At 72.5% G+C, this 56855-nt stretch carries 51 protein-coding genes and 7 tRNA genes (2 of these 58 running past the window's edge); 14 read left to right on the top strand and 44 right to left on the bottom strand.

Annotated features, from left to right (window positions below):
- From GR130_RS12700 to GR130_RS12690, 3 genes are all read right to left on the bottom strand, one after another.
- Nucleotides 1-132, bottom strand: partial view of a vitamin K epoxide reductase family protein gene (locus GR130_RS12700; RefSeq protein ID WP_159504828.1) — the 5' end (the start) only. It extends 510 nt beyond the left edge of the window; the window shows 132 of its 642 coding nt (coding positions 1-132); its start codon is at nt 130-132; the stop codon falls past the left edge of the window.
- Between the two features lie 193 nt (nt 133-325).
- Entirely contained in the window at nt 326-1588 is a 1263-nt protein-coding gene (gene hisS, locus GR130_RS12695; RefSeq protein ID WP_159504827.1) for a histidine--tRNA ligase, read from the bottom strand.
- 11 nt (nt 1589-1599) lie between these two features.
- Nucleotides 1600-2316, bottom strand: coding sequence for an MBL fold metallo-hydrolase (locus tag GR130_RS12690; protein ID WP_159504826.1), 717 nt, complete (start codon nt 2314-2316; stop codon nt 1600-1602).
- A gap of 160 nt (nt 2317-2476) precedes the next feature.
- On the opposite strand from GR130_RS12690, the gene GR130_RS12685 reads away from it, so the two are divergent.
- The gene (locus GR130_RS12685) at nt 2477-3310 is read left to right on the top strand and encodes a peptidylprolyl isomerase (protein ID WP_159504825.1); all 834 of its coding nucleotides are present in this window, start codon (nt 2477-2479) and stop codon (nt 3308-3310) included.
- A gap of 239 nt (nt 3311-3549) precedes the next feature.
- Nucleotides 3550-4779, top strand: a complete 1230-nt coding sequence (locus GR130_RS12680; RefSeq protein ID WP_159504824.1) for a DUF349 domain-containing protein — start codon at nt 3550-3552, stop codon at nt 4777-4779.
- Nucleotides 4780-4847: 68 nt separating this feature from the next.
- Here the strand turns inward: GR130_RS12680 and GR130_RS12675 are convergent, their stop codons facing one another.
- The 18 genes from GR130_RS12675 to pgsA form a co-directional block, all read right to left on the bottom strand.
- On the bottom strand, nt 4848-5990 hold the full coding sequence (locus tag GR130_RS12675) for a caspase, EACC1-associated type (RefSeq protein ID WP_159504823.1): 1143 nt from the start codon (nt 5988-5990) through the stop codon (nt 4848-4850).
- A complete protein-coding gene (locus GR130_RS12670) occupies nt 5974-6369 on the bottom strand; it encodes an effector-associated constant component EACC1 (RefSeq protein WP_159504822.1) in 396 nt (131 codons plus the stop codon). The genes GR130_RS12675 and GR130_RS12670 overlap by 17 nt, the downstream gene beginning before the upstream one ends.
- Nucleotides 6362-7657, bottom strand: a complete 1296-nt coding sequence (locus GR130_RS12665; protein ID WP_159504821.1) for a serine/threonine-protein kinase — start codon at nt 7655-7657, stop codon at nt 6362-6364. Before GR130_RS12665 ends, GR130_RS12670 begins: the two co-directional genes overlap by 8 nt.
- A gap of 19 nt (nt 7658-7676) precedes the next feature.
- A complete protein-coding gene (locus GR130_RS12660) occupies nt 7677-10244 on the bottom strand; it encodes a RelA/SpoT family protein (RefSeq protein ID WP_159504820.1) in 2568 nt (855 codons plus the stop codon).
- A gap of 172 nt (nt 10245-10416) precedes the next feature.
- Nucleotides 10417-10965, bottom strand: a complete 549-nt coding sequence (locus GR130_RS12655; RefSeq protein WP_159504819.1) for an adenine phosphoribosyltransferase — start codon at nt 10963-10965, stop codon at nt 10417-10419.
- Complete coding sequence (gene secF, locus GR130_RS12650) at nt 10962-12062, bottom strand: protein translocase subunit SecF (RefSeq protein WP_159504818.1); 1101 nt, start codon at nt 12060-12062, stop codon at nt 10962-10964. The genes GR130_RS12655 and secF overlap by 4 nt, the downstream gene beginning before the upstream one ends.
- A 1-nt stretch (nt 12063) precedes the next feature.
- Complete coding sequence (secD, locus tag GR130_RS12645; protein ID WP_159504817.1) at nt 12064-13809, bottom strand: protein translocase subunit SecD; 1746 nt, start codon at nt 13807-13809, stop codon at nt 12064-12066.
- A gap of 150 nt (nt 13810-13959) precedes the next feature.
- The gene (yajC, locus tag GR130_RS12640) at nt 13960-14520 is read right to left on the bottom strand and encodes a preprotein translocase subunit YajC (protein ID WP_159504816.1); all 561 of its coding nucleotides are present in this window, start codon (nt 14518-14520) and stop codon (nt 13960-13962) included.
- Nucleotides 14521-14682: 162 nt separating this feature from the next.
- Nucleotides 14683-15768, bottom strand: coding sequence for a Holliday junction branch migration DNA helicase RuvB (gene ruvB, locus GR130_RS12635; protein ID WP_159504815.1), 1086 nt, complete (start codon nt 15766-15768; stop codon nt 14683-14685).
- 124 nt (nt 15769-15892) lie between these two features.
- Complete coding sequence (ruvA, locus tag GR130_RS12630) at nt 15893-16513, bottom strand: Holliday junction branch migration protein RuvA (RefSeq protein WP_159504814.1); 621 nt, start codon at nt 16511-16513, stop codon at nt 15893-15895.
- Nucleotides 16510-17061 carry a crossover junction endodeoxyribonuclease RuvC gene (gene ruvC / locus GR130_RS12625; protein ID WP_159504813.1) on the bottom strand — a complete coding sequence of 184 codons (552 nt, stop codon included), beginning with the start codon at nt 17059-17061 and terminating at the stop codon, nt 16510-16512. Before ruvC ends, ruvA begins: the two co-directional genes overlap by 4 nt.
- Before the next feature lie 135 nt (nt 17062-17196).
- On the bottom strand, nt 17197-17949 hold the full coding sequence (locus GR130_RS12620; protein WP_159504812.1) for a YebC/PmpR family DNA-binding transcriptional regulator: 753 nt from the start codon (nt 17947-17949) through the stop codon (nt 17197-17199).
- A 63-nt stretch (nt 17950-18012) separates the two neighbouring features.
- Nucleotides 18013-18606: a pyridoxal 5'-phosphate synthase glutaminase subunit PdxT gene (gene pdxT / locus GR130_RS12615; protein ID WP_159504811.1), complete on the bottom strand. Its 594-nt coding sequence runs from the start codon at nt 18604-18606 to the stop codon at nt 18013-18015.
- A 14-nt stretch (nt 18607-18620) separates the two neighbouring features.
- A complete protein-coding gene (gene pdxS, locus GR130_RS12610) occupies nt 18621-19532 on the bottom strand; it encodes a pyridoxal 5'-phosphate synthase lyase subunit PdxS (RefSeq protein ID WP_159504810.1) in 912 nt (303 codons plus the stop codon).
- A gap of 173 nt (nt 19533-19705) precedes the next feature.
- Complete coding sequence (locus GR130_RS12605) at nt 19706-20251, bottom strand: hypothetical protein (protein WP_159504809.1); 546 nt, start codon at nt 20249-20251, stop codon at nt 19706-19708.
- Nucleotides 20252-20312: 61 nt separating this feature from the next.
- The gene (locus GR130_RS12600) at nt 20313-21473 is read right to left on the bottom strand and encodes a glycosyltransferase family 4 protein (protein WP_159504808.1); all 1161 of its coding nucleotides are present in this window, start codon (nt 21471-21473) and stop codon (nt 20313-20315) included.
- Nucleotides 21470-22411, bottom strand: coding sequence for a phosphatidylinositol mannoside acyltransferase (locus GR130_RS12595; RefSeq protein ID WP_159504807.1), 942 nt, complete (start codon nt 22409-22411; stop codon nt 21470-21472). Before GR130_RS12595 ends, GR130_RS12600 begins: the two co-directional genes overlap by 4 nt.
- Complete coding sequence (gene pgsA, locus GR130_RS12590) at nt 22411-23064, bottom strand: phosphatidylinositol phosphate synthase (RefSeq protein WP_159504806.1); 654 nt, start codon at nt 23062-23064, stop codon at nt 22411-22413. The genes GR130_RS12595 and pgsA overlap by 1 nt, the downstream gene beginning before the upstream one ends.
- A gap of 276 nt (nt 23065-23340) precedes the next feature.
- Between pgsA and GR130_RS12585 the strand changes: the two genes are divergently transcribed.
- Together GR130_RS12585 and GR130_RS12580 are read left to right on the top strand one after the other, a co-directional pair.
- Nucleotides 23341-25539 carry an elongation factor G-like protein EF-G2 gene (locus GR130_RS12585; protein ID WP_159504805.1) on the top strand — a complete coding sequence of 733 codons (2199 nt, stop codon included), beginning with the start codon at nt 23341-23343 and terminating at the stop codon, nt 25537-25539.
- Nucleotides 25540-25700: 161 nt separating this feature from the next.
- Nucleotides 25701-27383 carry a hypothetical protein gene (locus GR130_RS12580; RefSeq protein WP_201304870.1) on the top strand — a complete coding sequence of 561 codons (1683 nt, stop codon included), beginning with the start codon at nt 25701-25703 and terminating at the stop codon, nt 27381-27383.
- Nucleotides 27384-27459: 76 nt separating this feature from the next.
- On the opposite strand, the gene GR130_RS12575 is transcribed toward GR130_RS12580, so the two are convergent.
- The 6 genes from GR130_RS12575 to GR130_RS12550 all read right to left on the bottom strand — a co-directional run bounded on the left by GR130_RS12575 (nt 27460) and on the right by GR130_RS12550 (nt 34058).
- Entirely contained in the window at nt 27460-28674 is a 1215-nt protein-coding gene (locus GR130_RS12575; RefSeq protein ID WP_159504803.1) for a YVTN family beta-propeller repeat protein, read from the bottom strand.
- Entirely contained in the window at nt 28674-29480 is an 807-nt protein-coding gene (locus GR130_RS12570; protein WP_443043594.1) for a polysaccharide deacetylase family protein, read from the bottom strand. The genes GR130_RS12575 and GR130_RS12570 overlap by 1 nt, the downstream gene beginning before the upstream one ends.
- Nucleotides 29481-29572: 92 nt before the next feature.
- Nucleotides 29573-30130, bottom strand: coding sequence for an HIT family protein (locus GR130_RS12565; protein WP_159504802.1), 558 nt, complete (start codon nt 30128-30130; stop codon nt 29573-29575).
- 73 nt (nt 30131-30203) lie between these two features.
- Complete coding sequence (thrS, locus tag GR130_RS12560; protein WP_159504801.1) at nt 30204-32180, bottom strand: threonine--tRNA ligase; 1977 nt, start codon at nt 32178-32180, stop codon at nt 30204-30206.
- Between the two features lie 103 nt (nt 32181-32283).
- Nucleotides 32284-33471, bottom strand: coding sequence for a hypothetical protein (locus GR130_RS12555; protein ID WP_159504800.1), 1188 nt, complete (start codon nt 33469-33471; stop codon nt 32284-32286).
- Nucleotides 33471-34058, bottom strand: coding sequence for a DUF4365 domain-containing protein (locus GR130_RS12550; RefSeq protein WP_159504799.1), 588 nt, complete (start codon nt 34056-34058; stop codon nt 33471-33473). The genes GR130_RS12555 and GR130_RS12550 overlap by 1 nt, the downstream gene beginning before the upstream one ends.
- 222 nt (nt 34059-34280) lie before the next feature.
- On the opposite strand from GR130_RS12550, the gene GR130_RS12545 reads away from it, so the two are divergent.
- Nucleotides 34281-35009: an exonuclease domain-containing protein gene (locus GR130_RS12545; RefSeq protein WP_159504798.1), complete on the top strand. Its 729-nt coding sequence runs from the start codon at nt 34281-34283 to the stop codon at nt 35007-35009.
- 128 nt (nt 35010-35137) lie between these two features.
- Here GR130_RS12545 and GR130_RS12540 read toward each other — a convergent pair.
- From GR130_RS12540 to GR130_RS12530, 3 genes are all read right to left on the bottom strand, one after another.
- Nucleotides 35138-35209, bottom strand: a tRNA-Val gene (locus GR130_RS12540).
- A gap of 84 nt (nt 35210-35293) precedes the next feature.
- The gene (locus tag GR130_RS12535; protein WP_159504797.1) at nt 35294-35764 is read right to left on the bottom strand and encodes an SRPBCC family protein; all 471 of its coding nucleotides are present in this window, start codon (nt 35762-35764) and stop codon (nt 35294-35296) included.
- A gap of 87 nt (nt 35765-35851) precedes the next feature.
- A tRNA-Val gene (locus tag GR130_RS12530) sits at nt 35852-35923 on the bottom strand.
- A gap of 378 nt (nt 35924-36301) precedes the next feature.
- On the opposite strand from GR130_RS12530, the gene GR130_RS12525 reads away from it, so the two are divergent.
- Nucleotides 36302-36715, top strand: a complete 414-nt coding sequence (locus tag GR130_RS12525; protein ID WP_003959770.1) for an SsgA family sporulation/cell division regulator — start codon at nt 36302-36304, stop codon at nt 36713-36715.
- Between the two features lie 226 nt (nt 36716-36941).
- On the top strand, nt 36942-37508 hold the full coding sequence (locus GR130_RS12520; protein ID WP_159504796.1) for a CGNR zinc finger domain-containing protein: 567 nt from the start codon (nt 36942-36944) through the stop codon (nt 37506-37508).
- Nucleotides 37509-37541: 33 nt separating this feature from the next.
- Here the strand turns inward: GR130_RS12520 and GR130_RS39770 are convergent, their stop codons facing one another.
- Nucleotides 37542-37697, bottom strand: a complete 156-nt coding sequence (locus GR130_RS39770) for a hypothetical protein (protein WP_189301614.1) — start codon at nt 37695-37697, stop codon at nt 37542-37544.
- Nucleotides 37698-37765: 68 nt separating this feature from the next.
- Nucleotides 37766-38221 carry a hypothetical protein gene (locus GR130_RS12515; RefSeq protein ID WP_159504795.1) on the bottom strand — a complete coding sequence of 152 codons (456 nt, stop codon included), beginning with the start codon at nt 38219-38221 and terminating at the stop codon, nt 37766-37768.
- Between the two features lie 171 nt (nt 38222-38392).
- On the opposite strand from GR130_RS12515, the gene GR130_RS12510 reads away from it, so the two are divergent.
- On the top strand, nt 38393-38932 hold the full coding sequence (locus GR130_RS12510) for a DsbA family protein (RefSeq protein ID WP_159504794.1): 540 nt from the start codon (nt 38393-38395) through the stop codon (nt 38930-38932).
- A gap of 89 nt (nt 38933-39021) precedes the next feature.
- Here the strand turns inward: GR130_RS12510 and GR130_RS12505 are convergent, their stop codons facing one another.
- Genes GR130_RS12505 through GR130_RS12495 form a run of 3 tightly spaced genes read right to left on the bottom strand, consistent with a single transcriptional unit; the run spans nt 39022 to nt 41765 of the window.
- Nucleotides 39022-39852 carry a GNAT family N-acetyltransferase gene (locus GR130_RS12505; protein ID WP_159504793.1) on the bottom strand — a complete coding sequence of 277 codons (831 nt, stop codon included), beginning with the start codon at nt 39850-39852 and terminating at the stop codon, nt 39022-39024.
- A gap of 36 nt (nt 39853-39888) precedes the next feature.
- Nucleotides 39889-40716: an aminotransferase class IV gene (locus GR130_RS12500; protein ID WP_159504792.1), complete on the bottom strand. Its 828-nt coding sequence runs from the start codon at nt 40714-40716 to the stop codon at nt 39889-39891.
- A complete protein-coding gene (locus tag GR130_RS12495) occupies nt 40713-41765 on the bottom strand; it encodes a chorismate-binding protein (RefSeq protein ID WP_159509925.1) in 1053 nt (350 codons plus the stop codon). The genes GR130_RS12500 and GR130_RS12495 overlap by 4 nt, the downstream gene beginning before the upstream one ends.
- A gap of 195 nt (nt 41766-41960) precedes the next feature.
- On the opposite strand from GR130_RS12495, the gene GR130_RS12490 reads away from it, so the two are divergent.
- From GR130_RS12490 to GR130_RS12470, 5 genes are all read left to right on the top strand, one after another.
- Nucleotides 41961-42033, top strand: a tRNA-Gly gene (locus tag GR130_RS12490).
- A 36-nt stretch (nt 42034-42069) separates the two neighbouring features.
- Nucleotides 42070-42143, top strand: a tRNA-Cys gene (locus tag GR130_RS12485).
- Nucleotide 42144: 1 nt separating this feature from the next.
- Nucleotides 42145-42216 (top strand) — tRNA-Val (locus tag GR130_RS12480).
- A gap of 24 nt (nt 42217-42240) precedes the next feature.
- Nucleotides 42241-42312, top strand: a tRNA-Val gene (locus GR130_RS12475).
- A 39-nt stretch (nt 42313-42351) separates the two neighbouring features.
- Nucleotides 42352-42423: transfer RNA gene (locus GR130_RS12470), tRNA-Val, on the top strand.
- A 243-nt stretch (nt 42424-42666) separates the two neighbouring features.
- On the opposite strand, the gene GR130_RS12465 is transcribed toward GR130_RS12470, so the two are convergent.
- Nucleotides 42667-42876: a hypothetical protein gene (locus GR130_RS12465; protein ID WP_159504791.1), complete on the bottom strand. Its 210-nt coding sequence runs from the start codon at nt 42874-42876 to the stop codon at nt 42667-42669.
- Nucleotides 42877-43484: 608 nt separating this feature from the next.
- Between GR130_RS12465 and GR130_RS12460 the strand changes: the two genes are divergently transcribed.
- A complete protein-coding gene (locus GR130_RS12460; protein ID WP_159504790.1) occupies nt 43485-44819 on the top strand; it encodes a serine/threonine-protein kinase in 1335 nt (444 codons plus the stop codon).
- Between the two features lie 455 nt (nt 44820-45274).
- Here the strand turns inward: GR130_RS12460 and GR130_RS12455 are convergent, their stop codons facing one another.
- The 8 genes from GR130_RS12455 to GR130_RS12420 all read right to left on the bottom strand — a co-directional run.
- Complete coding sequence (locus GR130_RS12455) at nt 45275-46093, bottom strand: TrmH family RNA methyltransferase (RefSeq protein WP_159504789.1); 819 nt, start codon at nt 46091-46093, stop codon at nt 45275-45277.
- 53 nt (nt 46094-46146) lie between these two features.
- Nucleotides 46147-47385, bottom strand: a complete 1239-nt coding sequence (gene cobA, locus GR130_RS12450) for a uroporphyrinogen-III C-methyltransferase (RefSeq protein ID WP_159504788.1) — start codon at nt 47383-47385, stop codon at nt 46147-46149.
- 243 nt (nt 47386-47628) lie between these two features.
- On the bottom strand, nt 47629-51744 hold the full coding sequence (gene cobT / locus GR130_RS12445) for a nicotinate-nucleotide--dimethylbenzimidazole phosphoribosyltransferase (protein ID WP_159504787.1): 4116 nt from the start codon (nt 51742-51744) through the stop codon (nt 47629-47631).
- Between the two features lie 236 nt (nt 51745-51980).
- Complete coding sequence (gene cbiE, locus GR130_RS12440; protein ID WP_159504786.1) at nt 51981-53210, bottom strand: precorrin-6y C5,15-methyltransferase (decarboxylating) subunit CbiE; 1230 nt, start codon at nt 53208-53210, stop codon at nt 51981-51983.
- A 179-nt stretch (nt 53211-53389) separates the two neighbouring features.
- Entirely contained in the window at nt 53390-54025 is a 636-nt protein-coding gene (locus GR130_RS12435) for a GNAT family N-acetyltransferase (protein WP_159504785.1), read from the bottom strand.
- Between the two features lie 567 nt (nt 54026-54592).
- Complete coding sequence (locus tag GR130_RS12430; RefSeq protein ID WP_159504784.1) at nt 54593-55450, bottom strand: MetQ/NlpA family ABC transporter substrate-binding protein; 858 nt, start codon at nt 55448-55450, stop codon at nt 54593-54595.
- Nucleotides 55451-55550: 100 nt separating this feature from the next.
- Complete coding sequence (locus tag GR130_RS12425; protein ID WP_159504783.1) at nt 55551-56285, bottom strand: methionine ABC transporter permease; 735 nt, start codon at nt 56283-56285, stop codon at nt 55551-55553.
- Nucleotides 56282-56855, bottom strand: the 3' portion of a protein-coding gene (locus GR130_RS12420; RefSeq protein ID WP_201304869.1) for a methionine ABC transporter ATP-binding protein. The gene runs 482 nt beyond the window's last position; 574 of the gene's 1056 nt are visible here — the last part of the coding sequence; the start codon falls outside the window, past its right edge; its stop codon occupies nt 56282-56284. Before GR130_RS12420 ends, GR130_RS12425 begins: the two co-directional genes overlap by 4 nt.

Here is a 56855-nt window from a genome sequence, read left to right as displayed (position 1 = left end):
CCAGGCCGCCAGGCCGCCGAGCGCACCGGTGATCACCAGCAGCAGGGCAAGGGCGCGCCCCGAGCCGATGGGGCCCGTGCCGCTCGCGTGATCGTCGTCGGTGGACACGTCGTCAAGCGCTGTCGTCGTCATATCGCCGTTCCGTCGGTCCCTTGGGGGATGAGACTCGGCCGGCGGACCCGGCCCGGTCCTTCATTGTGCCGCACCTCCCTGTGAGCCCGGGGTGTCGTGCGCGGATCCGGAGTGATTCCGCGTACCCGCCGTTGACGCGAGGGGCCCGGACGGCGTTCCGTCCGGGCCCCTCGAAGCCGTCTCGCCAACGCGGTCAGCCCAGCGCGCGCCGGGCCTCGTCGACCACCGCGTCCAGTGCGACGGCGGTCTGCTCGCCGCTCGTCAGGTCCTTGAGCTGGACGACGCCCTCGGCCAGGTCCCGCTCGCCGGCCACCAGCGCCAGCCGCGCGCCGGAGCGGTTGGCGGACTTCATGGCGTTCTTCAGGCCCTTGCCGCCGTACGCGAAGTCGGTGGCGACCCCGGCCCGGCGCAGCTCGGTGACCGCGCGGAACAGCACCCGGCGGGCCTCCTCGCCGAGCGGCACGGCGTACACCGCGGTGGCGGCCGGGATGTCGAGGGTGATGCCCTCGGCCTCCAGCGCCAGCACCGTGCGGTCGACGCCCAGCGCCCAGCCGACCGACGGCAGCGCGGGGCCGCCGATCATCTCGGAGAGGCCGTCGTAGCGGCCGCCGCCGCCCACCGCGGACTGCGAGCCGAGGCCGTCGTGGACGAACTCGAAGGTGGTACGGGTGTAGTAGTCCAGCCCGCGGACCAGCTTCTCGTCGTCCTCGAAGGCCACACCCGCCGCGGTCAGCAGCTCGCGGACCTGCTCGTGGTACGCCTTGCACGCCTCGCAGAGGTAGTCGCGGAGCAGGGGCGCCCCGGCGAGCTGCTTCTGGACCGCCTCGCGCTTGTCGTCCAGGACGCGCAGCGGGTTGATGTCGACCCGGCGGCGGGTGTCCTCGTCCAGGTCGAGCCCGCGCAGGAAGTCCTGGAGCGCGGCGCGGTAGACGGGGCGGCACTCCTGGTCGCCCAGGGAGTTGAGCAGGATCCGGAAGTTGCGCAGGCCCAGCGCGCGGTAGGACTGGTCGGCCAGGATGATCAGCTCGGCGTCCAGCGCCGGGTCCTCCGCGCCGATCGCCTCGGCGCCGACCTGCGAGAAGTGGCGGTAGCGGCCCTTCTGCGGGCGCTCGTAGCGGTAGTACGAGCCGGAGTACCAGAGCTTGACCGGGAGGTTGCCCGCCTTGTGGAGGTTGGCCTCCAGCGCCGCGCGCAGCACGGACGCGGTGCCTTCGGGGCGCAGCGCGAGCCGGTCGCCGCCCTTGGTCTCGAAGGCGTACATCTCCTTGGTGACGATGTCGGTGGACTCACCGACACCGCGCGCGAACAGCTCGACGTTCTCGAATCCGGGCGTCTCGATGTAGCCGTACCCGGAGTTCCTCAGGGGCGCGGCGATCGCCTCGCGCACCGCGAGGTACGTCGCGGAGTGCGGCGGGATCAGGTCGTAGGTGCCCTTGGGTGCCTGAAAGGTGCTCACGGAAGGTCTCGTCACATTCCTCGTCGCGGAGCGGCGTTCGGGATGCCGTCTCCGAGGCCGGCGGCCACCTGCCTCAGGAAGGGGTTGGTGGCGCGCTCGCGGCCGATGGTGGTCTGGGGGCCGTGGCCGGAGAGGACCACGGTCGAGTCGTCCAGCGGGAGGCACACGCGCTCCAGCGACCGGAGGATCTCGGCGTGGTCGCCGCCCGGCATGTCGGTGCGTCCGATGGAGCCGGCGAACAGCAGGTCGCCCGAGAAGAAGACCGGCGGCACGTCCGCCTGCTCGGGCATCCGGAAGGTCACCGACCCCTTGGTATGGCCCGGGGCGTGCGCGACGGAGAACTCCATCCCGGCGAGTTCCAAAGCGGCGCCGTCGGTCAGCTCCTTGACGTCGTCCGGCTCCCCCACGGTCAGCTCGCCCATGAGCTGCTGCCCGATGGAGCGGCCCAGGGCCTTCTCCGGGTCGCTCATCATGTAGCGGTCGGCGGGGTGGATCCAGGCGGGGACGTCGTGCGCGCCGCACACCGGGACGACCGAGGCGACATGGTCGATGTGCCCGTGGGTGAGGACGACCGCGACGGGCTTGAGCCGATGCTTCCTGACCGCGTCCTCGACTCCCTGGGCCGCCTGATGGCCCGGGTCGATGATCACGCACTCCTCGCCGGCGGCGGGGGCGACCAAGTAGCAGTTGGTCCCCCAGGCCCCGGCGGGGAACCCGGCAATCAGCACGTTCGTCCTTAAAGATCGGTGGGGGCCGGCCCGCGGGGCCGCGCCCGGAACATCCCGGCAGCTCCAGAGCCTACCGGCGCGACTCCCGGCAGGGCGAACCCGTATACGGTACGGCCACGGCAGACGGCAGCGATCGATGCTCAGGACAAGGAGACGACCGGTGGTCAGCAACGATCAGCGGCGGCGGCAGCTCGCCCGGCAGAAGTACGAGCGCCAGCAGGAGCGCCGGGCCGAGAAGTCCCGCAGGTACCGGCGCCGCAACGTGATCATCGCGTCGTCCCTGACCGTCGTGCTCGCCGCGGGCGTCGCCGCGTACGCCTCGGTGTCGCTGACCGGCAGCGTGCGCCAGGGGGCCTACAACGACGCGGTGTCCCCGGCGCCCTCCCAGGCCGCCGACCCGTGCGGCAGGCCCGCGAAGGGCGCGCCGTCGACGAAGACCTGGCCCAAGGAGCCGGCGATGGCCATCGACACCTCGGCGTCGTACACCGCGCGGCTGGACACCACCTGCGGCCGGATCACGTTCACGCTGGACGCCGGCAAGGCGCCGCACACCGTCAACTCCTTCGCCTTCCTGGCCGGCCAGGGCTACTTCGACCACAGCCGGTGCCACCGCCTGGTCGACTCGCAGATCTACGTCCTGCAGTGCGGCGACCCGAAGGGCACCGGCGAGGGGACGCCCGGCTACACCATCCCGGACGAGAACCTCAAGGACCCCCGGATCAAGGGCGATGTCTATCCGGCGGGCACGGTCGCGATGGCCAACCGCTACGACGGCAAGGACGACAAGACCCGTGATTCCGGCGGCAGTCAGTTCTTCCTCGTCTATCAGGACAGCCAGTTGCCGCCGAACTACACGCCGTTCGGGAGGATCACCGGCGGTATGGACGTCCTGAAGAAGATCGCCGCCGCCGGTTCGCGGCCCGATCCGGCCAACGGCAACACCGCGCCCAACGCCACCGTCGTGATCGACAAGGCGGCCGTCACGAAGTCCTGAGCGCCGGCCGGAAGGGGCGGCGCCCGTCGTCCCATCTGGAATTTCGGTCGTGCTGGATGCGGACAGCCGACCGCCGGTCGCCTAGATTGGCGTTGTGTAGGGTGCCTGCTCCGACGGCCTGACCACCCTCACCCGCAAGACAGCCCGTCGGACCGGCCAGGGCGCTGCCCGGCCGGACAGAAACTGTGGACGATGCCGGGGGGCCGCACGCCCCGTCGGCATCATGTGGAGGAGGCGCTGTGAGCAGCGACCCATGGGGCCGCGTCGATGAGACGGGGACCGTGTACGTGCGTACCGCCGACGGCGAGCAGGTCGTCGGATCGTGGCAGGCGGGAACTCCCGAGGAGGCCCTTGCCTACTTCGAGCGCAAGTATGAGGGCCTGGTCGTCGAGATCGGCCTCCTGGAGCGGCGGGTCAAGACCACCGACCTCTCGGCGAAGGACGCCATGACCGCGATCGACCACCTGCGCGTGCAGGTGGACGAGCACCACGCGGTGGGCGACCTGGAGGCACTGAGAAAGCGGCTGGACGCGCTCGTCGGCACGGTCGAGTCGCGCCGCGAGGAGCGCAAGGCCCAGAAGGCCAAGCAGAGCGACGAGGCCCGGCAGTCCAAGGAGAAGCTGGTCGTCGAGGCGGAGGAGCTGGCGGCCAGCGAGCAGTGGCGGGCGGCCGGTGAGCGGCTGCGGGCGCTGGTCGACATCTGGAAGGGCCTGCCGCGGCTGGACCGCAAGACCGACGACGAGCTGTGGCACCGCTTCTCGCACGCCCGCTCGGCGTTCTCCAAGCGGCGCAAGGCGCACTTCGCCTCGCTGGACGCGCAGCGCGAGGAGTCCCGCAAGGCCAAGGAGAAGCTGGTCGCCGAGGCCGAGGCGCTGTCCGGCTCGACGGACTGGGGCGCCACCGCCGCCCGCTACCGCGAGCTGATGACGGACTGGAAGGCCGCGGGCCGCGCCCAGCGCGAGCACGAGGACGACCTGTGGAACCGCTTCCGCGGCGCCCAGGACGTGTTCTTCCAGGCGCGCGGCGAGGTCTTCGCGGAGCGGGACGCCGAGCAGCGGGAGAACCTGACCCGCAAGGAGGAGCTGGCCGTCGAGGCGGAGAAGCTGCTCCCGGTGACCGACCTGAAGGCGGCACGGTCCGCGTTCCGGGCGATCAACGAGCGGTGGGAGGCCATCGGCCATGTGCCGCGGGACGCCCGCCCGAAGATCGAGGGCCGGATGCACGCCGTCGAGCGGGCCATCCAGGACGCCGAGGAAGCCGAGTGGCGGCGTACGAACCCCGAGGCGCGGGCGCGGGCCGCGGGGCTGACCGGCCAGCTGCAGGACGCCGTCGACAAGCTCCAGAAGCAGATCGACGCGGCGCGGGCGGCAGGCAACGACGCCAAGGCCGACAAGCTCGGCCGCGAGCTGGAGGGCCGCAAGGCGCTGCTGGACCAGGCGCTCAAGGGCCTGGAGGAGTTCGGCGGCTGAGCACGCTGTGCCCGTACGCGACGGCCCGCCGGGGTTTCCCGGCGGGCCGTCCGCGTGCCGGGCCCGGCTCACCGCCGGCTGCGCCGCGCCGTCTCCGTCAGGTCGAGGGCGTGCTTGAGGACCTCACACGCCTGGATGTGGTTGCCGGACTCCTGGAGCAGATCGGCCAGCCGCCGGCAGACCAGCACCGCTTCCGGGCCGTAGACCTGGTGGGTCTGGTGGAACGCCTGCTCCAGGACCTCGATGGCCTCCTTGATCTGCCCGGTCTCGGCGAGGAGTTCGGAGAGTTCCAGCTGGACGGCGGGGAGGCTGCCCCGGCCGTCCGGTCCGCGCTCCCGGAGGGCGAGCCGCAGCACCGGCAGCGCGTCCCGGCTGTTGCCGGTCGCCCGCAGCATCCGCGCCAGGCTCAGGCCGGACGCGACCATCGCGGCGCGGACCTCGGCGTCGAGCACCGGCCCGGCGGGCGCGCGGCGCCGCGCCAGCGCCCGGTTGCGGGCCAGTGGCAGCCGTCCCACGCCGTTCTCCTGCGAGCGCTGCGGCAGCGGCCGGTTCTTGGCCCGCAGCCGCTCGTCCAGGGCCCGGTAGAGGGTTTCGAGGTCGATCAGCTCCGGGCCGTCGGTGATGCCGTGCCGGAGGATGCCGAGCAGTTCGCCCGTGAAGGCGGTGTGCGGCTCGCCGTCCGGTGCCAGGGCGACCCGGTCCCGCGGGGAGGCGGTCAGAACGTAGGCGCCGTCCACCGCGGCCTGGGCGGCCAGCACATCGGCGCGCCCGGCGAGCGTACGGGCGGCCCGGCCGCTGAAGCAGCAGTCCAGGACGATCACCTTGCGGCGGGCCCGGGCGCCGCGGATGGCGCCGCGCAGATGCTGGTAGGCGACCGCGGTGTAGCCGACGCCGTCCCGCGAACCGGTCAGGCCGAGATAGAGGTCGGCCGACTCGGAGTCCCGCATGCCGTGGCCCGCGTAGTAGACGACGAGGGTGTCGGTGGCCTGGTCGCCGGCGCGGTGCACGGGGTCGAGCATGGCGGCGGCGCTCCCCGGGTCGAGGACCACCTCGCAGTGCGGTGCGGGCAGTCCCCAGACCGTGGCGTCGCCGAGGGTCCCCGCGAGGTCCCGGAGGTTGGCCTCGACGGCCGGGAGCGCGTCGAGGTGGTGGTAGGAGGCGGTGCCGAGCAGCACGGCCCGGGAGGCGGCCGGATCAGGCAGTCCGGTCATCGCCCCCGGGCTCCTGGGGTTCGTCGAGCAGCGCGGCGATCCGGCGCAGCGTCTCCGGGTCGCCGACCGCACCACGCGGGATCCTGACCTCCATCTCCCCCGAACGCAGGGTGAGTTCGGGGGCGCGGCGGCGCGAGTCGCGCCATTGGAGGACCGAGACCGCGAGCGAGCCGCCGGACACCGCGGTGCCGATCGCCAGCTGGAGCAGGTCGAAGCCGGTGCCCATCTCGCCGGGCCGGGGCCCGCGGGCGGCGCCGAGCCGGCCGCGTACCCGGCGGCTCAGTTCCTCGTCGTCGTGCAGCCACCGCATCAGGGACCGGAGTTCCTCCTCCGCGTCGCCCCCCGGCTCCGTCGTCACCCGTACGTCGAGATCAGTCATGATCCCGCCCCCTCCTCTGCTCGGTCCGTGTGTTGACCCGTGAGAACAGTTCCAGTGCTTCCGCCCCGGCGCCCAGCCGCGCCAGGCACACCGCCTGCCAGTACTGGCTGGTCAAGGTGGTCGGATGGTCCGGACCCAGGGCCGAGGCGCAGACCTGGGCGACCGCGGTGAGCATCCGCACCGCCTCCTGGAGATCGCCGCGCAGCACCAGGTTGACCGCCTCGCGCTGCCGGGACCGGGCGTTGTCCGCCGTCATGCCGCTGAGCATCATCTGAAGGGTGCCGTCGCTCAGGGTCAGCGGCCGGTGGGCGTCCGGGGTGGCGGGCACCGGGCCGGGAATCGCCGCCCAGTCCAGCACTTCCGGCACCGAGGAGTCCTGGGCCGGCGGACTGTAGACGAACTCCACGGCCTGCTCGCGGACGCAGCGGGCCACCAGCTCGCGTAACGCGCGCTGGTCGTCCGCGGTCGGCAGCCCGGCCAACAGCCCCTCGACATCGGCGGCGGCCGGCCGCCGGCCGGCTTCCTGCCCGCACAGCGTGTCCACGAGGTGCGCCAGGGCATGCGGAATGCCGCTGCCGTACCGCTCGGCCAGCCGCGGGATACCCGGCCCCACCGCCCGTTCCACCAGCACGCCGACGTCGACGGCGTCCGCGCCCAGCGGCGGCGTGCCGGTGAGCATCAGGTACAGGCAGGCGCCGAGCCCGTACAAGTCGGCTTCCGGGCCGGGGAGTTCACCGCGGATCAGCTCCGGGGCCATGTACTGCGGGGTGCCGAGCAGCGCGCCGGCCTGGGTGATGGCCGGCTCCTCGGCGAGCCGGGCCAGGCCGAAGTCCTGGAGCACCACCCGGCCGGCACGGGTGACGGTGACATTGGTCGGTTTGACGTCGCGGTGCAGGACGCCGGCGGCGTGCGCGGCGGCCAGCGCCCGGCACATGCCCAGCCCGATCTCGGCGGCCAGCGCCGGCGGCAGCGGTCCGTGGGCCTCCACCAGCGCCGCCGGCCCCACCCCGTCCAGCAGTTCCATCACGATGTACGGCGTGCCCTCGTGGACGCCGCTGTCGTAGACGTGGACCACTCCCGGGTGGCTGATCCGGGCCAGCGCCTGAGCCTCCCGCTGGAAGCGCCGCAGGGCCGTCGAGCCGGAGTCGAGACCGCCGGCGGCCAGCAGCCGCTTGACCGCCACCCGGCGGTCCAGCCCGGTGTCCAGCGCCTCGTGGACGGCGCCCATCCCGCCGCGGCCGATCAGCCGGACGAGGCGGTAGCGCCCGCCGAGCAGTTCCTCCCCCATCGTGTCCCCCGCCGCTCTCTCAGGGCCTGCGTGCCGAGGTCACCCGGTAGACGTCGTAGACGCCCTCAACTCCCCTGACGGCCTTGAGGACATGGCCCAGATGCTTGGGGTCGCCCATCTCGAAGGTGAAGCGCGAGGTGGCGACCCGGTCGCGGGAGGTCTGGACCGCCGCGGACAGGATGTTGACGTGCTGGTCGGACAGCACCCGGGTGACGTCCGACAGCAGCCGGGAGCGGTCCAGCGCCTCGACCTGGATGGCGACCAGGAAGACCGAGGACTGGGTGGGCGCCCACTCGACGTCCAGGATCCGCTCGGGCTGCCGGGACAGCGAGTCGACGTTGACGCAGTCGGCGCGGTGCACCGAGACGCCGCTGCCGCGGGTGACGAACCCGATGATGGGGTCGCCCGGCACCGGCGTACAGCAGCGGGCCAGCTTGACCCAGACATCGTCGACGCCCTTGACGACGACGCCCGGATCGGTGCTGGACCGGCGCTTGGAGCGCGGCCGGATCGGCGTCGACTCGGCGATGTCCTCGGTGGCCTCGTCCTGCCCGCCGAGCGCCTGCACCAGCTTCTGGACGACGCTCTGCGCGGCGACATGGCCCTCGCCGATGGCGGCGTAGAGCGAGGAGATGTCCGGGTAGCGCATCTCGTGCGCGAGGGTGACCAGGGAGTCGCCGGTCAGGATTCGCTGGATGGGCAGGTTCTGCTTGCGCATGGCGCGCGCGATGGCGTCCTTGCCCTGCTCGATGGCCTCGTCGCGGCGCTCCTTGGAGAACCACGCGCGGATCTTGTTGCGGGCCCGCGGGGACTTGACGAAGCTGAGCCAGTCGCGGGACGGACCCGCGCCGGCCGCCTTGGAGGTGAAGACCTCCACCAGGTCACCGTTGTCCAGGGTCGATTCGAGCGGTACCAGCCGCCCGTTGACCCGCGCTCCTATCGTGCGGTGGCCGACCTCGGTGTGCACCGCGTACGCGAAGTCGACCGGGGTGGCGCCGGCCGGCAGCGCTATCACATCGCCCTTCGGCGTGAAGACGAAGACCTCGTTGCGCGAGAGGTCGAAGCGCAGCGACTCCAGGAACTCGCCCGGGTCCTCGGTCTCCTTCTGCCAGTCCAGCAACTGCCGCAGCCAGGCCATGTCGTTGACGGTGTCCTGGCCGGCGCCCTTGCCGGTGCCCTTGGGCACGTCGGTACGCACCTTGGAGGCCCCGGCGACCGCCTCCTGCTTGTACTTCCAGTGCGCGGCGATGCCGTACTCGGCGCGGCGGTGCATGTCGAAGGTGCGGATCTGGAGTTCAACGGGCTTGCCGCTGGGGCCGATCACGGTCGTGTGCAGCGACTGGTACATGTTGAACTTGGGCATCGCGATGTAGTCCTTGAACCGGCCGGGGACCGGATTCCACCGCGCGTGGATGGTGCCCAGGGCCGCGTAGCAGTCCCGGACCGTGTCGACGAGGACCCGGATGCCCACCAGGTCGTAGATCTCGGCGAAGTCGCGCCCGCGCACGATCATCTTCTGGTAGACGCTGTAGTAGTGCTTGGGGCGGCCGGTGACGGTGGCCTTGATGCGGGCGGCCCGGAGGTCGGCCTGGACCTCGTCGGTCACTATCGCCAGATACTCGTCCCGTTTGGGGGCGCGCTCGGCGACCAGCCGGACGATCTCGTCGTACATCTTGGGGTAGAGGATCGCGAACGCGAGGTCCTCCAGCTCCCACTTGATGGTGTTCATGCCCAGCCGGTGCGCCAGCGGGGCGTAGATCTCCAGCGTCTCGCGGGCCTTCTTCTCCTGCTTCTCCCGCTTGAGGTAGCGCATGGTGCGCATGTTGTGCAGCCGGTCGGCGAGCTTGATGACCAGCACCCGCGGGTCCTTGGCCATCGCGACGACCATCTTGCGGACCGTCTCCGCCTGCGCGGCCTCGCCGAACTTGACCTTGTCCAGCTTGGTGACGCCGTCGACGAGCAGCGCGACCTGGTCGCCGAAGTCCCGGCGCAGGGTGTCGAGTCCGTACTCGGTGTCCTCGACGGTGTCGTGCAGCAGTCCCGCCATCAGGGTCGCCGGGTCCATGCCCAGCTCGGCGAGGATGGTGGTGACCGCGAGCGGGTGGGTGATGTACGGGTCGCCGCTCTTGCGCTTCTGGCCGCGATGCCAGCGCTCGGCGACCTGGTAGGCCCGCTCGACCTGGCGCAGCGTGGCGGTCTCGATCTTGGGGTCGTTGCCGCGCACGGCCCGCAGCAGCGGTTCGAGGACCGGGTTGTACGGGCTGGAGCGCTGGACGCCCAGACGGGCCAGGCGGGCCCGGACGCGGTTGGGCGAGCCGGAGCGGCCCAGGGAGGCGGGCGGCAGCGGCTTGCCCCCGGCCGGCGGCTGCGCCGCGGGGGCCGGGCGGGGCCGGTCGGCGGGGGCCTGGGGCCCGGCGGGCCGGTCTGCGGTCGGCCGGGGCTTGGCGGTGCCGCCGGCCGCGCTCTGCCGCTCGGGCTTCGGCGCGGCGGAGGAAGCCGTGTCCTTCGGCTTCGGCTCGTCCGGGCGCGCGGCAGGGGTTCCCGCCGGACGCAGTCCGGGGGAGAGCGGCTGGGCCTCGTCTGGCAAGAGCACTCCTCATGCGGGTACGGACCCCAGGACCTCGAAGCGGCCGGGATGCCATGGTATCGAGCCCATGGCCACGGCCGCCGCGCGGCCATGGCTCCGTACATGACACAGCGGCAGGGGCACCCGGAATGTTCCGGATGCCCCTGCCGCCCGCACCGTGCCGAAGACCGGCTCAGATCGTGATCAGCGCCTCCAGCGGAGCGCCCTTCAGGCCCGGCTCCAGCCGCTGCCGCCCGGCCAGGAAGCCCAGCTCCAGCAGCACCGCCAGACCCGCGACCTCCGCACCCGCACGCCGGATGAGCTGCATCGACGCGTCCGCGGTGCCGCCGGTGGCGAGGACGTCGTCGATCACCAGCACCCGGTCGCCGGGCGCCAGGGCGTCGGCGTGCAGCTCGATCTCGGCGGTGCCGTACTCCAGCTCGTACGCCTGGCCGAGCGTCGTGCCGGGCAGCTTGCCCGCCTTGCGCACCGGTACGAAACCGATACCGGCGGAGACCGCGACCGGGGCGGCGAGGATGAAGCCCCGGGCCTCCAGGCCGACGACCTTGTCGGCGCGGTGGCGCTCGCACAGGTCGACGAAGGCGCCGGTCAGCGCGGCGAACGCGGCCGGGTCGGCGAGCAACGGGGTGATGTCCTTGAACATCACGCCCGGCTTCGGGTAGTCCGGGACGTCGGAGATCCGGCTCAGCAGGAGCTCGCGCAGCTCCGGGGAGGCGGTCATCGGCGCTTCCCCGACGGGCCGCCGCGCCCCCGGCTGCGGGAGGCGGGCTGCTGCCGCGGGCCGACGACCGCGGCGTCCTCGGCCTCGTCGGCGGCCGGCTGCCCGTCCTCGCCCGCCTCCTTGGCCTCCGACACGGCGCGCTTCGCGAGGACCCGCCTGGCGAGCGCCTGCATCTGCGGCTCACGGCCCTTGAGGTCGGCGACCAGCGGCGTCGCGATGAAGATCGAGGAGTAGGCACCGGCGGCCAGACCCACGAACAGGGCCAGCGAGATGTCGTTGAGCATGCCGGCGCCGAGCACCCCACCGCCGACGAACAGCAGACCGGCGACCGGGAGCAGCGCCACGACCGTGGTGTTGATCGACCGCACCAGGGTGCCGTTGATGCTGCGGTTGGCGATCTCGCCGTACGTGAAGCGGCTCTGCTTGGTGATGTCCTTGGAGGCTTCCTTCAGGCTGTCGAAGACGACGACCGTGTCGTAGAGGGAGTAACCGAGGATCGTCAGCAGACCGATGACCGTGCCCGGGGTGACCTCGAAGCCGACCAGGGCGTAGACGCCGACCGTGATCGTCAGGTCGTGGACCAGCGCGACCAGCGCGGCCAGCGCCATCCGCCACTCGAAGGCGATGGCCAGATAGAGCACCACGAGGACCATGAAGATCCCCAGGCCCAGCCATGCCTTGTCGGCGATCTGCTGGCCCCAACTCGGGCCGACCAGCTGGGTGTTGACGTCCTTGACCGGGACGTTGAGGTCCTTGGCCAGCTCTTCCTGGACGGGCAGCGCCTGCTTGGTGTCCAGACCGCTGATCTGGATGCGCAGCGCGCCGCCGCCGAGCTTCTGCACCATGGCCTGGTGGCCGCCGGCCGCGGACTCCGCCCGGTGCTGGGCCTCCTCCGTCGTCACCGAGGTGTTCGGGGTGGTGAAGACCGCACCGCCGGAGAACTCGATGCCCATGTTCAGACCGCGCACCGACAGGCCGACGATGGCCGTGATGGTGATGAGGATCGAGACGCCGTACCAGATCATCCGCTTGCCGATGAAGTCGTAGCCGACCTCACCGCGGTAGAGCCGGGCGCCGATGTTGCCGAGCTTGGACATCTCACGCCTCCTTCGTCTGGGTGGGGGCGGTGCGACGGCGGCGCAGCGGCGGCTTGGCGCCCAGGCGCTTGGGATCGAGGCCGGACCAGGGGTGTCCTTCGGAGAAGAACTTCCGCCGGGCCAGCAGCGTCATCAGCGGCTTGGTGAAGAGGAAGACCACGACGACGTCGAGCAGGGTGGTCAGGCCCAGCGTGAACGCGAAGCCCTGCACCTTGCCGACGGTGACGATGAACAGCACCGCGGCGGCCAGGAACGACACGAAGTCGGAGACCAGGATCGTCCGGCGGGCCCGAGGCCAGCCGCGCTCGACGGCCGGGCGCAGCGTGCGCCCCTCGCGGATCTCGTCCCGGATGCGTTCGAAGTAGACGATGAACGAGTCGGCGGTGATACCGATCGCCACGATGGCGCCGCAGACCGCCGGGAGGTTCAGCGCGAACCCGATGGCCGGACCGAGCAGCGTCATGATCGTGTACGTCAGGATCGCCGAGACGAGCAGGCTCGCCAGCGCGACCAGCGCCAGCCCCCGGTAGTAGGCGACCAGGTAGACGATGACCAGCGCCAGGCCGATGGCACCGGCGACCAGACCGGCGTGCAGCTGCTCGCCACCGAGCGCCGCGGTCACCGTGGTCTCGTCGTCGATCTTGAAGGACAGCGGCAGCGCACCGTACGAGAGCATGTTGCCCAGGTCCTGCGCCGACTGCTGGGTGAAGCCGCCGGAGATCGTGGCGTTGCCGCCGTTGAGCCGCTCGCTGACGCGCGGGTCGGAGACCACCGCGCCGTCCAGGACGATCGCGAACTGGTTCTGCGGCGGCGTCTTGGTGGCGAGCTTGCCGGTGATGTCCGCGAACTTCTTGCCGCCGTCGGAGGTGAAGTCCATCTGGACGATCCAGCCCTGGCCCTGCTGGCTGTCGAAGACCGCCTTGGCGTCCTTGACGTCCGTGCCCTCGACGCCGACCGGGCCGAGCACGTACTTCTGCGAACCGTCGTCCTTGCAGGCCACGACCGGGTCGGTCGGCTTGGCGCCCGCGGCCTGCTCACCGGCGGTCGCCCGGCTCTGCTTCGTGGAGCAGTCCAGCGCGCCGAGCTGCTTCTGCAGGGCCGGCGGGACGTCCGCGCCGCCGGGGGCGGGCGGCGTCGGCTGGGCGGAGGGCTTGGCCGTCCCGGAGGCGGACGGCGCCGCGGACGGCTTCTTCAGGGCGTCCGTGACGGCGCGGCCCTGGGCCGTGGCACTCGCGCTCGGCGACGGCGAGGCGTTCTTGCCGGTGGCCTGCTCGCCGCCGCCCTTGCCGTTCTTGCCGCTCTGGGAGGGGCTGGGCGTGGGCTGCGGGGTCTTGGTGCCCGCGGTGGTGGTCAGCACCGGCCGGAAGGCGAGCTGCGCGGTGGTGCCGACCTGCTGGCGGGCCTGCTTCGCGTCCGTCCCCTTGGGGATGTTCACGATGATGTGGTTGCTGCCCTGCGTCTGGACCTCGGACTCGGTCACACCGAGACCGTTGACCCGCCGCTCCATGATGCCGGCGGCGGTGTTCATGTTGGTCTCGTTGATCGCGTTGGGCTTGCCCGGCTGGTTCTGCGCCGCCAGCGTGAAACTGGTGCCGCCCGCCAGGTCGATGCCCAGTCGGGGGGTCAGCGTGCCGGTGGAGAACATGCCTCCGACCAGCCCCGCCATCGCGATCAGGACCAGGATCAGGGTGCGCCCTGGATGCCCCTGGCTAGCGGGCGCCCTGCGGCCCTTTTTCGGTGCTGCCACCTTGTCGTTTCTCCCTGTCCAACCCCTCGGCCTGGGATGTCTGCCGAGCGGCCACGAAGTCTTGTGGGGACGTGCCCCCGCCGGAGCCTAGACCGTCCGGGAACCGCGGTGCGCCCGATCGGGGGCGTGCCGCGGTTCCCGGAGAACGGACTACTTCGCGTCGGCGCCGCCGGCCTTCTTGTCTTCCTTGGCGGTGTCGGCCTCGGCCTTGGCGGGCTCCTCGGCCTTGGCGGCCTTGTCGGCCTTGTCGGCCTTGTCGCCGTCGACCTTGGCTGCCTCGTCGGCGGCGGGCTCGGCCTCGGCCTCGGTCTTGCCGAGGTCGATCTTGTCGGCCTTGTCACCCTTTTCGGTGGCCTCGTCGGCACCGGCACCGGTCAGCGACGAGATGTCGTCCGGGACGACCGGCTGCTCGTCACCGGCGATCGGGTCGGCACCGTCCAGAATGCGGTTGTACTCCTCATCCGCGAGCACCGCGCCGATGGCGTTCTTGGCGTAGATGGCGTGCACGCCGGGGGCGACCTCCAGGAGGACGGTGTCCTCGTGGATTTCCTTGACGGTGGCGTACATGCCACCGATCGTCCGGACGCCGGTGCCGGCCTGCATGTCATCGCGCATCTGCTGGGCCGCCTGCTGCTTCTTCTTGGCGGACCGCGTCATCAGGAACATGGCCCCGATGAGGACGATGAACGGGAGGAGAGTCACGATACTCACGGGACGGAAATCCTTCGCACGACCGCTGCTCCGCGGTCTCATATAGCGGGGGTGGATACACCGCCCACACGGACGGCATCGGCGGAGTCTAAGCGAGTCTCCACCAGTGGAACAACGCCCAGCATCGCACCGCAGTTCCTCAGCGGGCGAGTCTCCGCGCCGTCATGCCCCGAACAAGCCCTGCTGCGCGCCGCCGCCCGCCTGCTGCGGGACCAGCCCCATGTGCGTCCAGGCCGCCGGGGTCGCGATCCGGCCACGCGGCGTACGCGCCAGCAGCCCCTCCCGTACGAGGAACGGCTCGGCGACCTCCTCGACCGTCTCGCGCTCCTCCCCCACCGCGACCGCCAGGGTGGACAGGCCCACCGGGCCACCGCCGAACAGCTTGAGCAGGGCGGTGAGCACCGCCCGGTCGAGCCGGTCCAGACCACGGCCGTCGACCTCGTAGACCCCCAGGGCCTGCGAGGCGACCTCGCGGGTGATCACCCCGTCCGCCTTGACCTGGGCGTAGTCGCGCACCCGGCGCAGCAGGCGGTTGGCGATCCGGGGCGTGCCCCGGGAGCGGCCGGCGATCTCGGCGGCTCCCTCGGTCTCTATGGCGACGTCGAGCAGACCGGCGGAGCGGTGGATGACGCGCTGGAGCTCGGCGGGGGCGTAGAACTCCATGTGGCCGGTGAAGCCGAAGCGGTCGCGCAGCGGCGGCGGCAGCAGGCCGGCCCGGGTCGTGGCGCCGACGAGCGTGAACGGGGGCAGCTCCAGAGGGATGGCGGTGGCGCCCGGGCCCTTGCCGACGATCACGTCGACCCGGAAGTCCTCCATGGCCATGTAGAGCATTTCCTCGGCGGGCCGGGACATCCGGTGGATCTCGTCGAGGAAGAGGACCTCGCCCTCCTGGAGGGAGGAGAGGATCGCCGCGAGGTCGCCGGCGTGCTGGATGGCCGGGCCGGAGGTGATCCGGATCGGGGCGCCCATCTCGGCCGCGATGATCATCGAGAGGGTCGTCTTGCCCAGCCCGGGAGCCCCGGAGAGCAGCACGTGGTCGGCGGTGGCGCCGCGGGCGCGGGCCGCCTTCAGCACCAGGTCGAGCTGTTCGCGGACCCGCTCCTGGCCGACGAACTCCTCCAGGTCCTTGGGCCGGAGCGCGGCCTCGACGGCGGTGTCCTCGCCATCGGCGTCGGCCGCCACCAGCCGGTCGGCCGCGACGCCGGCGGCGTCCTCGGCGGTGGGCGGTGCGGTGTCGTCCCAGTTCACTGCGGATTGCCTCGCGGGGTCGGGGCGGCCGAGCCGCCTGCGTGGTCGTACGGTCGGGGGCGCGGGGCCCGGACGGCGGCGCGCCGGCCGCCGCGGAGGGCCGCCGGACGCCGGGGCGCGCCGGTCATCGCGCCCGGTTCAGGGTCTGCAACGCGGCCTTCAGCAGCTGCGGCACCTGCGGCTGCCCGCCGGCGGCTGCCGCCGCCTCGGCCTGCGGGGTGACCGCGGCGACCGCCTCGTCCGCCTCGCGGGTGGCGTACCCCAGGCCGATCAGCGCGGCCTGGAGCTGATCGCGCCAGCCGGCGGTCACGGCGCTGCCGACGGCCGCCCGGCCGCCGCCGACCGGTGCGCCGAGCCGGTCCTTGAATTCCAGCAGCAGCTTCTGCGCGCCCTTCTTGCCGATGCCGGGCACGGCGGTGAGTGCCTTCTCGTCGCCGGTGGACACCGCGAGCCGCAGCGCGTCCGGGGAGTGCACGGCGAGCATGGCCTGGGCGAGCCGGGGGCCGACGCCGCTGGCGGTCTGCAGCAGCTCGAAGGTCTGCCGCTCGTCCTCGTCGGCGAAGCCGTAGAGGGTGAGCGAGTCCTCGCGGACGACGAGGGAGGTGGCGAGCTTGGCCCGCGCGCCGACCCGCAGCCCGGACAGGGTGTTCGGCGTGCACTGGACGGCCATGCCGATACCGCCGACCTCGACGACGGCGGTGTCCGGAGCGAGGGCCGCGACCGGGCCGGAGACAAAGGCGATCATCGGGTGCCCTTCAGCGTGCGTACGGGAGCGGCGGCGCGGCGGGCCGCGGCGTGCGCCTGCTGGAGGCGGTTGACCGCGGGGGCGCGCCAGATGTGGCAGATGGCGAGCGCGAGGGCGTCGGCGGCGTCCGCCGGCTTGGGTGGTGCGTCCAGCCGCAGCAGGCGGGTGACCATCGCGCCGACCTGCGCCTTGTCGGCCCGGCCGGAGCCGGTCACCGCCGCCTTGACCTCGCTCGGGGTGTGCAGCGCGACCGGCAGCCCACGGCGGGCGGCGCACAGCATCGCGACCGCGCTGGCCTGGGCGGTGCCCATGACCGTACGGACGTTGTGCTGGCTGAACACCCGCTCCACGGCGACGAGTTCGGGACGGTGCGTGTCGAGCCACTCGTCTATGCCGCGCTCGATGAGGACCAGGCGGTGGGCGACGTCCGCGTCCGCCGGGGTCCGTACGACGCCGACGCCGGCCATGGTCAGCGGCCGTCCCGCGACCCCGTCCACCACGCCGACCCCGCACCGCGTCAGCCCCGGGTCCACCCCCAGCACCTTCATCGGGCCCCGCCCCCTCGCCGTTTTCGGTCGTCTGTTCCTGTGTTCCTGCAGGTTAGTGGCTGCCACTGACAAACGGACGGGCCGGCGGGGTGTGTCCCCGCCGGCCCGTCGTACGACCGTGAGTCGGCCCGCGCGTCAGGCGTCGACCTTCGCCATGACGTCGTCGGACACGTCGAAGTTGGCGAAGACGTTCTGCACGTCGTCGCTGTCCTCCAGCGCGTCGATCAGCTTGAAGATCTTGCGTGCGCCGTCTTCCTCCAGCTCGACCTGCATGGTCGGGACGAAGTTGGCGTCGGCCGAGTCGTAGTCGATGCCGGCCTCCTGGAGCGCGGTGCGCACCGCGACCAGGTCGGTGGCCTCGCTGAGCACCTCGAAGGACTCGCCGAGGTCGTTGACCTCCTCGGCACCGGCGTCCAGGACCGCGCCCAGCACGTCGTCCTCGGTCAGCTCGCCCTTGGGGACGATCACCACGCCCTTGCGGTTGAACAGGTACGACACCGAGCCCGGGTCGGCCATCGAACCGCCGTTGCGGGTCATCGCGACGCGGACGTCGGACGCGGCACGGTTGCGGTTGTCGGTCAGGCACTCGATGAGCACCGCGACACCGTTGGGACCGTAGCCCTCGTACATGATCGTCTCGTAGTCGGCGCCACCGGCCTCGAGGCCGGCACCGCGCTTGAGCGCGGAGTCGATGTTCTTGTTCGGGACCGACTGCTTCTTGGCCTTCTGAATGGCGTCGTACAGCGTCGGGTTGCCCTCGATGTCGGCGCCGCCCATGCGCGCCGCGACCTCGATGTTCTTGATCAGCTTCGCGAAGAGCTTGCCGCGCTTGGCATCGATCACGGCCTTCTTGTGCTTGGTCGTAGCCCATTTAGAGTGGCCGGACATCTGCCTGTCTCCTTCGCGTAACCCATTTCAGAAACGATCGCCTGAGATCCTACCGGGGATGCGTCAGGCCGCCGCACGCACCATGTCCACGAACAGCGCGTGGATCCGGTGGTCGCCGGTGAGTTCAGGGTGGAACGACGTGGCAAGGACGTTACCCTGCCGGACGGCCACCGTATGTCCACGGTACGTCGCCAGGACATCGACGGACGCCCCGATCGACTCGACCCACGGCGCCCGGATGAAGACGCCCTCGACCGGCCCGCCGGGGATGCCGGCGACCTCGACCGCGGCCTCGAAGGACTCGTTCTGCCGCCCGAAGGCGTTACGGCGCACGATCATGTCGACGCCGCCGAGCGTCTCCTGGTCCTCGCGGGCGTCCAGCAGCTTGTCGGCGACCATGATCATGCCGGCGCAGGTGCCGTAGACCGGCCGGCCCGCCTTCACGAACGCGCGCAGCGGCTCCAACATGCCGAAGACGACGGCCAGTTTGGACATGGTGGTGGACTCGCCGCCGGGGATGACCAGGCCGTCGACCTCGGCCAGCTCCTCGGGGCGGCGGACCGGGCGCGCCTGGGCGCCGGCGTCCGCGAGCGCCTTGACGTGCTCGCGGACGTCGCCCTGGAGCGCCAGCACACCGATGGTGGGGGTGGTGCTCATCTCGGTAGGGGTCCTTACCAGCCGCGGTTGGCGTAGCGCTCGGCCTCGGGGAGGGTGTCGCAGTTGATGCCGACCATCGCCTCGCCCAGGTTGCGGGAGACATCCGCGATGACCTTGGGGTCGTCGTAGAAGGTGGTGGCCTTCACGATCGCGGCGGCGCGCTTGGCCGGGTCGCCGGACTTGAAGATGCCGGAGCCGACGAAGACGCCCTCGGCACCGAGCTGACGCATCAGCGCGGCGTCGGCGGGGGTGGCGACACCACCGGCGGAGAACAGCACGACGGGCAGCTTGCCGAGCTCGGCGACCTCCTTGACCAGCTCGAACGGGGCGCGCAGCTCCTTGGCGGCGGCGTACAGCTCGTTGTTGTCGCAGCCGCGCAGCTTGGCGATCTCGCCCTTGATCTGGCGCAGGTGGCGGACCGCCTCGACGACGTTGCCGGTGCCGGCCTCGCCCTTGGAGCGGATCATGGCCGCGCCCTCGGCGATGCGGCGCAGGGCCTCGCCCAGGTTGGTGGCACCGCAGACGAAGGGGGTGGTGAAGGCCCACTTGTCGGAGTGGTTGACCTCGTCGGCGGGGGTGAGGACCTCGGACTCGTCGATGTAGTCCACGCCGAGCGACTGGAGGACCTGGGCCTCGACGAAGTGGCCGATACGGGACTTGGCCATGACCGGGATCGAGACGGCTTCGATGATGCCGTCGATCATGTCGGGGTCGGACATACGGGCCACGCCGCCATCCTTGCGGATGTCGGCCGGCACCCGCTCCAGGGCCATGACGGCGACGGCGCCGGCGTCCTCGGCGATCTTCGCCTCTTCCGGCGTGACGACGTCCATGATCACGCCGCCCTTGAGCTGCTCCGCCATGCCGCGCTTGACGCGCGCGGTTCCGGTCTCGGGGTTCTGGGGCGTGTTGGGCGTGCTGGACACGGTAGACCTCACTCAGTGCGGGTGGTTGCGCTTCGGCGCCCACACAACCGTTGGCCAGGGACCTGGGAAAAGGGCCAATTAGAGGCCGGTGGCTTGTCACGGGCCGGCGTCCCGCGGTCCAAGCACGCCGGCTCCCCGCCGCGCGGTCCCGGACCGGGCCGTCTCCCGGCCGGTCAGCTGCCGGCGGGCCGGCCGTCCAGTACGGCCGGCGGCTCGTCGTCCATCTCGAAGGCCAGCGGGAACGGCGCGTGGCCGGCCAGTCGGAAATAGCGGACCACCCGGTGGCGGCGGACCGCGCGCGCGGCCCGTACGGCGTCGTTGTGGAACCGCCGCGCCATCGGGACCCGCCGGACCGCGGCGGTCAGCTCGGTGACCGTCTGCTCCCCGCCCGGGGCCTCCCGTACGGCCTCCAGCTGCGCCTCCTCCTCGAAGACGGCGCGCAGCGCCTGGCTCAGCTCGCTCTCCGCGACCTCGCGGTGGTCCTCCTCGGCCTGCCGGGCCTCATGCGCGGCCTGGTAGAGCACGATCGACGCGGCCGGATCCAGCACGCCCGAGGTCCCGACCTCCTGTGCCACGGAGGCCCGCCGGAGCAGTTGGGCGTCCAGTGCCGCCCGGGCCGCGTCGATCCGCGCGTGCAGGCGGTCCAGGCGGCCCGCCGTCCAGCTCAGGTAGACGCCGATGAGGACGATCGCGGCGGCGATCCAGATCATGGTGGTCACGCCCCGTCACGTTACCCGCACGGCGGCCTCCCGCCGTCCGCCCCCACCCGCCGGGGGACGCTCAGTCCTTGGCGAGCCACCTCCGGGCCCGCAGCCCGACCCGCTCGTCGGTGGCCACCGCGGACGCCCCCGTCGTCACCGTCTCGTACACCGCGAGGATGTCCGCGCCGACCGTCGTCCAGTCGAAGCGCCGCACATGCTTGCTGCCGCGCTCGCGGAGTTCGGCCAGTCGCTCGGGACTGCCCAGCAGCCGCACCGCCGCGTCGGCCAGCGCCCGGGCGTCCTCGTTGGCGAACAGCTCGCCCGCCTCGCCCTGGTCCAGGACCTGGGCGAACGCGTCGAGGTCGCTGGCGAGCACCGGTGCGCCCGCGGACATCGCCTCCACGAGGATGATGCCGAAGGACTCGCCGCCCGTATTGGGGGCCACGTAGACGTCCACGCTGCGCAGCAGGCGCGCCTTGTCCTCATCGCTGACCATGCCCAGGAACTCGACCCGGGAGCGCAGCTCGGCGGGCAGGCCGGCGACCGCCTCCTCCTCGTCGCCGCGGCCCGCGACCAGCAGCCGGGCGTCCGGGACCGCGTCGAGGATCGCCGGGAGCGCCTTCATCAGGACCGGCAGGCCCTTGCGGGGCTCGTCGATCCGGCCGATGAAGCCGAGGGTCCGGCCCTGCCACTCGGCCTTGGGCTCGGCCCGGGCGAAGAAGTCGACGTCCACGCCGTTGGGGATGACCACCGCGTCGCCGCCGAGGTGTTCGACGAGGGTGCGGCGGGCGTACTCGCTGACCGCGATGCGCGCGCTGATCTTCTCCAGGGCGGGCTGGAGGATCGGATACGCGGCGATCATGGCCCGGGAGCGCGGGTTGGAGGTGTGGAAGGTCGCCACGATCGGTCCCTGGGCCGCCCAGCAGGCGAGCAGGCCGAGGGACGGGGACGCCGGTTCGTGGATGTGGATGACGTCGAAGGCGCCGTTCTGGAGCCAGCGGCGGACCCGGGCGGCGGACAGGAAGCCGAAGTTGAGGCGGGCCACCGAGCCGTTGTACGGGACGGGGACGGCGCGGCCGGCCGAGACGACGTACGACGGCAGCGGGGTCTCGTCGTCCGCGGGGGCGAGGACCGAGACGTGGTGGCCGCGCCGGATCAGGTGCTCGGCCAGGTCCCGGATGTGGAACTGGACGCCACCGGGGACGTCCCAGGCGTAGGGGCAGACGATGCCGATTCTCACGGCGTCTCCGTTCCGGACGGCTCGGCCGCACGAGGCTCCAGGTCGGCGAGCCAGAGGCGCTGGAGCATGTGCCAGTCCTCGGGGTGGTCGGCGATACCGGAGGCGAAGGCGTCGGCGAGCTGCTGGGTCATCTGGGCGGCCTTCTCGGTGCGGGTGCCGTTCTCCGGTACCTCGATCTCCGGGTGGACCCGGCCGCGCATGACGGGGGTGTCGTCGTACCAGAGGGTGACCGGCAGCAGCATCGCGCCGGTCTGGACGGCGAGCATCGCGGGCCCGACCGGCATCTTCGTCGGCTCGCCGAAGAACTTCACCGGCATCCCGGAGCTGGACAGGTCGCGGTCGGCGACCAGGCAGACCAGCCCGCCGGCCCGCAGCCGCCGGGCCAGGGTGCCGAAGGCGGCGCCGCCGGTGTGCGGCAGCACCTCCATACCCAGGCCCTCGCGGTAGGCGACGAACCGGTCGTAGAGGCTCTCCGGCTTGAGGCGCTCGGCGACGGTGGTGAACGGGACGCCCAGCTTGGTCGTGACCCAGACGCCCGCCAGGTCGTAGTTGCCCATGTGGGGCAGCGCCAGGATCACGCCGCGCCCGCTCTTGAGCCCGTCCTCCAGGTAGTGCACGTCCTGGGGGGTGAATCCGGCCTTTATCCGCTCCTTGCTCCACGCCGGCAGCCGGAACGACTCCATCCAGTACCGCATGTACGAGCGCATCCCGGCCCGGGAGAGGGCGGCCAGCCGCTGCGGGGAGGCGTCCGGGACGACCCGCGCGAGGTTCGCCTCAAGGCGCAGGACGCCCTTTCCGCGGCGCTTCCAGACCGCGTCGGCGATCTGCTGCCCCAGCCGTACGGCGACGCCTTCCGGCAGTTTCTTGACCGTGCTCCAGCCCAGGCCGTACAGCCCGTCGGTCAGCTTCCCGGTGTCGATCAGCGGTCCGCGTCCCATCAGCCGTTCCCCCCTTGAGCGATCGCGTCGGCCTCGGCCGACTCCCGGCGTACCGTCACCACGCGCTGGCCGAGGGTGACCGCGCTGCCGGCGGCGACGATCCACAGGGCGATCGGCAGCAGGACCTCCACGCCGGGCACCCCGAACTTGTGCAGCCCGGACAGCCCGCAGGCGACCAGCGAGATGACCAGCCGCTCGGCGCGCTCCACCAGGCCGTTGACGTTCACCGGCAGCCCGATGGCCTCGCCGCGCGCCTTGGTGTACGAGACGACCTGGCCGCTGGCCAGGCAGAAGATCGCGATGGCGCAGAGCGTCAGGTTGTCACCGCGTCCGGCGTACCACAGGGCCAGCCCGCCGAAGATCGCCGAGTCGGCGACCCGGTCGAGGGTGGAGTCCAGGAAGGCGCCCCACCGGCTGGAGCGGCCCAGCTGCCGCGCCATGTTGCCGTCGACCAGGTCGGAGAAGACGAACAGCGTGATCACGACCGTGCCCCAGAAGAACTCGCCCTGGGGGTAGAAGATCAGGGCACCGGCCACCACACCGCCGGTCCCGACGAGGGTGACCGCGTCCGGGCTGACCCCGAGACGGATGAGCAGGGCGGCGAACGGTGTGAGAACACGCGTGAAGAACGCACGCGCGTACTTGTTCAGCATGACCTTCCCGGAGGGTCGATACGGGCCGCGCGGTCAAGGGGCCACCGGCTGGCCCATCGTAGCCAGGAGGCAACGGGGCACCGCGAACGCATCGCGGCGCGAGGTGCATCCCACGGCTCGGGCCCGCGGGCGCACGCCGCGCCGCGCGCCCGTGGCCCCGCAGGACGGCCTGACCGCCTCCTTGGAACGACGCGTCCGGTGTGCCATCTATGGACGCATCATGACCACGGTGGAAAGCTCGAATCACCGCAAAGTGTCGACCTGGAGGCGAGACACATGAGCGAGAAGTCGGGTACCAACCCAGGAGCCGCCGGAAGGGCGCCGGCGGCCGACCGGCCCACGGCCCTGCGCAATGTGGTGCTGGTCGGCCACAGCGGATCGGGGAAGACCACCCTCGTCGAGGCGCTCGCGCTGGCGTCCGGCGCGGTCAACCGCGCGGGACGCGTCGAGGACGGCGGCTGTCTCTCGGACTACGACGAGATCGAGCACCGCCAGCAGCGCTCCGTACAGCTCTCCCTCGTCCCGGTGGACTGGGGCGGGATCAAGATCAATCTGTTGGACACCCCCGGATACGCGGATTTCGTCGGGGAACTCAGGGCCGGTCTGCGCGCGGCGGACGCGGCCCTCTTCGTTGTCTCGGCGGCCGACGGTGTGGCCGGCGCGACCCGGATGGTGTGGGACGAGTGCGCCGCGGTCGGGATGCCGCGCGCCCTGGTCGTCACGCACCTGGAAGCCGCCCGCTCCGACTTCGACGAGATGACCCGGCGCTGCGCCGCCACCCTCGGCGGCGAGGACCCGGACGCCGTACTCCCCCTCTACCTCCCCCTGTACGGCACACCGGGCGCCGACGGCCACGCCCCCGTACACGGCCTGATCGGCCTGCTCTCCCAGCGGGTCTTCGACTACTCCTCGGGCGAACGCACCGAGCGCGCGCCCACCGACGACGAGCTCCCCCTCGTCGCGGCGGCCCGCAACCGCCTCATCGAGGGGATCATCGCCGAGAGCGAGGACGAGTCCCTCATGGACCGCTATCTGGGCGGCGAGGAGATCGACATCAAAACGCTCGTCGGCGACCTGGAGACGGCGGTCGCCCGCGGCTCCTTCCATCCCGTACTGGCCGCGGCCCCGGCCGCGGACGGCGCCAGGCAGGGGCTCGGCACCGTGGAGCTGCTGGAGCTGATCACCGGCGGCTTCCCCACCCCCGCCGAACGCGAGGCCCCCGCCGTCACCGGCACCGACGGCGCCCCGCGGCAGGCCCTGCGCTGCGACCCCGAGGGCCCGCTCGCCGCCGAGGTGGTCAAGACCTCCTCCGACCCGTACGTGGGCCGGCTCTCCCTCGTCCGGGTCTTCTCCGGCACCCTGCGCCCCGACGAGACGGTGCACGTCTCCGGCCACGGCCTCCAGGACCGCGGCCACGAGGACCACGACGTGGACGAGCGGATCGGCGCACTGTCCGCACCCTTCGGCAAGCAGCAGCGCCCGCTGTCCCAGGCGATCGCCGGCGATCTGGCGTGCGTGGCCAAGCTGACCCGTGCCGAGACCGGCGACACCCTCTCCGGCAAGGACGACCCGCTCCTGATGGAGCCCTGGACGATGCCGGACCCGCTGCTGCCGGTCGCCATCGAGGCGCACAGCAAGGCCGACGAGGACAAGCTCTCCCAGGGCCTGGCCCGGCTCGTCGCGGAGGATCCCACGATGCGCCTGGAGCACAACCAGGACACCCGCCAGGTGGTCCTGTGGTGCCTGGGCGAGGCGCACGCCGATGTGGCACTGGAGCGGCTGCGCTCCCGTTACGGCGTCCAGGTCGACACCGTCGCCCACCGGGTCCCGCTCCGGGAGACCTTCGGCGTGCCCGCCGCGGGCCGCGGCCGGCACGTCAAACAGTCCGGCGGGCACGGCCAGTTCGCGATCTGCGAGATCCAGGTCGACCCGCTGCCCGGCGGCTCCGGCATCGAGTTCGTCGACAAGGTCGTGGGCGGCGCGGTCCCCCGGCAGTTCATCCCGTCCGTCGAGAAAGGCGTCCGCGCCCAGGCGGCACGCGGGCTCGCGGTCGGGCACCCGCTCGTCGACATCCGCGTCACGCTCCTCGACGGCAAGGCGCACTCGGTCGACTCCTCGGACGCCGCGTTCCAGATGGCGGGCGCGCTGGCGCTGCGCGAGGCCGCCGCGGAGACCCGGATCGACCTCCTCGAACCGGTCGCCGAGGTACGCGTCCTGGTCCCGGACGACTTCGTCGGCCCGGTGATGAGCGATCTGTCGGGCCGCCGCGGCCGGGTGGTGGGCACCGAGCAGTCCGGGCCCGGGCGCACCCTCATCCGCGCCGAGGTGCCCGAGATCGAGATCGGGCGCTACGCCGTCGATCTGCGTTCCCTCTCGCACGGCACCGGACGCTTCGGCCGCGGCTACCTGCGGCACGAGCCGATGCCCCCGCAGCTGGCCGCCAGGATGCGCGAACAAGCCGAGAACGGCGCATAGTTAACGGTCAATCAGTCGCCGTCCGGCGCCACCCCCCTGGGCTGGACGGCGGCTGTACGCTGGGACTCCGCCGTAGAGCGCCGCGTTCCGCGACGGGGCGTGCGGTCCGCGGCTCGGCAGGTGTGCCGTCAGCGGTAGTCGGGTAGAGAGCCGCATCACGGATGCGCGCGGTGAGGGGGGCGGTAGTGGCCGACGGCTATGACTTCAGTCCGGGGGCGCAGGTGCCGATCTCGGGCGGCGCCGGCCAGACGGCGGCGACCCAGGCACTGGCCTCGGCCGCCTACCGGGACAGCCCTCTCGCCGACATCTCCAAGGCCGACTCCGACTCCGGCGCCTCCGGCATCAAGAAGCCCAAGCTCTCCCTGTTCGCGCCGAACCTCGGCGAGGCGTTCTCCCGCGCCGTCCAGGTCCGGATGCTCGGCGGCGGGCGCAAGGCGCTCATCCAGTCCTTCGGGACGGAGCCGCAGACCATCGTCGAGCACTGCCTCTCGGCCACCCGCGTCCGCAAGCAGCGCGACACCCGGCTGACGCTCCTGATGGTGCTGTTCGGCCTGCTCTTCCTGCCCGGTGTGCTGCTGTGGCTGGGAGCCTTCCAGCTCCGCAAGATGTTCTCCAAGGACGGCGAGGGCAACGGCATCTCGCTCCTCGGCGGCGCCTTGCTGGCCCTGCTCGCCGGCGCCGCCCTCTTCTTCATGGTCAAGCTGCCGTTCACCGGCTTCTGGCCGCTGTACGCCCGCGGCATGATCGTCGCCCCCGTGGTCGGCTGGTGGTGGGCCAAGCAGATCTGCGAGAAGACCGCGGTGGACATGCGGGAGGCGTGGAAGGGGCTGCTCGAAGGCGGCGGCGTCGCCGCCAAGATCCCCGAGGCGGTGCCGCAGGACCCGAACCACACCTCCGCCGAGACCCTCCGGCACAATCTCGCCAAAGTCTCCGCCGAGCAGCGCAGCAACGTCGTCTTCTACGCCGGCCCCAAGGGCATACTCGGCATGGGTACCCGCTGGGGCAGCTGGCAGCTCGCCGAGGAGCTCCGGCCGGCCGAGGAGGGTACCGAGATCCACCCCTTCCGCAGCTGGGACGTCATCCGCGCGATCCACGACCGGCTGCGCCTCCTGGAGCGCAGCCCGCTGCACACCGGCGGCTTCCAGCAGCCGCCCTCCGTGCGCCACTGGATCGTCGTCCCCGTGGGCGAGAAGGCCGGGGCGGTCGCCCGCCCGGAGGGCAGCCACGTCGAGGGGTACGAGGTCCGCGGCCACGAGATCGAGCGGATCTGCAACGAGCAGCAGTTCGGCGCCGGCAACCGCCACTACCTCGGCGTCCAGTTCGTCCTGTGGGACGGCCAGCTGGTGCTCACGCTCATGATCACCGTCACCGTGCTGCACGAGACGCTGCGCATCGAGGTCAGCGGGCACGCCCTCGGCCCGGTCAACTCGCTCTTCACCAGCAAGCCGGAGCCCAAGACCAAGGACGTCGCCAAGGTCGTCCGGTTCTGGGAGACCAAGACCCAGACGCTGCCGCTGATCGAGCCGCTCGAGGTGGTCCGGCTCGCCGCCCGCGCCCCGTTGACGTGGTTCCCGCCCGTCCTGGACTTCCTCGGCGGCAAGCTCACCCTTCCCGAGCCGTTCGGCCTGCGCCACGTCTGGGCCGACAAGCCCTGGCGGCACCGCTTCATGGCGGACGACGCGCTGCGTGCCGCGACCCCGGTCCTGCGGACGGTGCACGCCGCGGCCATGAGCGTCCTCAGGGAGAACGGCGTCGACACCGAGCGCTTCGACAACCGCTCGCTGGTCCTGAGCGGCATGGTCCAGAGCGTCGAACCGAAGAAGGCCGACGAGTACAACGCCTAGCGGCGCAGCGCCCCGCACGGACGGGCGGGCACGGCGGTTCACCGCCGCGCCCGCCCGTCCGGCGTTCGGCCCCCGCCTAGCGGAAGATCCCGGTGTGCCCGAGCGAGTACCGCCCCGGCTGCGGGTACACCGCCAGTCCGTGCGGCCCCAGCCCCACCTTGATCTTCGCCAGGGTCTTCCCGGTGTGGGTGTCGAGCGCGTACACCTCGGAGTTGTAACGCCCGGACAGCCACAGCACGTTGCCGTCCGCCGAGACGCCGCCCATGTCCGGGCTGCCGCCGCCGCGGATGTGCCACTTGTCGACCAGCTCGCCGGTCCTGAAGTCCAGCAGCGAGATGGACCCCTCACCCCGGTTGGAGATGTACATGGAGCGCGAGTCCCGGCTGACGTAGAGGCCGTGCGTCCCCTTGCCGGTCGGCAGCAGCTTCGGGCGGCCGAACGTGTCGCCGTTCAGGACCCAGACGCCGTCGGCCATCATGTCGGCGACGTACCAGGTCCTGCCGTCCGGCGAGATCTTCACGTCCTGCGGCATCGCCCCCTCGAACGGCAGCTTCTGCTGGCCGACCACCTCCATCTTCGCGGTGTCGACCTTGAGCAGCTCACCGGAGAACTCGCAGGAGACGATGAAGTACTTGCCGTCCGGCGAGAAGTCGGCGTGGTTGACGCCCGCGCAGCTGACCGGGAGGGCCTTGCGGACCTTCATGGTGTGCGGGTCCCGGAAGACCAGCTGCTTGTCCATCGAGGCCATCACGACCGCGTACTTCCCGTCGGGCGTGAAGTACAGGTTGTACGGGTCGTGGACCTTCACCGGCTTGCCGGCCTTGCCGGTCGCCGGGTCGATCGGGGTCAGGTCGTGACCCCGGTCGTTGTTGACCCACAGCGTCTTCATGTCCCAGGACGGCACCACGTGCTGCGGCTGCACCCCCACCGGGATCGTCTCGATGACCTTGTACGTCTTCGGATCGATCACGCTGACCGTGTCCGAGCCGGTGTTGGGCACGTACACCCGCGACGGGAAGTCCTTGACCTGCGGTGCCAGTCGGTTGGGCCGGTCCGCCGCGTACAGGTCGCGCGCGTCCAGCGGCGGCGGCATCCCCGGCAGCCCCTGCTGGACGGCCTGGCGTGGCGCCTGCCCGCCGGACCGCGGGGTGTTGCCGGCGGACCCCTCCCCGCCGCTGCCACAGCCCGCCGCCAGCAGCGCGCAGGCCACGGCGAGCAGGGCGGCCCGGCGCACGGGGCGGGCCGCCGGGGAGCCGGTCGTGCGGACGGGGATACGGTTCCGGTCAGCCATCAGGTCACTAGCTCCGTTGTCGTCACCGCGCGCAGACCGCGCCGGCGGAGGCCGTCGAGGATCGGGGGCAGCGCGGCCACCGTGCCGGCGTGCCCGAGATGGAGACTGACGATCGAGCCCGGCCGCACGCCGTCCAGGACCGTGCGCCGGACCGCCGCGGCACCGGGGTCGTTCGCGTCGAGGGAGTCCAGGTCGTACGACAGGACGTGCGGATAGCCCACCGTGCGGGCCAGCCGGATCACCTGCTGGGTGGCCCGCTGGGTCTGCGAGGGGCGGAACCAGCTGCCGATGGTGCCGGTGAGCTTGCGCAGCCGGTCGGCGCACTGGCTGATCTCGGCGTAGGCGGCGGCCTCCGGCAGCGCGCAGATCGCGCGGTGGTGCATCGTGTGGTTGCCCAGCTCATGGCCGCCGTCCAGAATCCGGCGGGCCATCGCGGGCTGCTCGTCGAGCCAGTCGCCGACGGCCAGCACGGTGACCTTGGCGCCGGCCCGTTCGGCCTCGCCCAGCAGCGCGTTCGCCAGCTTGGGGTCGCCTCTGCCGTGAAAGGTCAGGGCCACGGCGCGGCCGTCCCGCGGCCCGTTCTCGATCTCCACGGGCCGGCCCGGCGCGCGGGTCGGCGGCCGGGCGGCGGGTACCCGGGCGGATCCGGACCGGACCGCTCCTGAGGGGCCCGGTCCGGCGGAGGACCGGGGGGCGGACGACGAGGTGTCCGTCCCCCGGTGCGGGTCACAGCCCGACGCGAGCGCACCGGCGGCCGCGGCGGAGGCGGCCGCGCGCAGCACGGAGCGACGATCTAGGGAAGTCACCACCCCATTAGAGAGGCAAATTTTCCCAATCGGGGCGATCTATAGGATTCATCCGGGTGCGTGTCGCCTCGTTCACCCGGCGCGCACGGCGCCTACGCCGGCCAGGCCGCGGCGAGCATCGCGCGGGTGTCGGCGAGGAGTTGGGGCAGCACCTTGGTGTGCCCGACCACCGGCATGAAGTTGGTGTCTCCTCCCCAGCGGGGGACGACGTGCTGGTGCAGGTGGGCCGCGATCCCGGCGCCCGCGACCGCCCCCTGGTTCATGCCGATGTTGAAACCGTGCGCCCCGGACGCCGTGCGCAGCGCGGTCATCGCCCGCTTGGTGAACTCGGCCAGCTCCGCGGTCTCGGCGCCGTCCAGCTCGGTGTAGTCGGCGACGTGCCGGAACGGGACGACCATGAGGTGCCCGCCGTTGTACGGATACAGGTTCAGCACCGCGTAGACCCGCTCGCCGCGCGCGACCACGAGCCCGTCCTCGTCCGACTTCGCAGGAATCGCGCAGAACGGACAGCCGTCGTCGGCCCCGGGGCCGCTCGGCTTGTTCTCCCCCTGGATGTACGCCATCCGGTGGGGCGTCCACAGGCGCTGAAAGGCGTCCTGCGTCCCGACTCCGATCTGCTGCTCCGGCTCACTCGTCATGTTGGGAAGCATATTCTCCTGCGGCCACGGGGGAAGCGGCGAGGGGCGGTCCCGACCGGGACCGCCCCTCGTGAAGACCGCTGCGTCACACCTGGACGCGGCGCTCCACCACGTCCAGGAGCTTGGCCAGCGCCTCGTCCTTGGGGATGCCGTTCTCCTGTGACCCGTCGCGGTAGCGGAACGACACCGCCCCGGCGGCCAGGTCCTCGTCACCGGCCAGGATCATGAACGGCACCTTGGCCTTCTGCGCGTTCCTGATCTTCTTCTGCATCCGGTCCGAGGAGGAGTCCACCTCGACCCGCAGCCCCTTGGCCTTCGCCTCGGCGGCGAACTCCTCCAGGTACGGGACGTGGGCGTCGCCGATCGGGATGCAGGTGGCCTGCACCGGCGCCAGCCAGGCCGGGAAGGCGCCCGCGTAGTGCTCCAGGAGCACGCCGAAGAACCGCTCGATCGAACCGAACAGCGCGCGGTGCAGCATGACCGGCTGCTGCTTGGAGCCGTCGGCCGCCGTGTACTCCAGACCGAACCGCTTCGGCTGGTTGAAGTCGACCTGGAGGGTCGACATCTGCCAGGACCGGCCGATCGCGTCCTTGGCCTGCACGGAGATCTTCGGCCCGTAGTACGCGGCGCCGCCCGGGTCGGGGACCAGCGGCAGGCCCTGCTTCTCGGCCGCCTGGCGCAGCGCCTCGGTGGCCTCCTCCCAGTCCTCGTCCGAGCCGATGAACTTGTCCGAGTCGTCGCGGGTGGACAGCTCCAGCTCGAACTCGGTCAGGCCGTAGTCGCGCAGCAGATCGAGCACGAAGGTCAGGAGCGTGTCGAGCTCCTGCGGCATCTGCTCCTTGGTGCAGTAGATGTGCGAGTCGTCCTGGGTGAAGCCGCGCGAGCGGGTCAGGCCGTGCACGACGCCGGACTTCTCGTAGCGGTAGACCGTGCCGAACTCGAAGAGGCGCAGGGGCAGTTCACGGTAGGAACGGCCACGGGACTTGAAGATCAGGTTGTGCATCGGGCAGTTCATCGCCTTGAGGCGGTAGTGCTGCTCGTCGAACTCGATGGCCGGGAACATCGAGTCGCCGTAGTGCGGCAGATGCCCGGAGATCTCGAAGAGGCGCTCCTTCGAGAGGTGCGGGGTGTTCACGAACTCGTAGCCGGAGACCTCGTGCCGCCTGCGGGAGTAGTCCTCCATCACCTTGCGGACGACGCCGCCCTTGGGGTGGAAGACGGCGAGACCGGGGCCCAGCTCCTCCGGGAAGGAGAACAGGTCCAGCTCGGCGCCGAGCTTGCGGTGGTCGCGCTTCTCGGCCTCGGCGAGGAACTCCAGGTACGCCTTGAGCTCGTCCTTGGTCGGCCACGCGGTGCCGTAGATCCGCTGCAGCTGCTTGTTCTTCTCGCTGCCCCGCCAGTACGCGGCGGCCGAGCGCATCAGCTTGAACGCGGGGATGGCGCGGGTGCTGGGCAGGTGCGGACCGCGGCAGAGGTCCTTCCAGCAGAGCTCGCCGCTCTTGGCGTCCAGGTTGTCGTAGATGGTCAGCTGGCCGGCGCCGACCTCGGCGGAGGCGCCCTCGGCGGCGTCCGCGGCGGAGCCCTTGAGCCCGATCAGTTCGAGCTTGTACGGCTCGTCGGCCAGCTCCTCGCGCGCGGCCTCGTCGCTGACCGCCCGGCGCGCGAACTTCTGCCCGCGCTTCTGGATCTCCTGCATCTTCTTCTCGATGCGCTTGAGATCGTCCGGGTGGAAGGGGGTCTCGACGTCGAAGTCGTAGTAGAAGCCGTCCTTGATGGGCGGGCCGATGCCGAGCTTGGCCTCGGGGAAGAGCTCCTGCACGGCCTGCGCCATCACGTGCGCGGTGGAGTGCCGCAGGATGTTGAGACCGTCCTCGGAGGTGATCTCGACGGCCTCGACCACATCGCCCTCGGCGAGTTCATACGCCAGGTCCTTGAGCTCGCCGGCCACCCGCGCGGCGACGACGCTGCGCTCCTGGAAGAGGTCGGCGGCCGTAGTGCCCGTGGTCACCACGCGTTCTTCCCGCTCGGAATCGCGTTGGACGGTCACACGGACGTCTGACACCGGTCTCTCCTGACTCATGTCTCTCTCGCGGCAGCGATTGCTGCGCCCACGAATCGTACCGAGCCGGTGGACCGCACCGCGAAACGGTTTCCCCGGCGCCCGTTCACCCGTCGGCCGGCGGACCGCCGCACGCCTCCTCGAAGGTGTCGAAGTTCTCCTGGAGGGACTTCAGCAGCCGGTCCCGGTCGGCCTCGTCGACCTGGACGGGCGTGACGTCCCGGCCGCCGGTGATCCGGCGGAAGCCGCCCCGGCTCTCCAGCCGCCCGCTGACCCGGATCGGCAGCCCCACCAGATGCGCATGCGCCGCGATCCGGTAGTCCTCCTCCCCCAGGGCGACCCGTACCTGCCCCACGTCCGCCCCGTTGATCACCCGCAGCCGCACCGCGCCCGGACCGCCCGGCCGCTCCCTGCGCAGCCGTACGACGGCGCCGGTCACCTGCACCGGCAGCGACGGCTCCTCTCGGACATAGCGCCGCGCGGCCTGCTGGAGCGCGGGCAGGTCGCCCGGGGAGAACTCGACCGGTTCGGGGTGTGCCGGGCAGCCGGCCGGGGCGCCGGCCGCCGGCGACCACTCGACCGTGATCCGCACCCCCTCCGCGTCCCGCACCAGCGCGATCAGCGCCTGCGCCAGCTCGTGGCAGACGCCCAGTCCCACGGCCGCGTCGAACGCCTCCATGCCGCCGGTCGCCCGCTGGTAGTCGGTGGCGTCACGGGCCGCGTGCAGCGCCCGCTGGAGGCCGGCCACCGCTCCGCGGCCGGCCTCCACGGGGACGAACGCGGCCAGTCGCCGCCCGGCCGGCGCCGGACCGACCAGCACCTGGCCCAGGAACCCCTCGGCCTGCCGCTTGTGCCGCGCGCCGTAATAGCCGGCCCGGGCGTACGTGGCCAGCGCGCCGGCGGTCAGCATGGCGCGCGCCGCGCCGCGCAGCTGCTCCTGCGCCACCCAGTGCGCCGTCCCCGAGCCGTCGTCGGGGATGTCGCGCTCCCAACGGACCTCGTCGCTGGGCACCGCGAGCCCCACCAGTACCTCGCGGGCCGAGGGCGCGGCACTGCGCTCCAGCGCCGCCAGCGCCTCGGCCAGCAGCTCGGCGCTGTCGGGGAAGCGGCGGTCGTGCGGCACCAGCAGGCTGGTGCCGGCCACCTCGCCCGGCGGCGTCCAGCGGGCGTAGTGGCCGAGCGCGCCGCCCCTGCGCCGCCAGCCATGCCGGGCGAGCAGGGCGCTCAGCACCGCGGGGTCGAGCTGCGCGGCGTCCAGAGGCCGCACGCCGTATTCATCGGTCGGCCGGTACATCAGGGTCTCCCTCCCGCCCCGACCCGCGTCATGATCTCGCAGAGCGCGCGGTCGTCGAAGATCCGCGTGGTCGGGATCCGCACAGTGGTCCTGCGCCGGCCGGTCACCGGATGGCCGGCGAGATTGATCCAGTAGCAGCAGTGCCGCAGTTCGAGGTGGTCGTGCCCGGCCCGGAGCCAGTTCTCCGGCTGCCGCGGGACGAGCATCACGACCAGGATCTTGTGCACCGATACGGGCGTGCGGGCCAGCTTTCTCAGGTGGTCGTTGTCGAGCGTGAACGCGAACGTCGGCCCCGGCGGGCGCGGGGCGGTCTGGTAGGTGCACTTGAGCTGGACCTTGATGGTCACCTCGTCGTCGACGGTGTGGCCGGGCGCGCCGTGGCTGACGTGCCAGTCGATTCCGTTGTCCGGGAAGGGCTGCGCCAGCGAGCATCCGGAGGCGGCGGCGATCGCGTGCAGGTAGCCGACCTGGAGGGTCTCCATGCAGGCGGTGGTGGCGAGTCCACCGCGCTGCGGTGCGGTCGCGGGCCGGGGGTACCTCTCGGCTGCCGGGGTGAGCCCGCCCGGTTCGGGCTGCGCGAGCGTCATCGCAGGGGCCTTCCGGGCTGTGCCGTTCGCTGCGTGGGATGACGGGGAGGCGGCCGGTGCGTACGCGGCCGCCGGACCGCGCGGTCGGCGGCGGCCCGTCCCTGTGGTTGTCTCCGCGTCAAGTGGTCCGCAAACCAGGACGGTTCGAGCACTGTACGGCCCGGGTATCACCAGCTCGGGTGGCGTGCACCGTCATCCCCCGCACGACCGGGAGGAGTTGGCATGACACCGAGCTGGTACGACGGTCCGCTCGCCGCCTTCGACACCGAGACGACGGGCATCGACGTGGAACGCGATCGCATCGTCTCCGCCGCCCTGGTGGTCCAGGAAACCCCGCGTTCCGCCCCGCGCGTGACCCGCTGGCTGATCAACCCGGGCGTCGAGATACCGGCGGCCGCGATCGAGGTGCACGGTCTGACGGCCGATCATCTGGCACTGCACGGCCGGTGGCCGGCACCGGTGCTGGAGGAGGTCGCCCGCGCGCTGGCCACCCAGTCGGTGGCCGGCCGCCCGCTGGTGGTGATGAACGCCCCGTTCGATCTCACGCTCCTGGAACGGGAGTTGAAGCGCCACCGTGCCAGCTCGCTCACCGCCTATCTCGGCGCGCACCCGCTGCACGTCCTCGACCCCCGCGTCCTGGACAAGCACCTGGACCGCTACCGCAAGGGCCGCCGCACCCTCACCGACCTGTGCGCGCACTACGAGGTCGAGCTGACCGACGCCCATGAGGCGGCAGCGGACGCGCTCGCCGCGCTGCGCGTCGTCCGGGCCGTGGGCCGGCGCTTCGCCGACCGGCTGCAGGGGATCCAGCCGGCGGAGCTGCACACCCGCCAGGCGGTCTGGTACGCCGCCCAGGCGCGCGGGCTCCAGGCGTGGTTCGCCCGCAGCGGCTCCCCGGAGACCGTCGATCCCCATTGGCCACTGCGCCCCGAACTCCCCGCCGCGGCCTGACGCCGGTACGGAATTCCGAGCCGCTCCGCGCCGGCACCGCAGCGGAACTCCGGCTCCGCGGCTCCCGCCGTCCGGCGCCCGAAAAACAGAAACGGGCCGCCTGTTGGCGGCCCGATTCATGATCCCGGTGGGCGATACTGGGTTCGAACCAGTGACCTCTTCGGTGTGAACGAAGCGCTCTCCCACTGAGCTAATCGCCCGGGTGTCGGCGGGGTTTCCCTCGCGAACGACCTGAACGATACAGGTCGCCACGGCCTTCCTTCAAATTCCCTTCCCCGCTCCCGTCACCCCCGGGCCAGCCAGGCCGCCAGCCCGCGGCGCCCGGCCCGCATCATCAGCGCGTGATTGGCCAGGAACAGCGGCCGTCCCAGCAGCGCCCAGCGCCGCAGCAGCGGTTTGCAGACCTCCACGTCCTGCTCGAAGACCGCCCGGGTGCCGCCCTCCCCCGGCACGACCGTCCAGCGCGCCCAGCCGGTCAGGTCCCCGCGCATCGCTATCTCCAGCACCCCGGCCCCGGGGTCCCGCACGGCCTCGGAGGCCACCACCTCCAGGTGGTACGGCAGAAAGGACCGGAACCGGGCCGTCCCGCTCCGCTCGTCGATCGGGGCCACCTCCCGCACCTGCGGCCACCAATGGGGATACGCCTCGGCGCGTTCCAGCACGGCGTAGACGACGGCGGGCGGGGCGTTCAGCAGCCATACGCTGCGGAAGCGGTAGCGATGCAGACGGCGCGGACGGCCGGACCAGTCGGGCATGATCCCAGTGTGCGCCCCGCGGCCGCCGGAAAGGCTCAACAACCGCAACGGCCCGGAGACTTGATGTCTCCGGGCCGTCGTCCGGGGTGGGCGATACTGGGTTCGAACCAGTGACCTCTTCGGTGTGAACGAAGCGCTCTCCCACTGAGCTAATCGCCCGGCGCACCGCCAACATTACCCCACGTCGGGAGGCACTTCCGACCACCGCCGGAGCGGCTCCAGCCCGCCACGCGGCGGCGACCGGACGGACCCGAACGACATCCGGCACCCGAATCCCGTCACCCGAATCGCCCAACCCGCGAAGATCACCGTCCAACCGGCCCCGCCTCCCATTACGCTGCGTATTTGGAGCGCACACTTACCGGGCAGGACCGCGCCAACGAAATACGTCCGGGGACGATCACGCAATCCGCCGTAAGAGGTACCTGAAGCCACCCAAAACCGTCAGAGGGGTTTACAACGGCACCGTAGGTGGCATGTCGATTTCGCCGACGTGCGAATCCCCGAGCGCACACTGAGCGAAAGGCCCTGGCGCTTATGAACACCACGGTCAGCTGCGAGCTGCACCTGCGCCTCGTTGTGTCGAGCGAGTCCTCACTGCCTGTACCCGCGGGCCTGCGGTATGACACGGCCGATCCGTATGCCGTGCATGCCACCTTCCACACCGGAGCCGAGGAGACCGTCGAGTGGGTTTTCGCCCGCGACCTCCTCGCCGAGGGCCTGCACCGGCCCACGGGCACCGGAGACGTCCGCGTATGGCCGTCCCGGAGCCACGGGCAGGGCGTTGTCTGTATCGCCCTGAGCTCCCCCGAAGGGGAAGCCCTTCTGGAAGCCCCGGCGAGGGCGCTCGAATCCTTCCTCAAGAGGACCGACGCCGCCGTACCGCCCGGTACGGAGCACCGCCATTTCGATCTCGACACCGAGCTCTCCCACATCCTGGCGGAGAGCTGAGGCGCGGCACAGATACCCACCGCACCCACCCGCTCACACTTGCGACCGTCCGACTCGGGGAGACGGCGCAGGACCGACAAGTTCATACGGCACGCTCCGGCGCCGTCGCCGCGGACCCACCGCGGAGACGGCGCCGAGGCTTGTTCCAGGCGCTAGAGTCGGCGACCATTCGCCAACGACACCGGGGCGGCACCCGTCCGACCCCACCCGGCCAGGGAGCGGAACCGTGCTGATCACCCATGACACCCGGTGCGCGCTGGACGCGGTCGTCGATCTGCTGAACACCGCGCCGGAGGGCGAGGCGCCCGGCGCACCGGACAGCCTGACCGACCTCGCGGCCCTCCAGGACTTCGTACGGCGCAACGACGTCAGCGGGGTCGGGGACCTCGCGACGAGCGACCTGGCGTCCGTACGGGCCGTACGGGCACGGTTCGCGCAGGTCTTCGCGGCCGGGGACGACCGCGCCGCGGCCGAGCAGCTGAACGCGCTGGTCGCCTCCGCGGGCACCACCCCGCAGCTGACCGATCACGACGGCTACGACTGGCACGTCCACTACTTCGCACCGGACGCCTCGGTGGCCGACCACCTCGCCGCGGACGGCGGGATGGCGCTGGCCTTCATCGTCGTCGCCGGGGAGCGGGAGCGGCTGCGGCGGTGCGAGGCGCCGGACTGCCGGCACGCCTTCGTCGACCTGTCGCGCAATCGCTCCCGGCGCTACTGCGACAGCCGCACCTGCGGCAACCGGCTGCACGTCGCGGCGTACCGTGCGCGGCGGCGGGAGGCGGCGGGCTGAGCAGGCGGCGGGCGACACACCGTCTCGCCCGCCTCACAGGATGTAGAGGTCGTGTACGGCGCCCAGGAGAAGCAGAAAGCCGATGACGGCCAGGAAGAGCATCAGCGGCGGCTGGGACAGCGCGAACAGACAACCGCGGGGTTCGGGGCACGGGGCGTCGTCTTGGGCGAGGGCGCACTCATCGTTCATCTCGCGCGCATCATCGCGCAGATGATCGTCCCGGAAGCGCCAATAACCCTCTCAGCAGCGGGAGTTCATCAGATCCCGTGCTTTTTCAGGATCGCTTCGATGTCCGAGAAGTCATCCTTGGGTGCCAGATCCCTGCCCGGAGCCTGCTTGCCCTTGGGCGCCTGCTGAGCGGCACGGCCCGCGCCGAGGGACGGCGCGGAGGCGGCCGGCGCCACCGCGTCGGGCCGGGAGGCCGCCGCGGCCCGGCGCTCCTTGCGACCGCCTATCCCGCGGCGGCGCTCCACGACCCGGCTGATCATGAACAGCACCGCGGAGAGCGCGAGCACACCGAAGCCGGCCCAGACCGTGGGCTTGAGGACGATGCTGGTGACCCAGTCGATGACACCGGTCATCACCAGGCCGACGGGGATCAGGGCGAAGGCGGCGATACGGGTCGCGGCCAGGAACCGCTTGCGGTACGCGGTCAGCGCGGCGATGCCCAGGCCCGCTGCCGAAACCGCGGCACACACTGTCGAGGTCAGCATCCGGTCCTCCTGCCGGTCGAGGGACGAGCGGGCGATCCGCGCTCCCTTCCATCCTGCCCCCTCCGGCCCCGCCCGAGCCACGTTCCGGCCGGACCTCAGGGAGATCTCCGGGTCGCTCTCCTCCGCAGGTCCGGGTTCCGGCCCGGGGAGGCCGACTGGGAGACTGGCCCCATGAACGACGCCGCCGTCTCCGGCTCCCCGGCCCCCAGCAACTCCGTACGCCCCCAGCTCGATGTCTGGTGCGATCTGCAGTGCCCGGACTGCACCGCCGCGCTGGCGGACGTACGGGCACTCCGGGAGCGCTACGGGGACCGGCTGGACATCCAACTGCGCCACTTCCCCCTGGAGAAGCACAAGCACGCCTACGCCGCAGCCCAGGCCGCCGAGGAGGCCGCCGTGCAGGGGCGGGCCTGGCCGTACGTCGAGGCGGTGCTGGCGCGCACCGAGGAACTCGGCACGCACGGCGAGAAGCTGCTGCTGGACGTCGCCGGGGAACTGGCGCTGGACGCCGAGGAGCTGGACACCGCGCTGATCGACGGGCGGCATCTGCTGGTCGTGGACGCGGACCAGGCCGAGGGCAAGGCGATCGGGGTGACCGGCACCCCGACGTATGTGATCGGCAGCGAGCGGCTCGACGGCGGGAAGAGCCAGGAGGGGCTGCGGGCCCGTATCGAGGAGATCGCCGACCGGCTGCTGGCCGGGCAGGGCTAGGACCCGCCCCGCAGGCCGGTCCGGCGGGCGGAGTCCGGGAGCCGCACCGGCCGCGCGGAGGACCGGTCCTGCGGAAGGACCCGCCGCGCTCAGAGGATCGGCTTCCAGAGGCGGTACGCGGTGGTGCGGTAGCCGAGCGAGCCGTAGAGGCCGAGCGCGGGGGCGTTGTCCGGGTGGACGTTCAGGGCCAGCGACGAGCGGCCCGCGGCCAGGCAGGCGCGCTCGGCGACGAGCATCAGGGTGCGGCCGTGGCCCTCACCGCGGCGCCCGGGCACCACCCGCACGTCGAGGACATAGCCGCCGGGCTGCCCCGGAAGGCGCAGCGCGAGCCACAGCGTGCCGACGTCCGCGCCCTCGTGGGCGAGGACGCGCAGCGCGTGGTGGGGCGTGGCCGCGCCGTCGGGGAGCAGGGCGTCGTGCGCGGCGGCCGAGGTCTCCTCGGCGCGTTCGCGGGACATCCCCTGGGCCATCTCCGAGCGGATGTGCTCGGCGATCGCGGCGTCCCGCCAGGCCGGGTACGCGTCCGCGCTCAGCGGCCGGTCGACGCTGCCCTCGGGGAGCCGGGGCGGGCCGCTCAGCGCCCTGGCCATGATGCGGCTGCGTTCGGTGTAGCCCAGCGCCGCCGCGAGCCGTACGGCCGCCTCGGCGTCGGTGGGCACGGTCACCTCGATCTGCCGGCAGCCCCAGCCGCGCAGCACTTCCTCGGCCGCCAGCGCGGCGACCGTGGCCCGCCCTCGGTGCCGGTCCGGGGCGTCCACCGCCAGGGCCTCGATCCGGCCTGCCACCGGGCCGAACCGGGCGTCCGTGGCGAGCTGGATCCCGCCGACCCGGCGGCTGTTGACGCAGATGTCGTAGGGGCGGGACCGGCGGCCGTCGTCGTGTCGAACTTCGGGGCCCGCGGGGCGCAGCGTAGTGGTCACGGAAGACTTTCTACTCGCCCGCCCACGGGCCCGTCATCACCAGCGCGGGTCGAAGTCCGCGGCCGACCGCTCGTCGAAGATCCGCATCGCCTCGGCGGTCACCGGGCCCGGCCCGTCGGCGAGTTGGCGGTCGTCGACACGCGTCACGGCCTGGACGTCGCGGAGGGTGGAGGTCAGGAAGATCTCCTCGGCGCCCTCCAGGGCGTCCAGCGGCAGGTCGGTCTCCTTGGCGCCGGCCCAGGCGACGGTCAGGGCGCGGGTGATGCCGGCCAGGCAGCCGGAGGACAGCGGCGGGGTGTGCAGTTCACCGTCCAGCACGACGAAGACGTTGGAGCCGGTGCCCTCGCAGAGCGCGCCGACGGTGTTGCCGAACAGCGCCTCGGAGGCGCCCCGTTCACGCGCGCGGGCGAGGGCGACGACGTTCTCGCCGTACGAGGTGGTCTTCAGGCCGGCGAGCGCGCCGCGTTCGTTGCGCGTCCAGGGGACGGTGACGGCGGCGGTGGTGTCGGGGCGGCGCCGGGTCTCGGAGAGCGCGACGACCAGGGTGGGGCCGGCCTCGCCGCGGTCCGAGCCGAGCGGGGAGACGCCGCCGGTGTAGGTGATCCGCAGCCGGCCGAGCGCCATCGGATTGGCGTCCAGGACGGCTTCGCAGCCGCGCCGCACCTCGTCGAGATCGGGGTCGGGCAGGCCGAGCCCCCGGGCGGAGGTGGTCAGGCGCTCCAGGTGGCGGGTGAGGGCGAAGGCCCGGCCGTGGTCGGCCTTGATGGTCTCGAAGACGCCGTCGCCGACCGTCAGGCCGTGGTCGAAGACCGAGACCCGGGCGGCCTCGGCGTCCCGCAGTCCCCCGTCGAGCCAGATCTTCATCGCTGTGTCCCTCCGCTCACTTCGTGCACACCCGACGCTACCGCCAGCAGCCGTCGCGCCTTCAACTCGGTCTCCGCCCACTCCCGCTCCGGATCCGAGTCCCAGATGATCCCGGCCCCGGCGCCGAAGCGCAGGACCGGGCCGCCGGGCGGGGTGCGGTCGATCCAGAACGTGCGGATGCCGACGTTCAGCTCGCCGGTGCGGCGGTCGGCGTCGACCCAGCCGATACCGCCGCAGTACGGGCCGCGGGGTGCGGTCTCCAGCTCGTCGATGATCCGCAGCGCGCTGGACTTGGGGGCGCCGGTGACCGACCCGGGAGGGAAGGTGGCGTCGAGCAGATCCGCCCAGGCCGTCTTCTCGTGCGTCTCGGCCAGTTCGCCGCGCACGGTGGAGACGAGGTGGACCAGGCCCGGGTGCTCCTCCACGGCGCAGAGGGCGGGGACGGTGACGGTGCCCGTGGCGCAGACCCGCCCCAGGTCGTTGCGGACCAGGTCGACGATCATCACGTTCTCCGCCCGGTCCTTCTCCGAGAGGTCCGCGGCGATGCGGCCGGTGCCCTTGATGGGGCCGGACTCGACGGTCCGGCCGGCGCGCCGCAGGAACAGCTCCGGGGAGGCGGTGGCGACCTCGACGCCGTGGTCCGGCAGCCGGACCGTGCCGGCGTAGGGCGCGGGGTTGCCGCGGGCCAGTACGGCGGAGAGCGCGTCCACGTCGGCGCGGTCGCGGTCCGGCAGCGGCGCGGTCAGGACCCGGCAGAGGTTCACTTGATAGACCGTGCCGGCCGCGATGTGTTCACGGATGCGCCGCACGCCGGCGGTATAGGCGGCGCGGTCCATGGAGCTGCGCCAGTCGCCCGGGAGGGGGCCGCGCCACCGGTCGGGGGCGGGGGCGTCGGCCGCGGTCGCCGGGCGTACGTCGGCGAAGCGGGCGCAGACCACACCTCCTTCGAAGCCGGCGGTCACCGCCCACCAGCCTGCGGAATCCAGGGCCGCGGGATCGCTGGTCACATCGCGCAGGCCGGTGGCTATCAGGCCGCCGAAGCGGGCCATGGGAGCGAAGTCGTGCACGTCAGTGAGTCTATGGCCGCGCACCGACAACCGCCCGGGCCGAGCAAGCAGCGCAGCACGCTGCACAAACGCGTTTTTGTACTGGCCCCGGAATCCGCTAGAGTTCAACACGTCGCCGGGACGCGGGAGCGCCCCGGAGGCCGGGTAGCTTCCCGACGTAGTCTGGGAGAGTCACCTGCGGACGTAGCTCAGTTGGTAGAGCACCACCTTGCCAAGGTGGATGTCGCGAGTTCGAGTCTCGTCGTCCGCTCGATGTGGGGGATCTTCCCGACCCCCCTTCACTCCTGGTGGAGTGGCCGAGAGGCGAGGCAACGGCCTGCAAAGCCGTCTACACGGGTTCAAATCCCGTCTCCACCTCCAAGGACGATTAGCTCAGCGGGAGAGCGCTTCCCTGACACGGAAGAGGTCACTGGTTCAATCCCAGTATCGTCCACTGGCCCGGTTCGACCGGGCTCCCGCGCGATTAGCTCAGCGGGAGAGCGCTTCCCTGACACGGAAGAGGTCACTGGTTCAATCCCAGTATCGCGCACGCAGTACCCGCGGAGATCATCGATGTCCGTGGTCCCGAGGACGATTAGCTCAGCGGGAGAGCGCTTCCCTGACACGGAAGAGGTCACTGGTTCAATCCCAGTATCGTCCACACGGAACCCGAGGGCCGGAGCGTTTGCTCCGGCCCTCGGTCGTTGTACGGGACGCCTCGCCACTCAACTGTCTTGGGCGGCAGGCCGCTTGCGCACACAGCTCGCTTGCGCACACAGCTCGATGGCCGGGCATCTCCCCAGATGCCCGGCCAATCGTGCCGTCCGCCGCACCCCCGTCCCCACGGGGTTGTCGACCGGAAGTCCCCCGTCCCGGGCCGCTCTCCCGGGACCGGGGCGCCCGTTCAGCGCCCCAGCATTCCGGCCACGGACGACGCCTGTGTGATGACGGCTTCCCAGCCGCCGAAGACCACGGCCAGGAGGAACACCAGCGGCAGCACCATGGCCACCGCTACGAGGGGATGGCGGGTCCCGGAGGCCCGTCGGCCGTCGAGCGCGGCGGCGGCCCTGCGCCCCTGCGCCCGAAGGGCCGTCCGTGCCGTGGTCTCCGCCATCGCCCCGCTCCTGTCGTGTCTGGGGCGGCGGGCGTCTGACCTCGGGGGACGAGTGCTGCACCCGCCGCTTGACGTCAAGATTAGGCAACCGGGCGGCGCCGGGCGTCATGCCCTCGTACCGCTTGACGGGCCTCCGCGAGGATGACGGGAGGGCGCCCGGCGTACTCCCCTGGGTGGAGAGCGCGGGAGCCGGACCCGGGGACATCCCTGAGGCCGGAGGGCGGTGGGCGGACCGGCCCGGAGCCGTGGTCGGCGGCCTACCTCCCCGTGTGATCGCGAAACGGTGACTTCGATCACTTCCCGCGCTCCCCCGCGTCCCGGCGCCCCGGCCCCGGGGCCGGTTTCCCGACGTCCGGGAGCGCAGCGGGACAATTGCCTTTCGTACCGTCAAAGTCCGTTCCAATAGGGATCATTGGGGTCCGGGGTGGGTAGCCGGACCGGGGCGCTGCGGGATTTCCCTGCGCGGTCCGGGAATCGCGGCGGCCGCCGACAAACCGGTGGCCGACGCATGCGCGGCCTATCGGCACAGCGAGCCGTCAATCCGTAAGCTGTGCCACGTCAGACGGTTGAGCGGAGTGGGGCCTCCCCACCGCAGGCAGGGGACGGACATGGCGATGATGCGGCTCCGACGCGAGGACCCGCGTGTCGTCGGGACGTTCCGGCTGCACCGCCGGCTCGGCGCGGGCGGGATGGGCGTGGTCTACCTCGGCTCCGACAAGCGCGGTCAGCGGGTCGCATTGAAGGTGATCCGGCCGGATCTGGCGGAGGATCAGGAATTCCGGTCGCGGTTCGCGCGGGAGGTCTCGGCGGCCCGGCGGATCCGCGGCGGCTGCACGGCACGGCTGGTGGCGGCCGATCTGGACGCGGACCGCCCGTGGTTCGCGACCCAGTACGTACCGGGGCCCTCGCTGCACGACAAGGTGAACGAGGAGGGTCCGCTGTCGCCGGCACAGGTCGCGGCGGTCGGCGCGGCGCTGTCCGAGGGGCTGCTGGCCGTCCACGACGCGGGTGTGGTGCACCGGGATCTGAAGCCGTCCAACATCCTGCTGTCGCCCAAGGGGCCGCGGATCATCGACTTCGGGATCGCCTGGGCGACCGGCGCCAGCACGCTGACGCACGTCGGTACGGCCGTGGGGTCGCCCGGCTTCCTGGCACCGGAGCAGGTGCGCGGGGCCGCGGTGACGCCGGCGACGGACATCTTCTCCCTGGGCGCCACGCTCGCGTACGCCTGCACCGCGGACTCACCCTTCGGGCAGGGCAGTTCGGAGGTCATGCTCTACCGCGTCGTCCATGAGGAGGCGCAGCTGGCCGGGGTGCCGGACGCGCTGGCGCCGTTGCTCGCGGCCTGCCTCGCCAAGGACCCCGCGGACCGCCCCAGCACCCTGTCGCTCTCCCTGCGGCTCAAGGAGATCGCGGCCCGTGAGGCGCACGGTGTGACGGGTGGGCCGCTGGAGAACGGGGCGGGCGGCGGCGCCGGTTGGGGGCGCGTCGAGCGCCCCCCGTCGGACCGGCCGACCGGGCAGCGGGCCGAGGAGTACGCGCGGCAGCGCACCGAGCGGCGGCCGGCGGGCGCTCCCACCCCGCGTCCGAAGCCGTCCCGGCCGCCGACGCCGCGGGATGCGTCGTCCCGGCCCGGGGGCCCGGCGTCGGGCACCGGTCAGCGGACCGGCGGGCGGAGGCCGGCACCCCGTCCTGCGGGGCGAAACGGTTCACGTACTCCGGTGCGGACCGGATCCGGCGTGCGCCGACCGGGTCCCGACCGGCGGCTGCTGCGGCAGCGGGTGGTCGTGTTCGTGGTGGTGACGCTGCTGGTGGCGCTGGGGATCGCGGCGGCCCAGGGCTGCCAGGGACCGGCCCACGGGATGGGCACGCAGCGGCCGGCGCCGGTCACCGCGTACGGCGGCGGGAACGCGTCGGAGGACGCGCCGGCGCCCGGGGCGTGAGCGGGCACGGGATGCGGGCCCACGGCCGAGGGGCCTGAGGGCGCGCCCTGGGGGGCAGGGACCCGGGGGCCGGTAGATGATCATCGCGCGCCCTTGATCCACTTCTGGTACGCACGCCGGCGGCCGGGGCTCCGGTGAACCGCACATCTCCTCCAACGGCTTTGCCCTGGTGGTGAGTTCCCGTCTCCGGTGTGACTCTCCACCGGCCGTGCACGCCTTCCCGCCGCCGCGGTCGCCACCCCAACACTCCCGGATCGGACCCGGTGGTGGCCGCAGCGGCCGACCGGTCTCCGAGAACCGGTGCCCGGCCGGGGCAGGCGGGCGCCACGGCAACCATGGGAATGGTGCACGGTGGAATCGGCGACGGTCACCACTGCGGCCGTCCCGGGCCGACCTGGACCGTCGGGAGGTGCCGGCCTGGCCGGCACCTTCGCGATACGCCCCGGACAAGTGCCTCAGGCGGACGGGCGGCCCGCGGACACCGCGTAGAAGGCCACCGCGGCCGCGGCTCCTACGTTGAGGGAGTCGATGCCGTGGGCCATCGGGATGCGCACCCACTCGTCGGCGGCGCGGAGGGCACCCGCCGTCAGGCCGCCGCCCTCGGCGCCCAGCATGAGGGCGGCGCGCTCCAGCGTGTGGGGGGCGGCGGTGTCGATGGCGGTGGCCTGGTCGGCCGGGGTGAGGGCGAGCAGCTTGAAGCCCGCCTCCCGTACGACGGCCAGGTCGCGCGGCCAGCTCTCCAGGCGGGCGTACGGGACCGAGAACACCGCGCCCATGGAGACCTTCACCGAGCGGCGGTAGAGGGGGTCGGCGCAGTCCGGGGAGAGCAGGACCGCGTCCATCCCGAGGGCCGCCGCGCTGCGGAAGATGGCGCCGATGTTGGTGTGGTCGTTGACGGCTTCCATGACCACGATGCGGCGGGTGGCGCGCAGCAGTTCGGCGGCGTCCGGCAGCGGTTTGCGCTGCATCGAGGCGAGCGCCCCGCGGTGGACGTGATAGCCCGTCACCCGCTCGGCGAGGTCGGGGCTGACCGCGTAGACCGGGGCCGGGACCTCGTCGATGACATCGCGCATGACGTCGACCCACTTGGCCGAGAGCAGCATGGAGCGCATCTCGTACCCGGCGTGCCGGGCGCGCCGGATGACCTTCTCGCCCTCGGCGATGAAGAGCCCTTCGGCGGGCTCGCGCCGGCGCCGCAGCTCGACGTCGGTGAGACCGGTGTAGTCGCGCAGCCGCGGGTCGTCCGGGTCCTCGACGGTGATGATTTCTGCCACGGGGAGATAGTGCCTTGTCGGTCTCGGGATTCCCACGCCGGGGAGCGGGTCGGTCAGCTGAGGGGGGTGGGGCCGGCGACGGTGACGACGTCTCCGATGACGATGACGGCCGGCGGGCGGATGCCTTCGGCCCGTACGGTCTCGCCGAGGGTCGCCAGGGTGGCGTCGACGCGGCGCTGGGAGGCGGTGGTGCCTTCCTGGATGACCGCGGCGGGGGTGTCGGCGGCGCGGCCGTGCTCCACGAGCTTGGCGGCGATGGCGCCGCTGTTCTCCACGCCCATCAGGACGACGAGGGTGCCGCGCAGCTTGGCGAGCGCGGCCCAGTCCACCAGCGAGCGCTCGTCGTCGGGAGCGACATGGCCGCTGACGACGGTGAACTCATGGGCGACGCCGCGGTGCGTGACGGGGATGCCGGCGGCGCCGGGGACGGAGATGGTGCTGGAGATGCCGGGGACGACCGTGCAGGGGATGCCGGCGGCGGCCAGCGCCTGGGCCTCCTCCATGCCGCGGCCGAAGACGAACGGGTCGCCGCCCTTGAGTCGGACCACGGCCTTGCCGGCCTTGGCGTGCTCGATCAGGGCGTTGTTGATGGCCTCTTGGGCCATGAAGCGGCCGTACGGGATCTTCGCCGCGTCGATGACCTCGACGTGCGGCGGGAGTTCGGCGAGCAGATCGCGCGGCCCGAGCCGGTCGGCGATGACCACGTCGGCCTCGGCGAGCAGCCGGCGGCCCCGGACGGTGATCAGGTCGGGGTCGCCGGGGCCGCCGCCGACCAGGGCCACACCGGGGGTGTGCGGGCGGCGGTGGTGCGGGGCGGCGAGGCTGCCGTCGCGCAGGCCCTCGACGATGGCGTCGCGGACGGCGGCGGAGCGGCGCGGGTCGCGGCCGGTGAGCACGGCCACGGTGACGCCCTCGCTGCGGCCGGTGGCCGGGGTCCAGGCGGTGGCGGCCTCGGCGTCGTCGGAGCGTACGCACCAGACGCGGCGGTCCTCGGCCTCCTGGGAGGCGGCGGCGTTGGCCTCGGGGTCGTCGGTGGAGATCAGCGCGTACCAGGCGCCTTCGAGGTCACCGGCCCGGTAGCGGCGGCGCTCCCAGCGGATCTCGCCGGTGTCGGCCATCGCCTCTACGGAGGGGGTGGCCGACGGGGAGATCAGCAGGACGTCGGCGCCCGCGGCGATGAGCGAGGGGAGCCGGCGCTGGGCGACCTGCCCGGCGCCCAGGACGACCACGCGGCGGCCGGACAGCCGCAGTCCGACGGGGTAGGCGGCGTGTTCGGAGGCATGCTCGGCCATGGTGGTACGGCTCCTTGTGCGGATGGTGCGGGTTCGGCGTCCGGCTCAGTCGCTGCGGCACTGGAGCGGCTGATGAGGGGAAACGGGCCCGGGAGGCGCTACGGCCCCGGCCCACAGCCTAGGGCCTGTCGGCCAACCACCGTCGTCCGCCCGGGGCACGGGCGGCGGGAGGTTGACGGCAGGCCCTGGGGCTGCGGGCCGGAGGTCGTGCGAGGGGGGCGGCCTGGCGACCGCCGGTCCCGGTCAGCTCTTCTCGGTGACTCCGGCGGAGTCGAAGGTGGCGACCTCGTGCATGGCGCGGGCGGCGCTCTGCACGATGGGCAGCGCGAGCAGTGCGCCGGTGCCCTCGCCCAGCCGCAGGTCGAGGTCGACGATCGGGCGCAGGCCCAGCTTGTTCAGCGCCGCGACATGGCCCGGCTCGGCGCTGCGGTGGCCGGCGATGCAGGCGGCCAGCGCCTCGGGGGCGATGGCCCGGGCCACCAGGGCGGCGGCTCCGGCGCTGACGCCGTCCAGGATCACCGGCGTGCGCAGCGAGGCGCCGCCGAGGATCAGGCCGACGATGGCCGCGTGCTCCAGGCCGCCGAGCGCGGCGAGGACGCCGACCGGGTCGGCCGGGTCGGGCTGGTGGAGTTCCAGGGCGCGGCGGACGACGTCGACCTTGCGGGCGTGCGTCTCGTCGTTGATGCCGGTGCCGCGGCCGGTGACCTCGGCCGGGTCGACGCCTGTGTAGACGGCGATCAGGGCGGCCGAGGCGGTGGTGTTGGCGATGCCCATCTCACCGGTCAGCAGCGCCTTGTTTCCGGCGGCCACCAGGTCCCGGGCGGTCTCGATGCCGACCTCGATGGCCTTGAGGACCTCTTCCTGGGTCATCGCGGGGCCCTGGGTGAAGTCGGCGGTGCCGGGCCGGACCTTGCGGGGCAGCAGGCCGGGCGTGGCGGGGAGTTCGCCGGCCACGCCGACGTCGACCACGCACACCTCGGCGCCGACCTGGTTGGCGAAGGCGTTGCAGACCGCGCCGCCGCCCAGGAAGTTGGCGACCATCTGGCCGGTGACCTCCTGGGGCCAGGGGGTCACGCCCTGGGCGTGGACGCCGTGGTCGCCGGCGAAGATCGCGACCGCGGCCGGCTCCGGGATGGGCGGCGGGCACTTGCGGGACAGGCCGCTGAGCTGCGCGGAGATGATCTCCAGCATGCCCAGTGCCCCGGCCGGCTTGGTCATCCGCTTCTGCCGCTCCCAGGCTTCGCCGAGCGCCTTGGCGTCCAGCGGGCGGATGCCCTGGAGGGTCTCCTGGAGGAGGTCGTGCGGGTCCTCGCCGGGAAGCGCGCGCCGGCCGTAGGTCTCCTCGTGGACGACCCAGGACAGCGGGCGGCGCTTGGACCAGCCCGCCTGGAGCAGTTCGGGCTCGTCCGGGAACTCGTCGACGTAGCCGACGCAGAGGTAGGCGACGACTTCGAGGTGTTCGGGCAGGCCCAGTTCGCGGACCATCTCGCGCTCGTCGAAGAAGCTGACCCAGCCGACGCCGAGGCCCTCGGCGCGGGCGGCGAGCCAGAGGTTCTCGACGGCGAGCGCCGAGGAGTACGGGGCCATCTGCGGCTGGGTGTGCCGGCCGAGGGTGTGCCGGCCGCCGCGGGTGGGGTCGGCGGTGACGACGATGTTCACCGGCGTTTCGAGGATCGCCTCGATCTTCAGCTCGCGGAACTGCTTGGCGCGCGCCTTCGGCAGCGACTTGGCGTAGGCGTCGCGCTGCCGCATGGCGAGCTGGTGCATCTTCTCGCGGGTGTCGTCGGACCTGATGACGACGAAGTCCCAGGGCTGGGAGTGGCCGACGCTGGGGGCGGTGTGGGCCGCTTCCAGGACGCGCAGCAGCACTTCGTTGGGGATCGGGTCGCCGCGGAAGCCGTTGCGGATGTCGCGGCGTTCGCGGATGACGCGGTGCACCGCGGCGCGCTCGGAGTCGTCGTAGGCGGGGGCGGCCGGGGTGGCGGCGCCGGGGGTGTCGCCGCCGTCGGTGGCCCCGTCGGCGGGTGCGACGGGGGCCTCGTCCTGGGAGGCCGCCGGGGAGTGGTCCTCGCCCTCGCCGAGTTCGACGAGTTGGGCGTCGTCCTGCTGGTGCGGGCGGGGGGTGCCGTCGTGCGCGGCATCGGCGGCCGCGGCGGCCTCCGGTGCCTGCTCGGCGGCGGCCGGCTGCGCGGCGTCGGGCGCGGCCCCGGCCGCCGGGACGGGCTCCGCGGTCGCCTGGGCCGGGATGTGCAGGACCACGTTCTCCGCCGCGGCGGCGGGGGCGGCGGGGGCATCCGCGGTGGGCTGGTCGGCAGCGGCGGGGGCGGCATCCGGGACGGGCTCGGCGTCCTGCGCCGCGGCAGGCTGTGCGGCGCCGTCCGCCGGGACCTCCGCCGGGGCGTCGGCCACTGCCGGGGCCTCGGCGGCCGCCGCGTCGGGCTGCGGCGCGGCCGGGGGCTGAGCGCCCTCGGGGGCGACGGGCGCCGCCGGTGCCGGCGCGGCGCTGTGTCCGCCCTCGGCGGCTACGGGGGCCGGCGCGGACTCCGCCGCCTGCGCCCCGGGCTCCTCTATGACGGCCTGGTCCTGGGGCGCGGCGCTCTCGGCTGCGGGCAGGGCGACGGGGCCCTGCGGCGCGGCCGCGGCGTCCGGCTCGCCCTCGGGGGCGACCGGCTGGGCCGCGGCGACCGGCTGGGCGTCCGTGGGCTGCCGGTGCTCGGCCGGTGCGCCGGACTCGGCCTGGGCGGGCCGGGGTTCGGCCACGGGCTGGGACGCGGCCGGGGCCTCCTCGGCGGCGGCCGGCTGGGCGGCGTCCTGCTGCGGGGCGGCGGCCTGCGGAACCTGCTCGGCATGGCCGGGCGAGGCTGCCGGACCGGCCTGGTCCGCGGGCTGCACCTCGGCCTCTGCCGCTGCCGCTGTCGTGTCCGCCACTGCTTGTGCCACCGCCTCCACCGTTGCTTCCTGCTGCGGCTGCGCGGCCGCTACGGGGACGTCCTGAGCGGGGAGTTCCTGGACCGGCGCGGGGGCCGCCTGGACCGGAGCCTCCTGGACGGGGGCTTGCGGAGCGGCGGCCTCCGCCGCCGGGTGCTGCGGCTGCTCCACCGCCTCGGCCGGAGCCTGGACCGGCGTGCCCGGGGCCGCACCTGCGGCGTCAGCCGGCTCGGCGGCCTCCACGACGACCGCGGAACCCGAGGCGTCCACCACCACGGCCGCGACCGCCGCCGCGGCGCCCTCGGCGGGCACCGGCGCCGGCTGCGCCGGAGTCTGCGGCTGCGCCTGGGCCTGCGGCTGCGCCACGGGCAACGCGCCGTCCGGCTGGGGCTGCTGGGGCTGCGGGGTCGGCTCGACGGCCGGTACGGCGCTCTGTTCGGCGGGCTCGGTGGGCACCGGCGCCGCGGCGGCGACCGCGTCCGCGTCGCCCGGGGTCTGCGCGGCCTCCGGCACGGGGACCGACACCGCCTGCGCGGACGCCTCTCCCCACGGCTGCACCTGCGCCGGGACCTGGGACGGAATCTCGCCCAGCTGCGGCCCGGGCAACGGGCCCTGCCCGGCGGCCCCGTAGGACTGCTCGGCGTACAACTGGCCGTCGTAGGGCTGCTGGACGTAAGCCGGGGCACCCGCGGGCGGCGTCGCGTAACCGGCGTCCCCGTGGGCGGCCTGCTCCGGATAGGGCTGCGCCTCGGCGGGCTGGTCGCCCACCGCCACGGCCTCCGGCGCCTGCGGGGCCTCGGCCGGTACGTCGAGGTACTCGGGGCCGCCGGACACCTGGGCGGGCTGCCGGGGCGCGGCCTGGGGCACCTCGGCCGGGCCGCGGTCGGCCAGTGAACGGACCACACCGCCGGTCGCGTCCGGGACGGGCGGGCCCATGTGGAGCGGACGGCGCGGCGCGGCGGCGGGCTGGGCGGCGGCCCGTGCGCGCGCCTGCGGCTGGGGGGCCGCGGGCTGCGGGATGCGGACGGCGCCGAGGTCGACGGAACCGGAGTCGCGACCGCCGCTCTCGTGGTCGCCGACGGCCGCGTGCTCGGCGGCCGGTGCGGGGACCGGCTCGTAACCCGCGGCCTGCTGGGGGGCGGCAGCCGCGTCGAACGGCCCGCCCTGCTGCGGTACGGCGTGCGGCTGCGGCTGGGCGGGCTGCGGCATCTGCTGGGCCGGCTGCTCGCTCCAGGCGCCCTGGGCGCCCGGCATCAGCAGCAGGTCGTCGTCCTCGGGGACGGTCTCGGCCGCGTCGAGGTAGGGGTAGTCGCCCGGCTGCTGCGTCGGGCCGGCGTCGGCAGGGGAAGGAACGGCCGGCTGCGGCTGCCCGCGATGTCCGCCTGCGTTCTCCGGCTGTCCCTCGCCCGGGACCTGGCCGGTGTCGGTCATGCGTACCCCTCGCCCATTGGTAGTGCTCCTTCCAACCGCTCGCGCGACCCGCTCGACCGGTGCGCACCGACGCCCCGATAGCTAGAACGAGCGAGCGCGCCTCCCGGCACGTCCGCCCTCAAGTGCTTCATTTTCGTCCAAAACCACGGCATTTTCCGGATATTGGCGTACGAAGCCGAACGCGGAACGGCGGCGCAACGATCCGCCAGCCTACCTCGCGCGGGTGGGCTCCCAGGTCACGGGTGAGGAACGCGATAGCCGCTCAGCAAAAACACCACAGAGCGTTCACGTTCGACCCAGACGGAGGTGTCCAGTTCTACCGACTGAAGGAGGGCGCACTCGACTTCGTACCCGCCGTCGGCGAGCGCCCGGCCCAGCGCCTCGGCCTCGTCGCGGGTCGCGGCGTGGGTGACGATCCGTTCGGGACGGCGCGCCGCGCAGGCGGTGACCACGTCCACTCCCCCGGCGCCGATGCGCACCACGTCGGGCTCCGGCAGGTCCTCCAGGATCTGCGGCGCCCGGCCGTGGACGACCTGGAGTTGGACGCCGAGCCGGCGGGCGATGGCGGTGGTGCGCCCGCAGGCGTCCGGGTCGACGTCGACCGCGATGACGGCGGCGCCGAAGCGCGCGGCCTCCGCGGCGGCGGCGCCGCTTCCGGAGCCGATGTCCCAGACCAGGTCGCCCACCCGCGGCCCGAGGCGGGCGAGTTGGGCGGTGCGCAGCTGGACGGACTCGCCCTCGCCGAGCGCCCCGCCGTACGCGCGGTCCGGAAGTCCCCAGCCGCGCGGCCCGGTCGGCTGACCCGCTCCGCCGCCGGGGGTGCCGGCGATCCAGCCGGTGCCCTGGGCGGCGGCGCCGGCGGGCGATCCGCCGACGACGATGACGACATTGGGGTCGCGCCATACGTGGTCGGCGGCCTTGTCGGATGTGAGGACCGTCACCCGTTCTCGTTCGGTGCCCAGGTCCTCGCAGATGACGAAGGTGCGGTGGACGTCGCCCAGCAGCAGGGCGAGTTCGGCCGGGCCGGCGCCGGGCGAGGTGAGCACGGCGACCTTGGGGTGGGCGCGGCAGACGTTGACCGCACGGCGCAGATCGCGGCTGTGGGCTACGACGATCTGCGCGTCGTCCCAGGGCATGCCGGCCCGGGCGAAGGCGGCGGCGACGGACGAGACGGCCGGTACCACCTCGACCTCCAGGCCGTATTCGGGGGCGCGCAGGGTACGTACCACGCCGAAGAAGCCGGGGTCGCCGTCGGCGAGTACGACGGCGGTGCCGCGGTGCTGGGCGATGCGGCGGGCGGCCAGGGTGACGCTGCCGAGGCGGATCCGCTCGGCGGCGGGCGGGACTTCGGGGAGCGCGAGATGGTGCGCGGCTCCGGCCACCAGCGTCGCGGCGCCGAGGGCGGAGCGGGCGGCGGCGGTCAGCGGGGAGCCGTCCCATCCGATCACCGTGACCCGGTCGGCCATGCTCGTCAGTCTCCTGGGGCTGGTGGGGGCGCGGGCGGGGGGCCGCCTGCCGGTGGTGGTGCGACGGGCGCTGCGGGTGCTGGTCGGTGCGGTTCGGTGCTGGTCGGCGCGGTGCGCGCGGTTGTTTCAGCAGGCCGAGGGTACCCCGATGCGCAGGGTCCGGAGGGGCTACAGGGTGGTCAGTTCCACTCGGGGTAGGCGAAGCCGTTCGCGTCGGCCATCCTGCCGGGTAGGCCGTCGAGGTCCTCGGGCAGCAGGCTCCACACGATCAGGTCCGTGCGGATGTCCGTCCAGCCGCCGTCCTCCGTGCGGCTGCGGGCTATCCACGCGTTGCGCAGCACGCCCTCACTGATGCAGCCGATCTTCTGGGCCACCTGCTGGGCGGCGGTGTTGTCGGCGGCGGTGCGCAGTTCGATGCGCTCGAATCCCGGGTCCCGGAAGAGCCACTGCGCGACGGCGAGCACGGATTCCGACGCGTAGCCCTCGCCGCGGGCCCAAGGGGCGGTGACGTAGCGGATCTCGGCGCTGCGGAGCCGCCAGTCGGTGTGGTCGAGGACGATGGAGCCGACCAGCCGCTGGGTGAGGAACTCGGTGACGGCCAGGGCGATGCCGCGGCCCCGGGTGCGGACGGCGGCGGCCCCGCCGGTGGCCCAGGCGCGGGCGTCGGCGAGGGTGTACGGGTGCGGCAGCGCGGTCCAGGCGGTGACCAGCTCGTCGGACATCATCTCGGCGAGCGCGGGTACGTCGGCCTCTTCGAAGGGGCGCAGCACCAACCGCTCGGTGCTGAGCGAGATGTCCGGAAAGGTGGATGTCATGCCGATGCTCCAACGCCGTTGACTGGGGTGTTCCGGGACGTCACGGGCCGTTTTCTCCGTGAGGTCGCGGGCCGTCCTGACCGTCTTGAATGCACCAGCATGCAGCATCCGCCCACGGACGTGCCACGCGCCCGGGCCGGCCGGCGCAGCCGCGGCTGCCGCCGTTCGCCGCGCCTGGTCGCCGCCACGGCTCCGCGCTTACGCCGGTGCCGCGGCTGTCCCTGACAGCTGCTGTGACCGCTGCTGTGGCGACCCTCGGGCCGTTGCCGTGACCGTCCTCGGGCCGTGCGGGCGGCTGCGGTTCTCGCCATGTGCGCCCTGCTTGTCCTGGGCGCTCCGGTCGCCCCGGTGCCCTGCTCGCCTCGTTGATCGGCTCGCCCCGCTCCCCCACCCCCCGCCCCCAACCTCCCCACCACACCCGCCCACCCCCCGAAGGGGGGTGGGCGGCGGGGAAAAAGCAAGAGGTACGGGTGGGCGGCGGGGAATAGAGGAGCGCGCCCTCATCTCCGTGGACGGCACCCCTGCGCCCCACCCCCGTCCGTGCCTCGGCTCCTGACGGGGCCGGCGTCAGCTCTTGACCGGGCCGAAGGCCGGGATGACCGAGCCGTCCTTGTACTTGTCCTCGATGAACTTCTTGACCTCGTCGGAGTTCAGGAGCTGGGCGAGCTTCTTGATCCGCGGGTCGTTCTCGTGGCCCTTCTTGACGGCCAGGAAGTTGGCGTAGGGGTTGCCCTTCGCCTTCTCCAGGGCCAGGGCGTCGGTGGACGGCTTGAGGTGCGCGCCGACGGCGAAGTTGCCGTTGATGACGGCGGCGTCGACGTCGTCGATGCGGGGCGCGGTCTGCGCGGCCTCCAGCTCGGTGATCTTGATGCCCTTGTTGTCCTTGACGTCGGTCAGCTTGGCGTCGGAGCCGACCCCGGGCTTGAGGGTGATCACACCGTTGTCGGCGAGCAGCTTGAGCGCACGGCCCTCGTTGGAGGGGTCGTTGGGGACCGAGACGGTGGAGCCGGACTTGAGGTCGGAGAGCTTGTGGATCTTCTTGGAGTAGATGCCGAGCGGCTCGATCTCGACGTTCACGACCGGGACGATGTGGGTGCCGTTCTCCTTGTTGAAGGTGTCCAGGAACGGCTTGTGCTGGAAGAAGTTGGCGTCGACCTGGCCGTCGTCGGTGACCTTGTTGGGGATCTTGTAGTCGTTGAACGGCTTGACGACGAGCTTGAGGCCCACCTGCGGCGCCAGCTTGTCCTTGACGTAGTCGAGGATCGTGGCGTGCGGGGTGGGGCTGGCCGCGACGACCAGGGGGGCGTTCTTGTCGCTCTTGTCGCTGCTCGCGGTCGTGTCGGACGGTGCGCTGCAGGCGCTCGCGCCGAGGGCGACCGCGGAGGCGGCGGCTATGGCCGCGGTGATCTTGATGGTGTTACGCACGAAGAGTGCCTCTTTCTTGTACACACGGGGGTTTCCGTGTGGGGTACGCCCGGCAAAGGGTCCGGGCTTCGGGGTGCGGGTGACGCGGGTGGTTCGGGTGTCAGGCGGCCTCGGTGACGGCCGCCGGCTCCTCGGCCCGGACGCGGCGCAGTCCGACGCGTACGGTCGCGGCGCGGCCGCCGCGGCGGGCCAGCCGGCGCACGATCAGGTCGCCGAGCAGCTGGACGAGGGTGACCAGGACGATCAGCTCCACGACGGTGGTGATCATGAGCGAGGTCTCGTACTGCTGGTAGCCGTAGGTGTAGGCGAGGTTGCCCAGGCCGCCGCCGCCGACCGCGCCGGCGATCGCGGAGTAGCCGATCAGCGTGATGACGGTGGTGGTGACGGCCGCGACCAGTGCCGGCAGCGCCTGCGGGAGCAGCACCTTGAAGACGATGGTCCAGGTGCCGCCGCCCATCGCCTGGGCGGCCTCGACCAGGCCGTGGTCGACCTCGCGCAGGGCGGCCTCCACGAGGCGGGCGAAGAAGGGGATGGCGGCGATGGCCAGCGGGACGACCGCGCCGGTCGGGCCGATGGAGACGCCGACGACGAGCCGGGTGAAGGGGATCAGGACCACGATCAGGATCAGGAACGGGAAGGACCGCCCGATGTTCGCGATCGCGCCGAGGACCTTGTTCACCACGACGTTCTGGAGCATGGCGCCGCGGTCGGTCAGATGCAGCAGTACGCCTACGGGTATGCCGACGAGCACCGCGTAGAACGTCGACCACCACACCATGAAGAGGGTGTCGAGCGTGTTGTCGTACAGCAGCGGCTGCATGTCGTTCCAGCTCACTTGGCATCTTCCTTCTGGAGCGGGGCGGTGCCGACGGCGCCGGTCTCGGCGTCGCCGACGACGTCCACCTGGAGACCCTGCTCGCGCAGGAAGCCGATGGGCACGACGTTGTCCTCGAAGCGGCCGGGGAGTTCGATCCGCATCCGGCCGATCTGCTTGCCGCCGACGGTGTCCATGGCGGCGCCGAGGATCGAGATGTCGACGTTGTAGGTGCGCGCGAGTTCGGACACCACGGGGCGGGTGGCGGCCTCGCCGTGGAAGGTGATGTCGACGACCGTACGGTCCTCGGCCGAGGGCTCGCCGCCGACCGGGAAGAGTTCCCGGGCGAGTTCGGAGCCGGGGGTGGCGAGGAGTTCGGCGACGGTGCCCTGCTCGACGACGCGGCCGTTCTTCATCAGCGCGGCGGAGTCGCAGATGGTCTTGACGACGTCCATCTCGTGCGTGATGAGCACGATGGTCAGGCCGAGCTGGCGGTTGAGGTCGCGCAGCAGCTGGAGGATGGAGCGGGTGGTCTCCGGGTCCAGGGCGCTGGTGGCCTCGTCGGACAGCAGCACCTTGGGGTCGCCGGCC

Origin of the sequence: Streptomyces sp. GS7 (assembly GCF_009834125.1) — a bacterium.
Taxonomy (GTDB): domain Bacteria; phylum Actinomycetota; class Actinomycetes; order Streptomycetales; family Streptomycetaceae; genus Streptomyces.
This window is presented reverse-complemented; position numbering and strand designations above follow the sequence as displayed.

Bases quoted from the DNA above. Each gene is read 5' to 3' on its own strand.
- GR130_RS12675 (WP_159504823.1), bottom strand. From the start codon at position 5,990: ATGACCGGACTGCCTGATCCGGCCGCCTCCCGGGCCGTGCTGCTCGGC.
- GR130_RS12670 (WP_159504822.1), bottom strand. From the start codon at position 6,369: ATGACTGATCTCGACGTACGGGTGACGACGGAGCCGGGGGGCGACGCG.
- GR130_RS12665 (WP_159504821.1), bottom strand. From the start codon at position 7,657: ATGGGGGAGGAACTGCTCGGCGGGCGCTACCGCCTCGTCCGGCTGATC.
- GR130_RS12655 (WP_159504819.1), bottom strand. From the start codon at position 10,965: ATGACCGCCTCCCCGGAGCTGCGCGAGCTCCTGCTGAGCCGGATCTCC.
- secF (WP_159504818.1), bottom strand. From the start codon at position 12,062: ATGTCCAAGCTCGGCAACATCGGCGCCCGGCTCTACCGCGGTGAGGTC.
- ruvA (WP_159504814.1), bottom strand. From the start codon at position 16,513: ATGATCGCCTTTGTCTCCGGCCCGGTCGCGGCCCTCGCTCCGGACACC.
- ruvC (WP_159504813.1), bottom strand. From the start codon at position 17,061: ATGAAGGTGCTGGGGGTGGACCCGGGGCTGACGCGGTGCGGGGTCGGC.
- GR130_RS12620 (WP_159504812.1), bottom strand. From the start codon at position 17,949: ATGTCCGGCCACTCTAAATGGGCTACGACCAAGCACAAGAAGGCCGTG.
- pdxT (WP_159504811.1), bottom strand. From the start codon at position 18,606: ATGAGCACCACCCCCACCATCGGTGTGCTGGCGCTCCAGGGCGACGTC.
- GR130_RS12595 (WP_159504807.1), bottom strand. From the start codon at position 22,411: ATGGGACGCGGACCGCTGATCGACACCGGGAAGCTGACCGACGGGCTG.
- pgsA (WP_159504806.1), bottom strand. From the start codon at position 23,064: ATGCTGAACAAGTACGCGCGTGCGTTCTTCACGCGTGTTCTCACACCG.
- GR130_RS12585 (WP_159504805.1), top strand. From the start codon at position 23,341: ATGAGCGAGAAGTCGGGTACCAACCCAGGAGCCGCCGGAAGGGCGCCG.
- GR130_RS12580 (WP_201304870.1), top strand. From the start codon at position 25,701: ATGCGCGCGGTGAGGGGGGCGGTAGTGGCCGACGGCTATGACTTCAGT.
- GR130_RS12575 (WP_159504803.1), bottom strand. From the start codon at position 28,674: ATGGCTGACCGGAACCGTATCCCCGTCCGCACGACCGGCTCCCCGGCG.
- GR130_RS12565 (WP_159504802.1), bottom strand. From the start codon at position 30,130: ATGCTTCCCAACATGACGAGTGAGCCGGAGCAGCAGATCGGAGTCGGG.
- GR130_RS12555 (WP_159504800.1), bottom strand. From the start codon at position 33,471: ATGTACCGGCCGACCGATGAATACGGCGTGCGGCCTCTGGACGCCGCG.
- GR130_RS12550 (WP_159504799.1), bottom strand. From the start codon at position 34,058: ATGACGCTCGCGCAGCCCGAACCGGGCGGGCTCACCCCGGCAGCCGAG.
- GR130_RS12545 (WP_159504798.1), top strand. From the start codon at position 34,281: ATGACACCGAGCTGGTACGACGGTCCGCTCGCCGCCTTCGACACCGAG.
- GR130_RS12535 (WP_159504797.1), bottom strand. From the start codon at position 35,764: ATGCCCGACTGGTCCGGCCGTCCGCGCCGTCTGCATCGCTACCGCTTC.
- GR130_RS12525 (WP_003959770.1), top strand. From the start codon at position 36,302: ATGAACACCACGGTCAGCTGCGAGCTGCACCTGCGCCTCGTTGTGTCG.
- GR130_RS39770 (WP_189301614.1), bottom strand. From the start codon at position 37,697: ATGAACGATGAGTGCGCCCTCGCCCAAGACGACGCCCCGTGCCCCGAA.
- GR130_RS12515 (WP_159504795.1), bottom strand. From the start codon at position 38,221: ATGCTGACCTCGACAGTGTGTGCCGCGGTTTCGGCAGCGGGCCTGGGC.
- GR130_RS12510 (WP_159504794.1), top strand. From the start codon at position 38,393: ATGAACGACGCCGCCGTCTCCGGCTCCCCGGCCCCCAGCAACTCCGTA.
- GR130_RS12500 (WP_159504792.1), bottom strand. From the start codon at position 40,716: ATGAAGATCTGGCTCGACGGGGGACTGCGGGACGCCGAGGCCGCCCGG.
- GR130_RS12495 (WP_159509925.1), bottom strand. From the start codon at position 41,765: ATGGCCCGCTTCGGCGGCCTGATAGCCACCGGCCTGCGCGATGTGACC.
- GR130_RS12465 (WP_159504791.1), bottom strand. From the start codon at position 42,876: ATGGCGGAGACCACGGCACGGACGGCCCTTCGGGCGCAGGGGCGCAGG.
- GR130_RS12460 (WP_159504790.1), top strand. From the start codon at position 43,485: ATGGCGATGATGCGGCTCCGACGCGAGGACCCGCGTGTCGTCGGGACG.
- cobA (WP_159504788.1), bottom strand. From the start codon at position 47,385: ATGGCCGAGCATGCCTCCGAACACGCCGCCTACCCCGTCGGACTGCGG.
- cobT (WP_159504787.1), bottom strand. From the start codon at position 51,744: ATGACCGACACCGGCCAGGTCCCGGGCGAGGGACAGCCGGAGAACGCA.
- cbiE (WP_159504786.1), bottom strand. From the start codon at position 53,210: ATGGCCGACCGGGTCACGGTGATCGGATGGGACGGCTCCCCGCTGACC.
- GR130_RS12435 (WP_159504785.1), bottom strand. From the start codon at position 54,025: ATGACATCCACCTTTCCGGACATCTCGCTCAGCACCGAGCGGTTGGTG.